52 protein-coding genes (1 of these 52 cut by a window edge) are annotated in these 56,146 nt (G+C 72.1%); 29 read left to right on the top strand and 23 right to left on the bottom strand.

Features of this window, described 5'->3' with window-relative positions; genetic code table 11:
* The 3 genes from fxsBH to fxsT all read left to right on the top strand — a co-directional run.
* A protein-coding gene (gene fxsBH, locus IE134_RS30735; protein WP_189432355.1) for a radical SAM/SPASM protein FxsBH, inactivated beta-hydroxylase extension form crosses the window boundary here: on the top strand, positions 1-197 show its final stretch. The gene continues 2,167 nt to the left of window position 1, outside the view; the window shows 197 of its 2,364 coding nt (coding positions 2,168-2,364); its start codon lies off the left edge, out of view; it ends in the stop codon at positions 195-197.
* A gap of 74 nt (positions 198-271) precedes the next feature.
* Positions 272-1,612, top strand: coding sequence for an FxsC protein (gene fsxC, locus IE134_RS30730; RefSeq protein ID WP_157849984.1), 1,341 nt, complete (start codon positions 272-274; stop codon positions 1,610-1,612).
* The gene (gene fxsT, locus IE134_RS30725; protein WP_030721544.1) at positions 1,609-5,544 is read left to right on the top strand and encodes an FxSxx-COOH system tetratricopeptide repeat protein; all 3,936 of its coding nucleotides are present in this window, start codon (positions 1,609-1,611) and stop codon (positions 5,542-5,544) included. Before fsxC ends, fxsT begins: the two co-directional genes overlap by 4 nt.
* 19 nt (positions 5,545-5,563) lie before the next feature.
* Here the strand turns inward: fxsT and IE134_RS30720 are convergent, their stop codons facing one another.
* A complete protein-coding gene (locus tag IE134_RS30720; protein WP_189432353.1) occupies positions 5,564-6,475 on the bottom strand; it encodes an alpha/beta fold hydrolase in 912 nt (303 codons plus the stop codon).
* A gap of 418 nt (positions 6,476-6,893) precedes the next feature.
* Between IE134_RS30720 and IE134_RS30715 the strand changes: the two genes are divergently transcribed.
* Positions 6,894-7,979 (top strand): S1 family peptidase, encoded by a 1,086-nt coding sequence (locus IE134_RS30715; RefSeq protein ID WP_097882965.1) that lies wholly within the window; start codon positions 6,894-6,896, stop codon positions 7,977-7,979.
* 95 nt (positions 7,980-8,074) lie between these two features.
* Here IE134_RS30715 and IE134_RS30710 read toward each other — a convergent pair whose 3' ends face one another.
* Positions 8,075-8,572 carry a phospholipase gene (locus IE134_RS30710; protein WP_098019894.1) on the bottom strand — a complete coding sequence of 166 codons (498 nt, stop codon included), beginning with the start codon at positions 8,570-8,572 and terminating at the stop codon, positions 8,075-8,077.
* Positions 8,573-8,936: 364 nt separating this feature from the next.
* Between IE134_RS30710 and IE134_RS30705 the strand changes: the two genes are divergently transcribed.
* On the top strand, positions 8,937-9,827 hold the full coding sequence (locus tag IE134_RS30705; RefSeq protein ID WP_097882971.1) for an esterase/lipase family protein: 891 nt from the start codon (positions 8,937-8,939) through the stop codon (positions 9,825-9,827).
* Between the two features lie 129 nt (positions 9,828-9,956).
* Here IE134_RS30705 and IE134_RS30700 read toward each other — a convergent pair whose 3' ends face one another.
* Both IE134_RS30700 and IE134_RS30695 read right to left on the bottom strand, forming a co-directional pair.
* On the bottom strand, positions 9,957-10,988 hold the full coding sequence (locus IE134_RS30700) for a lytic polysaccharide monooxygenase auxiliary activity family 9 protein (RefSeq protein ID WP_189432352.1): 1,032 nt from the start codon (positions 10,986-10,988) through the stop codon (positions 9,957-9,959).
* A gap of 208 nt (positions 10,989-11,196) precedes the next feature.
* Positions 11,197-11,883 (bottom strand): response regulator, encoded by a 687-nt coding sequence (locus tag IE134_RS30695; RefSeq protein ID WP_030721560.1) that lies wholly within the window; start codon positions 11,881-11,883, stop codon positions 11,197-11,199.
* Between the two features lie 115 nt (positions 11,884-11,998).
* On the opposite strand from IE134_RS30695, the gene IE134_RS30690 reads away from it, so the two are divergent.
* The 4 genes from IE134_RS30690 to IE134_RS30675 are packed head-to-tail and all read left to right on the top strand — an operon-like array spanning position 11,999 to position 16,585.
* Positions 11,999-12,982: a Bug family tripartite tricarboxylate transporter substrate binding protein gene (locus tag IE134_RS30690; protein ID WP_030721563.1), complete on the top strand. Its 984-nt coding sequence runs from the start codon at positions 11,999-12,001 to the stop codon at positions 12,980-12,982.
* On the top strand, positions 12,979-13,545 hold the full coding sequence (locus IE134_RS30685; protein WP_030721565.1) for a tripartite tricarboxylate transporter TctB family protein: 567 nt from the start codon (positions 12,979-12,981) through the stop codon (positions 13,543-13,545). The genes IE134_RS30690 and IE134_RS30685 overlap by 4 nt, the downstream gene beginning before the upstream one ends.
* Positions 13,546-13,548: 3 nt before the next feature.
* Positions 13,549-15,078, top strand: coding sequence for a tripartite tricarboxylate transporter permease (locus IE134_RS30680; protein ID WP_030721567.1), 1,530 nt, complete (start codon positions 13,549-13,551; stop codon positions 15,076-15,078).
* A 13-nt stretch (positions 15,079-15,091) separates the two neighbouring features.
* Positions 15,092-16,585: a trifunctional class I SAM-dependent methyltransferase/NUDIX hydrolase/VOC family protein gene (locus IE134_RS30675; RefSeq protein ID WP_078614535.1), complete on the top strand. Its 1,494-nt coding sequence runs from the start codon at positions 15,092-15,094 to the stop codon at positions 16,583-16,585.
* A gap of 80 nt (positions 16,586-16,665) precedes the next feature.
* On the opposite strand, the gene IE134_RS30670 is transcribed toward IE134_RS30675, so the two are convergent.
* Positions 16,666-17,175 (bottom strand): ribonuclease FAU-1 family protein, encoded by a 510-nt coding sequence (locus IE134_RS30670; protein WP_030721573.1) that lies wholly within the window; start codon positions 17,173-17,175, stop codon positions 16,666-16,668.
* Positions 17,159-18,076 carry a GNAT family N-acetyltransferase gene (locus IE134_RS30665; protein WP_030721576.1) on the bottom strand — a complete coding sequence of 306 codons (918 nt, stop codon included), beginning with the start codon at positions 18,074-18,076 and terminating at the stop codon, positions 17,159-17,161. Before IE134_RS30665 ends, IE134_RS30670 begins: the two co-directional genes overlap by 17 nt.
* 70 nt (positions 18,077-18,146) lie before the next feature.
* Here IE134_RS30665 and IE134_RS30660 point away from each other — a divergent pair, with 70 nt between their 5' ends.
* Positions 18,147-18,521, top strand: coding sequence for a GntR family transcriptional regulator (locus tag IE134_RS30660; RefSeq protein WP_030721578.1), 375 nt, complete (start codon positions 18,147-18,149; stop codon positions 18,519-18,521).
* Between the two features lie 27 nt (positions 18,522-18,548).
* On the opposite strand, the gene IE134_RS30655 is transcribed toward IE134_RS30660, so the two are convergent.
* Positions 18,549-19,643, bottom strand: coding sequence for a DUF5925 domain-containing protein (locus tag IE134_RS30655; RefSeq protein ID WP_189432349.1), 1,095 nt, complete (start codon positions 19,641-19,643; stop codon positions 18,549-18,551).
* A 252-nt stretch (positions 19,644-19,895) separates the two neighbouring features.
* Between IE134_RS30655 and IE134_RS30650 the strand changes: the two genes are divergently transcribed.
* Entirely contained in the window at positions 19,896-20,699 is an 804-nt protein-coding gene (locus IE134_RS30650; RefSeq protein ID WP_030721585.1) for an SGNH/GDSL hydrolase family protein, read from the top strand.
* Between the two features lie 278 nt (positions 20,700-20,977).
* Positions 20,978-21,241, top strand: coding sequence for a hypothetical protein (locus tag IE134_RS30645; RefSeq protein ID WP_030721588.1), 264 nt, complete (start codon positions 20,978-20,980; stop codon positions 21,239-21,241).
* A 45-nt stretch (positions 21,242-21,286) separates the two neighbouring features.
* Here IE134_RS30645 and IE134_RS30640 read toward each other — a convergent pair whose 3' ends face one another.
* From IE134_RS30640 to hmgA, 4 genes are all read right to left on the bottom strand, one after another.
* Positions 21,287-22,483, bottom strand: coding sequence for a CaiB/BaiF CoA transferase family protein (locus tag IE134_RS30640; RefSeq protein WP_030721591.1), 1,197 nt, complete (start codon positions 22,481-22,483; stop codon positions 21,287-21,289).
* 160 nt (positions 22,484-22,643) lie between these two features.
* The gene (locus IE134_RS30635; protein WP_189432347.1) at positions 22,644-23,942 is read right to left on the bottom strand and encodes a type ISP restriction/modification enzyme; all 1,299 of its coding nucleotides are present in this window, start codon (positions 23,940-23,942) and stop codon (positions 22,644-22,646) included.
* Between the two features lie 71 nt (positions 23,943-24,013).
* Entirely contained in the window at positions 24,014-24,823 is an 810-nt protein-coding gene (locus tag IE134_RS30630; protein WP_030721597.1) for a GntR family transcriptional regulator, read from the bottom strand.
* Positions 24,824-24,876: 53 nt separating this feature from the next.
* Positions 24,877-26,196: a homogentisate 1,2-dioxygenase gene (gene hmgA, locus IE134_RS30625; RefSeq protein ID WP_030721600.1), complete on the bottom strand. Its 1,320-nt coding sequence runs from the start codon at positions 26,194-26,196 to the stop codon at positions 24,877-24,879.
* A gap of 229 nt (positions 26,197-26,425) precedes the next feature.
* Between hmgA and IE134_RS30620 the strand changes: the two genes are divergently transcribed.
* The 4 genes from IE134_RS30620 (at position 26,426) to IE134_RS30605 (ending at position 32,394) form a co-directional block, all read left to right on the top strand.
* Positions 26,426-27,046: a TetR/AcrR family transcriptional regulator gene (locus IE134_RS30620; protein ID WP_030721603.1), complete on the top strand. Its 621-nt coding sequence runs from the start codon at positions 26,426-26,428 to the stop codon at positions 27,044-27,046.
* A gap of 218 nt (positions 27,047-27,264) precedes the next feature.
* Positions 27,265-29,469, top strand: a complete 2,205-nt coding sequence (locus tag IE134_RS30615; protein ID WP_030721606.1) for a molybdopterin oxidoreductase family protein — start codon at positions 27,265-27,267, stop codon at positions 29,467-29,469.
* Between the two features lie 139 nt (positions 29,470-29,608).
* A complete protein-coding gene (locus tag IE134_RS30610) occupies positions 29,609-31,054 on the top strand; it encodes a CitMHS family transporter (RefSeq protein WP_097882996.1) in 1,446 nt (481 codons plus the stop codon).
* Entirely contained in the window at positions 31,054-32,394 is a 1,341-nt protein-coding gene (locus IE134_RS30605; protein ID WP_098020081.1) for an MFS transporter, read from the top strand. Before IE134_RS30610 ends, IE134_RS30605 begins: the two co-directional genes overlap by 1 nt.
* On the opposite strand, the gene IE134_RS30600 is transcribed toward IE134_RS30605, so the two are convergent.
* A complete protein-coding gene (locus IE134_RS30600) occupies positions 32,309-32,812 on the bottom strand; it encodes a DinB family protein (RefSeq protein WP_030721614.1) in 504 nt (167 codons plus the stop codon). The two genes, IE134_RS30605 and IE134_RS30600, sit on opposite strands and share 86 nt — an antisense overlap.
* Positions 32,813-33,076: 264 nt before the next feature.
* Between IE134_RS30600 and IE134_RS30595 the strand changes: the two genes are divergently transcribed.
* Both IE134_RS30595 and IE134_RS30590 read left to right on the top strand, forming a co-directional pair.
* Complete coding sequence (locus IE134_RS30595) at positions 33,077-34,471, top strand: aldehyde dehydrogenase family protein (protein WP_030721617.1); 1,395 nt, start codon at positions 33,077-33,079, stop codon at positions 34,469-34,471.
* Positions 34,472-34,519: 48 nt separating this feature from the next.
* On the top strand, positions 34,520-35,599 hold the full coding sequence (locus IE134_RS30590; RefSeq protein WP_030721620.1) for a Zn-dependent alcohol dehydrogenase: 1,080 nt from the start codon (positions 34,520-34,522) through the stop codon (positions 35,597-35,599).
* 7 nt (positions 35,600-35,606) lie between these two features.
* Here IE134_RS30590 and ppk2 read toward each other — a convergent pair whose 3' ends face one another.
* The 4 genes from ppk2 to IE134_RS30570 form a co-directional block, all read right to left on the bottom strand.
* Positions 35,607-36,680, bottom strand: a complete 1,074-nt coding sequence (ppk2, locus tag IE134_RS30585) for a polyphosphate kinase 2 (RefSeq protein ID WP_098020083.1) — start codon at positions 36,678-36,680, stop codon at positions 35,607-35,609.
* Positions 36,649-37,629, bottom strand: a complete 981-nt coding sequence (locus IE134_RS30580; RefSeq protein ID WP_030721628.1) for a DMT family transporter — start codon at positions 37,627-37,629, stop codon at positions 36,649-36,651. The genes ppk2 and IE134_RS30580 overlap by 32 nt, the downstream gene beginning before the upstream one ends.
* A 283-nt stretch (positions 37,630-37,912) precedes the next feature.
* Positions 37,913-38,659 carry an ArsR/SmtB family transcription factor gene (locus IE134_RS30575; RefSeq protein WP_189432346.1) on the bottom strand — a complete coding sequence of 249 codons (747 nt, stop codon included), beginning with the start codon at positions 38,657-38,659 and terminating at the stop codon, positions 37,913-37,915.
* A gap of 14 nt (positions 38,660-38,673) precedes the next feature.
* Complete coding sequence (locus IE134_RS30570; RefSeq protein ID WP_030721634.1) at positions 38,674-39,363, bottom strand: TetR/AcrR family transcriptional regulator; 690 nt, start codon at positions 39,361-39,363, stop codon at positions 38,674-38,676.
* Between the two features lie 76 nt (positions 39,364-39,439).
* Between IE134_RS30570 and IE134_RS30565 the strand changes: the two genes are divergently transcribed.
* From IE134_RS30565 to IE134_RS30555, 3 genes are all read left to right on the top strand, one after another.
* Complete coding sequence (locus IE134_RS30565; RefSeq protein ID WP_126932238.1) at positions 39,440-40,591, top strand: acyl-CoA dehydrogenase family protein; 1,152 nt, start codon at positions 39,440-39,442, stop codon at positions 40,589-40,591.
* A gap of 108 nt (positions 40,592-40,699) precedes the next feature.
* Positions 40,700-40,990 (top strand): YiaA/YiaB family inner membrane protein, encoded by a 291-nt coding sequence (locus IE134_RS30560; protein WP_010070249.1) that lies wholly within the window; start codon positions 40,700-40,702, stop codon positions 40,988-40,990.
* 88 nt (positions 40,991-41,078) lie between these two features.
* The gene (locus tag IE134_RS30555; protein ID WP_030721640.1) at positions 41,079-41,717 is read left to right on the top strand and encodes a TetR/AcrR family transcriptional regulator; all 639 of its coding nucleotides are present in this window, start codon (positions 41,079-41,081) and stop codon (positions 41,715-41,717) included.
* Here IE134_RS30555 and IE134_RS30550 read toward each other — a convergent pair.
* Positions 41,708-42,169 carry a MaoC family dehydratase gene (locus tag IE134_RS30550; protein WP_030721645.1) on the bottom strand — a complete coding sequence of 154 codons (462 nt, stop codon included), beginning with the start codon at positions 42,167-42,169 and terminating at the stop codon, positions 41,708-41,710. The two genes, IE134_RS30555 and IE134_RS30550, sit on opposite strands and share 10 nt — an antisense overlap.
* A gap of 113 nt (positions 42,170-42,282) precedes the next feature.
* Between IE134_RS30550 and soxR the strand changes: the two genes are divergently transcribed.
* Positions 42,283-42,762 carry a redox-sensitive transcriptional activator SoxR gene (gene soxR / locus IE134_RS30545; RefSeq protein WP_030721648.1) on the top strand — a complete coding sequence of 160 codons (480 nt, stop codon included), beginning with the start codon at positions 42,283-42,285 and terminating at the stop codon, positions 42,760-42,762.
* Between the two features lie 53 nt (positions 42,763-42,815).
* On the opposite strand, the gene IE134_RS30540 is transcribed toward soxR, so the two are convergent.
* Positions 42,816-43,433 carry a hypothetical protein gene (locus IE134_RS30540; RefSeq protein WP_030721651.1) on the bottom strand — a complete coding sequence of 206 codons (618 nt, stop codon included), beginning with the start codon at positions 43,431-43,433 and terminating at the stop codon, positions 42,816-42,818.
* A gap of 234 nt (positions 43,434-43,667) precedes the next feature.
* On the opposite strand from IE134_RS30540, the gene IE134_RS30535 reads away from it, so the two are divergent.
* Positions 43,668-44,153, top strand: coding sequence for a GNAT family N-acetyltransferase (locus tag IE134_RS30535; protein WP_030721654.1), 486 nt, complete (start codon positions 43,668-43,670; stop codon positions 44,151-44,153).
* Between the two features lie 9 nt (positions 44,154-44,162).
* Here IE134_RS30535 and IE134_RS30530 read toward each other — a convergent pair whose 3' ends face one another.
* On the bottom strand, positions 44,163-45,437 hold the full coding sequence (locus IE134_RS30530; RefSeq protein ID WP_189432344.1) for an exo-beta-N-acetylmuramidase NamZ family protein: 1,275 nt from the start codon (positions 45,435-45,437) through the stop codon (positions 44,163-44,165).
* A gap of 212 nt (positions 45,438-45,649) precedes the next feature.
* Between IE134_RS30530 and IE134_RS30525 the strand changes: the two genes are divergently transcribed.
* The 4 genes from IE134_RS30525 to IE134_RS30510 all read left to right on the top strand — a co-directional run bounded on the left by IE134_RS30525 (position 45,650) and on the right by IE134_RS30510 (position 50,417).
* Complete coding sequence (locus tag IE134_RS30525) at positions 45,650-46,420, top strand: SDR family oxidoreductase (RefSeq protein WP_030721660.1); 771 nt, start codon at positions 45,650-45,652, stop codon at positions 46,418-46,420.
* Positions 46,417-48,132, top strand: a complete 1,716-nt coding sequence (locus IE134_RS30520; RefSeq protein WP_050513833.1) for an AMP-binding protein — start codon at positions 46,417-46,419, stop codon at positions 48,130-48,132. Before IE134_RS30525 ends, IE134_RS30520 begins: the two co-directional genes overlap by 4 nt.
* Before the next feature lie 49 nt (positions 48,133-48,181).
* Positions 48,182-48,775 carry a TetR/AcrR family transcriptional regulator gene (locus IE134_RS30515; RefSeq protein ID WP_010057064.1) on the top strand — a complete coding sequence of 198 codons (594 nt, stop codon included), beginning with the start codon at positions 48,182-48,184 and terminating at the stop codon, positions 48,773-48,775.
* 304 nt (positions 48,776-49,079) lie between these two features.
* On the top strand, positions 49,080-50,417 hold the full coding sequence (locus IE134_RS30510; RefSeq protein WP_097948220.1) for a M28 family metallopeptidase: 1,338 nt from the start codon (positions 49,080-49,082) through the stop codon (positions 50,415-50,417).
* An 82-nt stretch (positions 50,418-50,499) separates the two neighbouring features.
* On the opposite strand, the gene IE134_RS30505 is transcribed toward IE134_RS30510, so the two are convergent.
* The gene (locus IE134_RS30505) at positions 50,500-51,750 is read right to left on the bottom strand and encodes an acyl-CoA dehydrogenase family protein (protein WP_030721669.1); all 1,251 of its coding nucleotides are present in this window, start codon (positions 51,748-51,750) and stop codon (positions 50,500-50,502) included.
* A 6-nt stretch (positions 51,751-51,756) separates the two neighbouring features.
* Positions 51,757-52,779 carry a phosphotransferase family protein gene (locus tag IE134_RS30500; protein WP_030721672.1) on the bottom strand — a complete coding sequence of 341 codons (1,023 nt, stop codon included), beginning with the start codon at positions 52,777-52,779 and terminating at the stop codon, positions 51,757-51,759.
* A 143-nt stretch (positions 52,780-52,922) separates the two neighbouring features.
* On the opposite strand from IE134_RS30500, the gene IE134_RS30495 reads away from it, so the two are divergent.
* Both IE134_RS30495 and IE134_RS30490 read left to right on the top strand, forming a co-directional pair.
* Complete coding sequence (locus IE134_RS30495) at positions 52,923-54,215, top strand: enolase C-terminal domain-like protein (RefSeq protein ID WP_030721675.1); 1,293 nt, start codon at positions 52,923-52,925, stop codon at positions 54,213-54,215.
* 64 nt (positions 54,216-54,279) lie between these two features.
* Complete coding sequence (locus IE134_RS30490) at positions 54,280-55,215, top strand: NADP-dependent oxidoreductase (RefSeq protein ID WP_030721677.1); 936 nt, start codon at positions 54,280-54,282, stop codon at positions 55,213-55,215.
* Positions 55,216-55,282: 67 nt separating this feature from the next.
* Here IE134_RS30490 and IE134_RS30485 read toward each other — a convergent pair whose 3' ends face one another.
* Positions 55,283-55,597, bottom strand: coding sequence for a DUF202 domain-containing protein (locus IE134_RS30485; protein ID WP_030721680.1), 315 nt, complete (start codon positions 55,595-55,597; stop codon positions 55,283-55,285).
* Positions 55,594-55,989 (bottom strand): YidH family protein, encoded by a 396-nt coding sequence (locus tag IE134_RS30480; RefSeq protein ID WP_006123424.1) that lies wholly within the window; start codon positions 55,987-55,989, stop codon positions 55,594-55,596. Before IE134_RS30480 ends, IE134_RS30485 begins: the two co-directional genes overlap by 4 nt.
* Between the last annotated feature and the right edge of the window lie 157 nt (positions 55,990-56,146).

Raw genomic sequence — 56,146 nt, 5'->3', positions numbered from 1 at the left:
CGGGCGTTCCGGAAGCTCTCGACATGATCGAGAACGCGGCGGAGACGACAGTCGACGGAAAACAGCTGATCGCGGCTGTCCGTAAGGAGATCAGCGGAACACGGAGCGCCACCGGGAGGAATCGCGGTAGAACGGTCCCGCCGTCCGGTCACCCATCGAACGTCCTGTCGCCTGACCGGAAAGTGACGTTCGAATGACCGAACGGCAGGGGGGTGGAAAGCGGTCCGCTCCGGAATGATGAGTTCGCTTGCACTCCCTTCCTCCTACCGGGATGCGAGTGCTCATACAGGACGGGGGTCGTGTGCACGCATCGACGCAACAGCGAGCGGTGGGCCATCGGCCGTATTTCTTTCTGAGTTACGCCCACACGCCGGGATACGGCGGCGGCACGGACCCCGATATGTGGGTCGAGCGGCTGTTCCAGGATCTCTGCGGCCATGTGATGGCCATGACCGACTTACCCGCCGGCGCGCCCGCAGGCTTCATGGACCGGGAGATACGCTCCGGCGAGGGCTGGTCGGAACGGCTCGGTGACGTCCTCGCCACCTGCCGGGTCTTCGTGCCGCTGTTCTCGCCGCGCTACTTCGCCAGCGAGATGTGCGGCAAGGAGTGGTACGCCTTCGAACAGCGGGCCATCCACCACCGGGCCCGCTCCAACCAGCCCGCCGAGGCCATCGTCCCCGCGCTCTGGGTGCCCGTGCCCCCAAGCCAACTGCCGGGCTCAGCGGAGCGGTTGCAGTTCAACCACCGCGACTTCGGTGAACGGTACGTCAGCGACGGCCTCTACGGCCTGATCAAGCTCAGACTCTTCGCCGAGGAGTACGAACGGGCCGTCTACGAACTGGCCAAACGCATCGTCAGCGTCGCCGACTCGGTCCGTATCGACACCGGCCGGCCCGTCGACTACCGCCTCGCCCCCAGCGCCTTCGGCTCCCCCAGCAGCGGAGTCGGCGCACCCCGGCCGATGCAGATCACCATCGCCGCGCCCACCCGCCACGATCTGCCCGACGGACGCAACAGCGACCACTACGGCGACCACCCCCAGGACTGGAACCCCTACTACCCGGCCTCGGCCCGGCCCCTGGCCTACGTGGCCGAGGAGCTGGTCCGCTCGCTCAACTACCAGGCGGTCATCACCTCGTTCGACGAGGACCGGCAGGACGGCAAGGCCCCGCCCAGCACCCCCGAGATCCTGCTCGTCGACCGCTGGGCCCTCCGGGACGAGGACCATCGCCGCAGGCTCGCCGCCTTCGACGCGGAGAACCGGCCCTGGGTGACCCTGGTCGTCCCCTGGAGCCGCGACGACCACCAGAGCAGGGCGGCGGAGACCGAGCTCATCGAGAAGCTCGAGGAAACCATGCCGGTCAAGATGGGCCAGGGCCGGGCCCTGTGCCGCGCGGCGGCGAAAGGAGTGCCCTCCATGGAGGCGTTCGGCCAACTGCTGCCTCAGATCGTCGAGGTGGCCGCCCAGCAGTATCTGAAGCACGCCAAGGCCTATCCGCCCGGACCCGGTGGCGGATCCGGCGAGCGCACCCGGCTCACCGGCCCCATGGGCAACACGAGCTTCATACCCGACCCGCACGACCCTGCGACGGAAGCGGAGGACCTATGAGTGCCGGTCGTGACGGGCGCATCGTCACCTTCTACTCGTACAAGGGCGGTACGGGGCGCACCATGGCGCTTGCCAACACCGCCTGGATCCTCGCGGCCAACGGCAAGCGGGTGCTGGCCGTCGACTGGGACCTGGAGGCCCCCGGACTCCACCGGTTCTTCCACCCCTTCCTCGACCCGGCCACCCTCGGCGCCACCACCGGTGTGATCGACCTGATCACCGAGTACGCCTGGGCCGCGACCAGCCCCGCCCAGCGCGCCGAGGACTGGCACCGCGACTACGCCCGTATCCAGCCGCACGCCGTGTCGCTGACCCCGGAGTCGCTCGGCTGGGAGTTCCCGCAGGGCGGCACGCTCGACTTCGTCTCCGCCGGACGGCAGAACCGCGAGTACAGCGCCACCGTCTCCACCTTCGACTGGGACAACTTCTACGACCGGTTCGGCGGCGGCCACTTCTTCGACGCCCTGCGCGACGACATGAAGGCCAACTACGACTACGTCCTCATCGACAGCCGGACCGGCCTCAGCGACATCGCCGACATCTGCACCGTCCACCTCCCGGACGTGCTCGTCGACTGCTTCACCCTCAGCGACCAGTCCATCGACGGAGCGGCCTCCGTCGCCCGCCAGATCGCCGAGCGCAACACCGGCCGCCCGATCGCCCTCTACCCCGTACCGATGCGGATCGACGAGGGCGAGAAGGAGAAGGCGGACGCCGGACGGGCGCTGGCCCGGCTCAAGTTCGACCGGCTGCCGCGCGATCTGTCCGGTGACGAACTCACCGCCTACTGGGGGGCGGTGGAGATCCCGTACCGGCCCTACTACGCCTACGAGGAGACGCTGGCCACCTTCGGCGACGAGGCCGGGCTCACCAACTCGCTGCTCTCCGCCTTCGAACGGCTCACCGCGGTCATCACCGACCGGGAGATCACCTCGATGCCCCCGGTCGGCGAAGAGGTCCGGCTGCGGATCCGCGACGCCTTCACCCGGCGCAGGCCCGCCCTGCCCGCCGATCTCCACCTCAGCTATGTGGCGGAGAACCGGATGTGGGCCGACTGGCTCGAATCGATCCTCACCCGGGCCGGTTTCCGCGTCGTTCCGCGCGACGTCTCCGCCGAACGCCCGCCCGAGGAGCCCGCCGACACCACCGCCGAGAACGCCGCCCGCACCGTGGTCCTGCTCTCCAGCGCCTACCTCAAGTCCCAGCGCGCGGTCGAGCTGTGGGAGCGGACCGCTTCCGAGGCCATCGGCAGCGGCCGCCGCCGGCTGATCCCGCTGCGGGTCGGGGACGTACGCCTGACCACCCCGTACATCGACCGGAACCCGGTCGACCTCTACCGGCTGGACGAGGTGCACGCCACCACCGCCGTGATGCGGGCCCTGGACCGCCCGGTGCAGGTGACCGACGGGGTGTCGCCCGGGCCCCGCTTCCCCGGCACCGTCCCGAGGATCTGGAACGCGCCGCCCCGCAACCCCGGCTTCACCGGCCGCTCGCTCGTCCTGGAGCGGATGCGCGACCAGCTCGGCGGCGGCCTGGCCGTCGTCCTGCCGCAGCCGCAGACCCTGTACGGACTCGGCGGCGTCGGCAAGACCCAGGTGGCCCTGGAGTACGTGCACCGCTTCATGGCCGACTACGACCTGGTGTGGTGGATATCGTCCGAGCAGCCCGACGACGTCGTCGCCTCGCTCGCCGAACTCGCCGGCCGGCTCGGCGCCCAGGGCGGCGACGACATGGCGGCCGCCTCCCAGGAGGCCGTCGACCTGCTGCGGCGCGGCGTGCCCTCCGACCGCTGGCTGCTGATCTTCGACAACGCGGACGACCCGGAGCAACTGCGCCGCTACTTCCCGCAGGGCGGGTCCGGCCACATCCTGGTGACCTCCCGCAATCAGAGCTGGTCCCAGCACGGCGACGCGCTGCCCGTGGACGTCTTCCTCCGCGAGGAGTCCATCGAACACCTCAAGCGCCGGGCCCCGGGACTCAGTGACGAGGACGCCGACCAAGTGGCGACCGCGGTGGGCGACCTGCCGCTGGCCGTGGAGCAGGCGGCCGCGTGGATCGCGGAGACCGCCACCCCCATCGGCACCTATCTCGAACAGCTCGCCCAGCAGGCGCCCCAGGTCCTCGCGCTCAACCAGCCCGTCGGCTACCCGGAACCGGTCGCAGCGACCTGGAACATCTCCATCTCCCGGCTCCAGGAGCGCTCACCCGCCGCCGTGCGGCTGCTCCAGCTCTGCGCCTTCTTCGCACCCGAGCCGATCTCCGCGAACCTCCTCTACAGCAAGGAGATGATCGACGCGCTGAAGCCGTACGACTCCTCGCTCCAGGAGAAGCTCGTGCTCGGCCGGGTCATCCGGGAGATCGGCCGCTTCGCCCTCGCCAAGGTCGACCAGGTCTCCAACTCCATCCAGGTGCACCGTCTCGTCCAGGCCGTGATCAAGGCGCAGCTCACCGAGGAGGAGCAGCGCGAGGCCCGGCACGTGGTCCACCGCATTCTCGCCGGGGCCCGGCCCGACGACGACGAGCCGATAGACAACCCGGCCACCTGGCCCGTCTTCGCCACGATCTGGCCGCACCTCGGCCCCTCCGACGCCCGCAACTGCACGGAGCCGGAGACCCGTAGGCTCCTGATCGACCGGGTCCGCTACCTCTGGAAGCGCGGTGACGTCAGGACCGCTGGTGCGCTGGGCGACGAACTGCGCGACATCTGGCGGGAGAAGCTGGGCACCAGTGATCTGCAGTACCTCTACCTCTGCTTCCACCTCTCCAACATCCTGCGCACCCGCGGTCGTTACGTCGAGGCGAAGGAACTGGACGAGATCACGCTGGAACGCCAGCGGGCGGTGCTGGGTCCCGAGCACCCGCACACGTACATGACCACCAGCAGTCTGGCCATCGACCTCGGGCTGCTGGGGGACTACGCGCGGGCGATCGAGATGGCGACCGAGGCCCACGAGGGGTTCGGGCAGATCTTCCACGACTCCCACCCCCGGACCCTGGCCGCGGCCAACAACCTGGCGCTGAACCTGCGCAGCGTCGGCCAGTACGCCCGCGCCCGGGAGATCGACCAGGACGTCTACGACCTGCGCTCCCAGGTGCTCGGAGCGGAACACCCCTACAGCCTCTCCTCCGCCATGAACCTCGCCCGTGACCTGCGGGAGGTCGGGCGGTACGAGGACTCGGCGGCGCTGCTCAGCACGACGTACAACAGCTTCAAGGAGACGATGGGCCGCAGCTTCCCCGCCACTCTGAGCGCCGCGAAGAGCCTCGCGGTGTCGTTGCGCAGGGCGGGCCGGCTGGAGGACGCGCGCCGTCTCACGGTGGCGACCCGTGCCCGGTACCGGGCGAAGTACACCACCGCCAACCCCGATTCACTGGCCTGCGACCTCAACCTCGCCGCCGACCTGTTCGCAGCCGGCGAGAGTGCCGAGGCGAGGGACACGGCGCAGGAAGTCGTCGACCAGTACATGAAGGTGCCGGGGGAGAAGCACCCGTACACCCTGGCCGCGCAGAACAACCTCGGCGTCTATCTGACCGGGGCCGGTGAGCCGGAAGCGGCGGAGCGGGTGCTGAAGCTGGTCGTCGCGGGCATGCGCGAGGCCTTCGGCCGCGAGCACCCCAGCACCCTGTTCTGTGTGATGAACCTGGCCAGCGCGACGGCGGACCGGGGTGAGCTGGACATCGTGCTGGAGACCGAGCAGCGGCTGTTCGGCCAGTTGCGCGAGGCGCTCGGAGCGCACCATCCGGAGACCCTGGCCATGACCTCGAACATGGCGGTCACGCTCGACGCCATGGGGCGGGAGGACGAGGCGGCGCAGTTGCGGGCGGACGTGGTCCCCGAGCTGTCGCGGCAGCTCGGCGACGACCACCCGCTGGTCCGCGTCGCCCGGACCGATGAGCGGTTCCGGCGGGAACTGGAACCCATGTCCGTGTGACCGGCCGTGCCGGGAGGGTTCATCCTCCCGGCACGGCCGTCGGCAGCGTCCGGCACGGGTGCTCCCGCGCGTCCAGCAGCCAGTCCAGGATGCGGGGGAGCCTGGGGAACGCGTCGAAGTGGGCCGCCGACGGTTCGAGTACGGCGGTGGCCCCCGGGATCTGCCCGGCCAGCCAGCGGGAGTGGCCGACCGGGGCGAAGACGTCCTGCACCCCGTGCCAGAGGAGCACCTCGCCGGTGATCCGGGAGGGATCGAACCCCCAGGGGCTGGAGAACGCGAGGGCGTCATCGATCCAGCCGTACGCCGAGTGGCGCAGCCCCTCGCTGTAGTTGCGCAGCAGCATGGACCGGATGCCCACGTCGTTGACCACCATGCGGTCGGAGTCGGTCAGCTCCCGGCGCAGGTCGTCCAGGAGCCGGACCGGGTTCCGCCGGATCTGGGCCGAGCGGACGATGAAGTCCTCCGCCAGGCTGTCCGGGTCGTGCGCCGCCGTGGAATACGCGAGGACGTTGGACGCGGTCATCCCGTCGTACCAGTCGAGACCGGCCGCGTCCGGGGGCGCGAGACTGACGAGCGCCGCGGTCCGGGTGATGCGTTCCGGCATCAGCGCCGCGCAGGCCAGGGCGTGCGGGGCGCCTCCGGAGCGGCCCACCACGGCGAACTGCTCCAGGCCCAACGAGTCGGCGATGGCCCGGACGTCCTCGACGACGTCCTTGATCCGGCGGCCCTCGTGCCGGTCGCTGTCCCCGTATCCGGGGCGGTCGTAGGCGATCAGCTGGGTATGGCGCTGGTACAGCACCATGCCCCGGGGAGCGGGCCCGAGCCTGCTGCCCGGGGTGCCGTGCAGGAGGAAGACCGGTCTTCCCCTCGGGTCCCCCATCCGCTCCACCATCAGATGCCGGCCGTCCGCCGCGAGCACCCGACTGCGCACCCGTGCCTCCTCCGCTCAGCGATCCGGCGGGCGCCTGCCGCCTTTTCGATGATGACCCATCAGAGGCGTTACGGGGACTGTTCGACGAAAGGAACTGTGAACGTGGGAGCAGGCCCCGGGCGGACGGTGTTCGTCGCCATCCGGACGGGTGGGCACGGCATCCGGACCGGCAGGGGCGAAATTCGGACAGGCCTAGTCCTCACCCAGGGGCGACCGACGGTTGCACCGGGTGTTTGCGAAGGGAACCGACATGGCATGACCGTGGGTAAGTGAACGACCCGAGGGCGAAGCGTCGGTGTCGTGTGCACGTCCGGAAGTCGGCCTTGTGTGCGTTTCCCGGCCTCGGAATAGTGGGCGCCCCATCCTCCGTGTACGGGCACCCCACATGCTCCGTGCACGGCCCCACAGGAGGTCGAAGTTGAAGCATCGACGCATATCCAGGAAGCGCGCGACGCTGGCCGGCTCGGCGGTCGTCGCCCTGGTCGCAGCCGGATTCACGTTCCAGTCTGCGAACGCCAGTGACGATGTGCCGCAGTTCGCGGCCAAGACCCTCAGCGCGGGCGCGGCCGGAAAGCTCGCCGACACCCTGGACCGTGATCTGGGTGCGGACGCGGCCGGCTCGTACTACGACACCACGGCGAAGGCCCTTGTCGTGAACGTCGTCGACGAGGCCGGCGCCGAGCAGGTCCGCCAGGCGGGCGCCAAGGCCAGAATCGTGCAGAACTCCCTCACCGAGCTGAAGTCGGCCCGGCAGACCCTCACCGACAAGGCGACGATCCCGGGCACCTCCTGGGCGGTCGACCCGGTGACCAACAAGGTGAAGGTCACCGCCGACAGCACGGTCGACGGCGCGGCCTGGAAGAAGCTCTCGGCCGTGGTCGAAGGCCTGGGCGGCAAGGCCGAACTCGCGAAGACCAAGGGTGAGTTCAAGCCGCTGATCGCGGGCGGTGACGCGATCTTCGGCTCCGGCTCCCGCTGCTCGCTCGGCTTCAACGTGGTCAAGGACGGCGAACCGTACTTCCTGACCGCCGGCCACTGCACCGAGTCGGTCACCAGCTGGTCCGACTCCCAGGGCGGCGCGGAGATCGGGGCGAACGAGGGCTCCAGCTTCCCGGAGAACGACTACGGCCTGGTCAAGTACACCTCGGACACCGAGCACCCGAGCGAGGTGAACCTCTACGACGGCTCCACCCAGGCGATCACCCAGGCCGGTGACGCGACGGTCGGCCAGGCGGTCACCCGCAGCGGTTCCACCACCCAGGTGCACGACGGCGAGGTCACCGGGCTGGACGCCACGGTCAACTACGGCAACGGCGACATCGTCAACGGCCTCATCGAGACGACGGTCTGCGCCGAGCCCGGCGACAGCGGCGGCGCCCTCTTCGCGGGCGACACCGCGCTCGGTCTGACCTCGGGCGGCAGCGGCGACTGCTCGGCGGGCGGTACGACCTTCTTCCAGCCGGTACCGGAGGCGCTGGCCGCCTACGGCGCCGAGATCGGCTGACACGCACCACCGCTCCACCGTACGACGGCAGCGAGGAAGGGCCCCCGGCTTCGGCCGGGGGCCCTTCCCGCATGTCCTGACTGACGCGGCCGGGCTCAGGCGGCCCGGGGCAGATTGCGGGCGCCCACGTCCGCCGGGGAGACGCCGAAGACCTTCACGGCCTGGTAGTAGGTCCAGGCCGTGCTGTTGCACGAGGTCTTCGTCGCGCCCGAGTAGCCGGCGCACACGCGCTTGAGGTCCTCGTAGAAGGCGGAGTCGATCCGCGCCTTGCTGGCGGAGAACGTGCCCGCGGCCTTGTGGTTCCGGTACCCGAAGTCGTGGCGGGCGCAGGAGTTCTGGAACGGGAAGCCGAAGGGGTTGTCGGGGGAGCTGCTGCAGTAGTCCGTCGACCAGTCGAAGCCGTACGCGGCCCAGGCGCCCTGGTTGTTGCGGGCCGCGTTCCAGGCGTTGTAGCTGGAGGCGCTCGTCTGGGTCCAGGAGCTGAGCACCTGGGGCTTGTCGGCGGGGGCGGCCGATGCGGAGACGGCGGAGCCCAGGGTGAGGGGGAGCGACAGGGCGACGGCGGCGAGCGGAACCGTGAAGCGACGACGCATGAACGACCTCCGTGGGGGTGAAGGGAGTTGCTCCTGAGGTGCTCCTCGCCGGGTGGTGCGAGGGAGCAGGAGCAGCATGCCGTCATGAACGCGTCATGCCTAGATGTCGCACCGAGCGGACATCGGGAATTGTTCGTCCGGCACCGGGAGTTGGGGCGTGCGTCAGTTGAGGCAGCCCTCGGGTCCCTGGCGGCGGCCGACCGCGTTACGTGATCCCGCCCGGGGCCGCACCAGTTTTTACCGACGCGTAACTTCCCTGGCCCGCTTACTCGTGCGTAGCTTGGCATGAGCACATAAAGCTTGTGGTCCGGGCCACAGGGCGCACCGCCATCGCACCTCCCTTGAGCCGCAAGGAGACCCCACGATGCTGCCCTGGTTCCGTGCTGCGCGCGTTCCCCGCGCGCGCAGTCTGCTCGCCGCCCTGCTTCTCGCCCTCACCGTTCTCGTCGCCCCCACGGCGACCGCGAGCGCGGCCCCCGCCGCCGAAGCGGCCACGTCGCGAGGCTGGAACGACTACTCCTGCAAGCCGTCCGCCGCTCATCCCCGCCCGGTCGTCCTGGTCCACGGAACCTTCGGGAACTCGATCGACAACTGGCTGGTCCTTGCCCCCTACTTGGTCAACCGGGGTTACTGCGTCTTCTCCCTCGACTACGGCCAGCTCCCCGGCGTGCCGTTCTTCCACGGCCTCGGGCCCATCGACAAGTCCGCCGAACAACTCGACGTGTTCGTCGACAAGGTGCTCGACGCCACCGGAGCCCCGAAGGCCGACATCGTCGGCCACTCCCAGGGCGGCATGATGCCGAACTACTACCTGAAGTTCCTCGGCGGCGCCGACAAGGTCAACGCCCTCGTCGGCATCGCCCCGGACAACCACGGCACCACGCTGCTCGGCCTCACCAAACTGCTGCCGTACTTCCCCGGCGTGGAGAAGTTCATCAGCGACAAGACCCCCGGACTCGCCGACCAGGTCGCGGGATCGCCCTTCATCACCAAGCTCACGGCGGGCGGCGACACCGTTCCCGGTGTCCGCTACACCGTCATCGCGACCAAGTACGACCAGGTCGTGACCCCGTACCGCACGCAGTACCTGGACGGGCCGAACGTACGCAACGTGCTGCTCCAGGACCTGTGCCCGGTTGACCTCTCCGAGCACGTCGCGATCGGGACCATCGACCGCATCGCCTTCCACGAGGTGGCCAACGCCCTCGACCCGGCCCGCGCCACCCCGACCACCTGCGCCTCGGTCATCGGCTGACCCACCGCACGACAACGGGCCGGGGCCCACCGTCCGACCGTACGGACGGCGGGCCCCGGCCCGTCTCATGTCCTGCCACGCCCGACGTCCCGGAGGGACGCGGCAGGGGTACCGGGAGGGGCGCCGCGGTCAGCGGCTGTGGCGCCCCGACGCGGCGGCGGCCCGCCGGCGCTGCGAGGCGAACAGCACGGCCGCACCGGCGGCGAGCACTCCGGCGCCCCCGATCGCCAGGTAGGTGCTGCTGCTGGAACCACCGGTCTCGGCCAGCACCTCGTCCTTGCTCGCGGTGTTGACCTCGGGGGCGTTGCCCTCGGCCTTGGTCTCCGGGGCGGCGGCGGTGACCTTCGCCCCGGTGCCGGCGTCGTCGTCACCGTGGCCGTTGTGCTCGACGGAGGACTTCTCGGCGCCCTCGGTGATCGCCTCCTCGGACGGCGCGGAGGGAGCCGCCGCCGGAGCCTCGGCACCGGCGTCACCGCCGGACCCCTGCTCACCCTCTTCCTTCTCCACCGCGCCGCCGCCCGCAGAACCGCCGCCGAACGTCACGTCGGAGCAGGCGTAGAACGCCTCGGGGGAGTCGGAGCGCTGCCAGATCGTGTAGACCAGCTGGCGCCCGGAGCGCTCGGGAATCGTCCCGTCGAAGACGTACGAACCGTTCTCCAGCACCGGGTCGGTGACCTCGGCGAAGGGCTTCGCCTCCAGGTCCGACCAGGCCAGCGGCTTCGTGGCGTCATAGCCGGGCTTGGTCATGTACAGCTCGAACGAGCCCTTGTGCGGGGCCGTCGCCCGGAACCGGAAGGTGTGCTTGCCCGCCGACAGAGCGGTGGCCGGCCAGTCGGCGCGCGGAAGGTCGAGGCCCTTGAACTTGTCGTTGGCCGCGCTGCAGAGCTTGCCGTCCGGGATCAGATCACGGTGCTTGCCCGCGGCGTTGGCGATGTTGACCCCGTTCCAGTCGTACAGCGCCTGCGTACCTCCCGCCGCGACCGCCGCCTGGCACGCCGCCGACTTCGGACTCTCCGGGCCCTCCGCGAAGCACGCCGACACCCGGCTCACCGGATCGGTCAGCGAACCGTGCGCGACGGCCGGCGTGGCGGTCAGCCCGGCCAGCGCGAGCGGTGCGAGTCCGAGGGCGAGAACTCCGGCGGCCTTGCGACGAGCGGTCATGGGTGGATCTCCTTCGATACGGCACTGCTGTCGGGGGTGGCGATCAGCAAGCTAGCCGCTCGGAAGGGCGAAAACCCCTGTTCGGAGGGGGTGAGGGAGATCCTTATGGTCCCTTTAAGGAGCGGTTAGGCGTGGGCTCAGGAACCGGGCCGGGCCTCGCCCCGAGACGCCTCGGGCGGGTGCGCCGTCAGCGACGCTCGGTCACCCTTCAGCCCTTCCACCGGTACCGCCGCTCCGGCCGCCCCGTCCCCCCGTAGCGCAGCGTCACCTCCGCGCGGCCCGTTCCGGCGAACCACTCCAGGTAGCGGCGCGCGCTCACCCGGGACAAGGCCCCCGCCTCGGCGCACTCCGATGCCGACAGGCCCCCGGGGTGGTCGCGCAGGGTGCGTTCCACCAGGTCGGCCGTGGGGGCGGCCAGGCCCTTCGGCAGCTCGCGGGAGCCGGGCGGGCGGGTGCCGAAGATCTGGTCCACGTCCTCCTGGCGGGCCTCTCCCAGCTCGTCCAGGCGGGTCCGCAGCGAGGCGACATGGCGCAACTGCTCCTGGAGAGCCGAGCGGTTGAACGGCTTGATCAGGTAGTGGAGGGCGCCCGCCCGCAGCGCCGCCCGGATCACCCCCGCGTCCCGGGCCGCCGTGATGAACAGGGCGTCCGTGCTGGGGCGGGAGGCGTCCCGCTCCTCCGCCGTGCGCAGGGCGCGCAGGACGTCGATCCCGTCCATGTCCGGCAGGTAGATGTCCAGCAGCACCAGATCGGGGTGCAGCCGCTCGGCGGCCCGCAGGGCGTCGGCGCCGTTGTGCGCCACCCCTACCACCGTAAAACCGTCCATCGCGGACACATAGCGGCCGTGCAGCTTCGCGACCATGAAGTCGTCGTCCACCACCAGCACCGTCGTCACGCCGCCACGGTAGGCCGCGACCTCAATGACCACAACGTCCGTTGATACCGGAAGAGAGACAGCTTCTTAACGCGCAGGCAACATGTGGGCCACTTCACAGCGAAAGGCGGAACCTGTGCGACTGCGCACTCTCCTCGCCCTGTTCGGGGCCGCATTGCTCGTGGTGGTGGGGCCACCCCTGCTCTCCACGGGCGACGGCTCCGACACCGGCACTCAGATTCCCGGGCTCCGCTTCATGGTCCCCAACACCCCCGGCGGCGGTTACGACATCACCGCCCGCACCATGGCCAAGAACGCCGAGGACGCCGGACTCACCCACAACATCGAGGTCTTCAACCTGCCGGGCGCCGGCGGAACGGTCGGCCTGACCCGCCTCGTCGGCGAACACGGCAACGGCAAGCTCGCCCTCTCCATGGGCCTCGGCGTCGTCGGCGCCGTCCACACCAACAAGTCCCCGAGCACCCTCGCCGACACCACCCCGATCGCCCGGCTCACCGAGGAGCCCGACATCGTGGTGGTGGCCAAGAACTCGCCCTACCGCACCATCGCCGACCTCCTCGCCGCCTGGAAGAAGGACCCGGCCCGCGTCCCGGTCGGCGGAGGCTCCTCGCCCGGCGGTCCGGACCACCTCGCCCCGATGCTCATGGCACAGGCCGCCGGAATCGCGCCGAAGACGGTCAACTACGTGCCGTTCGACGGCGGCGGCGAACTCCTCGCCTCCATCCTGGGCAACAAGGTCGGCTTCGGGGTCTCCGGCCTCGGCGAGTACCGCGACCAGATCGAGGCGGGCGAGCTGCGGCTGCTCGCCGTGACCGGCCCCAAGCGGGTGCCGGGCCTCGACGCCCCCACCCTGCGCGAAGCCGGACTCGACACCGAGTTCACCAACTGGCGCGGCATCGTCGCACCGCCCGGCCTCTCGGACGCCGAACGCGACAAGCTCACCGGTCTCATCCGCAAGCTCCACGCCTCGAAGGAGTGGAAGGAGTCGATGAAGACGAACGGCTGGGACGACGCCTTCCTCGCCGGTGAACCCTTCGGCGACTTCCTCGACGAGCAGGACCGGCGCGTCGCCACCGTCCTCAAGGAGCTGGGACTGTGACCACCGAATCGACTGAACCCGCCGGGCCCGCCGGACCGGCCGAGCCCACAGCAGCGAGCGGCGGCGGTGCCCGAGCCTGGCTCCGCGAACGCTCCGAACTCGGCGTCTGCCTCCTGCTGTTCGCGCTCGGCGTGCTCGTCCTCACCGACGCCCTCACCATGGACGTCGACATCGCCCAGCGCGGTCCCATCGGCCCCCGCACCGTCCCCTTCGTCGTCGGCGCCGGGCTTCTCCTGGTCGGGGCCCTGCTCGCCGTCGACGTCCTGCGCGGCGGACGCGGTGAGGCCGAAGGAGGCGAGGACGTCGACCTCGACGAACCCGCCGACTGGCGCACCGTCCTGCTGCTCACCGGGGTCTTCCTCGGCGCCGCCGTCCTGATCGGCCCGCTCGGCTTCCCGATCGCCGGTGCGCTCCTCTTCTGGGGGGCCGCCTACGCGCTGGGCAGCCGCCACCACGGCCGGGATCCCCTCATCGCGGCCGGGCTCTCCCTCTTCACCTACTTCGTCTTCGACAACCTGCTCGGTGTCCCCCTTCCCGGCGGCCCGCTGATGGGGGTGCTCTGACCGATGGATTCCCTCAACTCCCTCATCGACGGCTTCGGTACCGCGCTCACTCCGATGAACCTGCTGTGGGCCGCGATAGGCGTCCTGCTCGGCACGGCGATCGGCGTGCTCCCCGGCATCGGCCCGGCGATGGCCGTGGCGCTGCTGCTCCCGGTGACGTACGGACTCGACCCGACCGGCGCGTTCATCATGTTCGCGGGCATCTACTACGGGGCGATGTTCGGCGGCTCCACCACCTCGATCCTCCTCAACACCCCCGGGGAGAGCGCCGCCGTGGTCGCCGCCATCGAGGGCAACCCGATGGCGAAGGCCGGACGGGGCGCCCAGGCGCTCGCCGCCGCCGCGATCGGTCACTTCGCGGGCGGCATGATCGGCACGATCCTGCTGGTCGTCCTCGCCCCGACCGTCGCCTCGCTCGCCATCGGCATCGGCGCACCCGACTACTTCGCCATCATGGTGCTGGCCTTCATCGCCGTCACCTCCGTCCTCGGCGCCTCTCGCATCCGCGGGATCGCCTCCCTCCTCATCGGCCTCACCATCGGCCTGGTCGGCCTCGACCAGATGACCGGCCAGCAGCGCCTGACCTTCGGCTCGCTGCACCTGGCCGACGGCGTCGACGTGGTGATCGTCGCGGTCGGGCTCTTCGCCATCGGCGAGGCCCTGTGGGTCGCCGCCCACCTGCGCCGCTCCACCGGAAAGCCGATCCCCGTCGGCCGGCCCTGGCTCGGCCGGGCCGATCTGAAGCGCACCTGGAAACCCTGGCTGCGCGGCCCGGTCATCGGCTTCCCGTTCGGGGCGATCCCGGCGGGCGGCGCGGAGATCCCCACCTTCCTCAGTTACGTCACCGAGAAGCGGCTCTCCAAGCACCGCGACCAGTTCGGCAAGGGCGCCATCGAAGGCGTCGCCGGACCCGAGGCCGCCGCCTCCGCCTCCGCCGCCGGAACCCTCGTCTCGATGCTCACCCTCGGACTGCCCACCACCGCCGTCGCCGCCGTGATGCTGGCCGCCTTCCAGCAGTACGGGATCCAGCCCGGGCCGCTGCTGTTCGAGCGTGAACCGGAGCTGGTCTGGGGCCTCATCGCCTCGCTGTTCGTCGGCATGGTGCTGCTGCTCGCCCTCAACCTGCCGCTCGCGCCCGTCTGGGCGAAGCTCCTGCGGATCCCGCGCCCCTATCTGTACGCGGGCATCCTCTTCTTCGCCGCCGTCGGCGCGTACGCGGTCGGCGGGGAGTCCCTCGACCTGGTGATCCTCCTGGTCATCGGACTGATCGGGTTCGGGATGCGGCGGTACGGGCTGCCGGTGCTGCCCGCCGTCATCGGGGTGATCCTCGGCCCGGCCGCCGAACAGCAGCTGCGCCGCGCCCTCCAGATCAGCGACGGCAGTGTGACCGGCCTGGTCAACACCCCGTTCTCCGTCACCGTCTACGCGGTCGTGGTGCTGATCGTGGCCTGGCCGCTGATCGGCCGGCTGATCGCACGGCTACGCGGTGGCCGGAAAACGGCAGAGGAGTCCCGCACTGTCAGTGGCGGCTGAGAGCATCGGAGCCATGACCACGATCGACTGGGACGCGGCGGCCGGATCCTTCGACGAGGAGCCCGACCACGGGCTCCTCGACCCCGCGGTGCGCGACGCCTGGGCCGGGCGGCTGGAGAGCTGGCTGCCCGCCACCCGCGGCGACGTGCTGGACCTGGGGTGCGGCACCGGCAGCCTCTCGCTGCTCGCCGCGGGCCAGGGCCACCGCGTCACCGCCGTCGACCGCTCGCCCCGCATGGCCGAGAAGGCCCGGGCCAAGCTCGCCGGGACCGGCGCGGAGGTCCTCGTCGGGGACGCCGCCCGGCCCCCGGTCGGGGAGCGGGCGTTCGACGTGGTCGTGGCCCGGCATGTCGTCTGGCTGCTGCCCGACCCGGCGGCAGCCCTGGAGCACTGGTTCGGCCTGCTGAAGCCGGGCGGGCGGCTCGTCCTGGTCGAAGGCGTGTGGAACGGCACCGGCTTGTCCGCCACCACGCTCACCGCCCTGCTCTCCGCCCACACGGAGCGCATCCACCACGAGGACCTGGCCCCCGACAGCCGGCTCTGGGGCAAGAAGGTCGACGACGAGCGCTATGCGCTCATCGCCCGCGCGATGCCGGCGCACCGGCACACCGAAGTGGTCGACGTCCATCTGATCCTGCGGCGCGGTCCGGACGTCCTGCTGGCCCGCCGCTCCAACACCGGCTACGCGGACGGACTGCTCCACATGCCCTCCGGCCACGCGGAGGACGGCGAGGACGTCCGCGAGGCGATGGTCCGGGAGGCCGCCGAGGAGATCGGCCTCCATCTCGACCCCGACGAGCTGCGGGTGGCCCTCGTGATGCAGCACCGAGGCCCCGGCGGCGGGGCGCGCATGGGCTGGTTCTTCGTCGCGGAGTACGACCCGGAGCGCCCGCCGCGCAACGCGGAGCCGGAGAAGTGCTCGGAGCTGGACTGGTTCCCGCTGGCCGCGCTGCCGGACGACATGGTGGCGTACTGCCGTGCGGGCCTGGACGGCTATCGGGCGGGCGAGCACTTCATGATCCACTGGCATCGGGACGGGGAACCGATCGCGTACGTCCCGGGCGGTGCCGGGCGGGCCGTCCCGCTGCCGGCTGCCGGGGAGACCACCGGCCGGGTGCACCACATCGAGCTGTGGGTGGCGGACCTGGCGGCGGCGGAGCGCAGTTGGGACTGGCTGCTGGGCCGCCTCGGCCATGTCCCGTACCAGCACTGGGCCCATGGCCGCAGCTGGCGGCGCGGCGACGCGTATGTCGTGCTGGAGCAGTCCCCGGACCTGGTCGCGGGCAGCCACGACCGCCGCCGCCCCGGGCTCAACCACCTGGCGTTCCACATCGCCGACCGGGCCGCCCTGGACGCCCTGACGGCCGAGGCCCCGGCGCACGGCTGGCGCCTGCTGTTCCCCGACCGCCATCCGTACGCGGGCGGCGACGGGCACCACGCCGCCTATCTGGAGGACCCGGCGGGATACGAGGTGGAGCTGGTCGCCGCCTCCCGGCCGCGCCCCTGAGCCGGGTGCCGTACGGGGAGCCACCGCGCCGCCCCTGAGCCGGAGAGCCGTACATGGGGCCCGGGGAAGGGCCGGTCGAATCAGGCCAGCAGAGGAGTCAGGCCCTCGGACCTCGCCAGGCGTTCCAGCTCGTCCAACGCCGAGGCCGCGGCACCGGCCGCCGCAGGGTCACGCTCCGCCAGGCCGCTCGCCTCGAATTCGTCCTCGTCCAGCCGAAGTACGCACGAGGCGTCGGCCGAGACCCACAGATCCAGGTCCAGGTCCTCGACCGCCAGCACCCCGTCCGCGAGCACGGCGGGCCGGGTGATGTCGCAGTACCAGCCCTTGAGCCCGCCGTCGCCGGTGCGGACCTCCTTCACCGCGAACCACCGGTCCCGCCAGTAGTGCTCGGTGAACACGTCGCCCGGCTCGAACCGGACGAAGCCGAAGTCCCGTACCCCGGGCGCGGCCCACGGCGCCCGGACGGTGACGCGGACACCGTCGTCCCGGACCAGCTCCGCCGGGTAGCGGATCTTGGTGCGGCCCGCCTTGGTCAGGGTGACGACCAGCTCCTCCGGGCGGTCCGCGCGGAGGTCAGAGGGTGCGGACATGGCGGACCTCCGTCGCGCAGACCTGGTAACCGAACCACTGGTTGACGGCCAGCATCGGGCCGTTGCCGGTGTCGTTGGAGGTGTAGGCGTCCGTGTAGCCGGCCGCCCGCGCCCGGTGCAGCGAGTCGTTCTTCGCCAGCTTCGCCAGGCCCCGCCCCCGGAACTCCCGCAGGGTGCCGGTCATGGCGCTCAGATACGTCCGTTCGCCGTCGGTGGTCGCCGCGCTGAACGCCGCCACCTTCCCGTCCACCAGCGCCACCGACGTGAGCCCCTGGTCGAAGGCCGGGTGCCGCCAGACGTTCGTCAGCCAGTCCTCGTAGTCGTCCAGCTCGGACGTGATGTCGCCCGGTTCGTCCGCCGTCACCTCGGAATCCGCCTCGAACAGCGCCCGGGGATCGTCGGCGAACTCCGCCCCGGTCCGCAGCTCGACCCCCTGCGGGAGTTCCTGACGCGGCGGCAGGGTGCCGCCCGCCAGGTCCAGCCGCTGGAAGTGGGCCGAGCGCTTGGGTTCGTAGCCCCGCTTGCGGGCGAACTCCAGGCTCTCGGGGTTGTCCAGCACCCACGCGTACAGCACCGTGGCCCCGACCCCGGCCAGGTGTTCCTCCGCCGTGCGCAGCAGCAGCGAGCCCGCGCCGCGGTTGGTGCGGCCGGGGAGCGTCTGCGGGGTGAAGTAGCCCTGCCCCGGCTCGGGGCTCTCGTGGGCGATGCCCGCCTGGGCCGTGGCGATGATCTCGCCGTCCTCCTCGGCGACCAGCAGCCGGTAGTGCTTGTCCGGATGGGCGTGCGTCAGGTCGTGGACGATCTGTTCGGGGGTGGCCACCATCCACGGGACCGAGGCCCGGCGGGCCCGGGTCCAGGCCTCCGCGTCGGACGGGCGGAAATCACGCACGATCACAGTCATGCGGTGGACCGTATGCGCAGCCGCGTCCCGAACGCCTCCCCTTTTTCCGCCGGTGGGGGACAATCGGCCCGTGACTGAGAAGATCGTCCTCGACCCGGACTCCGGCATCGCCCCGTACGAGCAACTGCGCACCCAGCTCTCCGAACTGGCCCGTTCCGGCGCGCTGCCCGTCGGCCACCGGCTCCCGACCGTACGCGGCTTCGCCGAGGAGCTGGGCCTCGCCGCCAACACCGTCGCCAAGGCCTACCGGGCCCTGGAGGCGGATGGCGTGATCGAGACCCGGGGGCGCAACGGAACGTTCGTCGCGGCCGCCGGGGGAGCGGCCGAACAGCGGGCCGCGACCGCCGCACAGCAGTACGCCGAGACCGCCGAGCGACTCGGCCTCACCCGGCAGCAGGCGCTGTCGCTGGCCAAGGACGCGGTGCGGGCCGCGTACGGGGACTGACCCCGCAGCCGCGATCGCGTACGGAGATCAGAGGTACAGCCCCGCGTCCGCCCCCGTGTCCTGCTTCGGCACCGACGCGGGGCCGATGCCCCGGCGCAGCGCGTACAGCTCGGCCAGGGAGTTGCCCTCCCGGCCCACCCCCTCGTCCGTGCCCAGCCAGGCCACCGACTCCTGGCGGGTCAGCGGGCCGACCTCGATCCTGGCCAGGCAGCGGCCGGGCCGGACGACGGCCGGGTGCAGCCGCTCCAGGTCCTCGTTGGTGGTGACCCCCACCAGCACGTTGCGGCCCTGGCCCAGCAGACCGTCCGTCAGGTTCAGCAGCCGGGACAGGGCCTGGCCCGCCGTGTGCTTGGCCTCGCCGCGGATCAGCTCGTCGCAGTCCTCCAGGAGCAGCAGCCGCCACCGGCCCTTCGCCGTGCCGTCGTCCTCGCCGATCGCGATGTCCATCAGATAGCCGACGTCGCTGAAGAGGCGCTCGGGGTCCAGCACGCAGTCGACCTGGCACCACTCGCGCCAGGAACGGGCCAGGGTGCGCAGCGCGGACGTCTTGCCGGTGCCGGGCGGGCCGTGCAGCAGAAGCAGCCGGCCCGCGATGTCCTCGGGCGTGACCTTCATCAGCCGGCCCATGGCGTCGGCCACCGGCGCGGTGTAGTTGGGGCGGACCTCGTCCCAGCTCCCGGCGGCGATCCGGCGGGTGGTGCGGTGCGGGCCGCGGGTCGGCGAGACGTACCAGAAGCCCATGGTCACGTTGTCGGGCTGGGGTTCCGGCTCGTCCCGCGCCCCGTCCGTGGCCTGGCCGAGGACTTTCTCCGCCAGCTCCGCGCTGGTCGCGGTCACGGTGACGTCCGCGCCCCGGTTCCACCGGGAGACCAGCAGGGTCCAGCCCTCGCCCTCCGCCAGCGTCGAGCTGCGGTTGTCGTCGCGGGTGGTCCGCAACACCCGGGCGTCCGGCGGCAGCAGCGTCGCCCCGGCCTTGATCCGGTCGAGGGAGGAGTTGTGTGCGTAAGGCTGCTCGCCCGTCGCGAAGCGGCCGAGGAAGAGCGCGTCGACGACATCGGACGGTGAGTCGCTGTCGTCGAGGAAGAGCCGGATCGGCAGAGCGGATGCGGGGGAGTCGGGCATGGCGCTCATGATCCGGCACAGGGGCACCCCGCGCACCCGGTTTCCCGGCGCGTGCCGGGGCGCGCGGGCTGCGGTGACCGGGGAAGCGAGCCCCGGCAGCCGACGGGGCGACAAGGGGCTTTCGGTGAGCGCCCGTTGAACCGCCGGGGGCGGACGGAAGCACTCCCCTCTATTTTTGGCATGGACACTTCCGGTCGGGCGGGGGCGCTGCTACTACGGAGTAGGCAGATACCCCCTGCTCAAGGAGGTTCCATGAAAATGTCCAGACTCGTGGCGTTCTCGTCCTCTCTACTGCTCGGCGCCGCCCTCGCCCTGACCGGTGCGGGGGTCGCGAACGCCGACTCGTCCGCCGCCGCCGTCGACTACGTCGCCCTCGGCGACTCGTACTCCTCCGGTGTCGGAGCCGGCAGCTACGACGGCTCCAGCTGCAAGCGCAGCACCCGCGCCTACCCCGCCCTCTGGGCGGCCGCCAACTCCCCCTCGTCCTTCGACTTCGCCGCCTGCTCCGGCGCCAGGACCAATGACGTGACGGGCGGTCAGCTCGGCAGGCTGAACGCCTCGACCGACCTCGTCTCGATCTCCATCGGCGGCAACGACGCCGGGTTCGCCGACGTCATGACGACCTGTGTCCTCCAGTCCGAGGCCACCTGTCTCAACCGGATCGCGACCGCCCGTGCCTACGTCGACTCCACCCTCCCGGGCCGGCTCGACTCCGTGTACTCGGCCATCCGCTCCAAGGCCCCCTCCGCCCAGGTCGTCGTCCTCGGCTACCCCCGCTTCTACCAGCTCGGCGGCAGCTGCATCGCCGGTCTGAGCGAGAAGGAGCGCTCCGCCATCAACGGGGCGTCCGACCACCTCAACACGGCCACCGCCAAGCGGGCGGCGGACCACGGCTTCACCTTCGGCGACGTCAGGACGACCTTCACCGGGCACGAGATCTGCTCCGGCAACTCCTGGCTGCACAGCGTGAACTGGCTCAACATCGGTGAGTCCTACCACCCGACCGCCGCCGGACAGTCGGGAGGCTATCTCCCGGTCTTCAAGTCCGCTCTCTGACAGGCGCGTTCCCCGGGCGGGCGTGCTCCTGCGTCGGCCGCCTCGTGCGGGAGTCCTCGCCGGCCGAGGCCTCCCGCTTCGGGGCTGAACGACGGGCGACCTAAGGGGCAAACCTTCCGAACTGTCCCAAGTCGCCCTGGAATCGCGCGGATTCGGTAACGGGCCGTCAACCTCCGTATATGTGTGCGCAATCGTGTGGCCGGGATACACGGGTGTCACCGCGGGACGATAGGGTTAACCTGCCCGGACCGGGTGCCCTCGTACGGGTGGGGAGTGACATGGAACAGATAACGGTGCGAAGCAGGGCGCGTGTGCCTGCCATCACATGCGGGAGCGGTGCGACCAGTACGCGCCTCGACCGCCATCTCGCGGTGCTCGGCGGCCCTGTCGTCCCGCAGCGCGAAGCGGCGGAAGCGACGCTGCTCATGCGTGAGCTGACCTCGCGTGATGCCGCGCACACCCGCCGGAGCAGGAGCGCCCGTGTGTCGCTCTTCGCGCCGCTGCGGCGACTGCGGCGCTCGCTCTTCGGCAGCCGCCGCTGACCCACGGCCCGCCCCGGACCGGCCCACCGCTCGGGACGGACCAGGTCAGGCGATCACCCCGTCCCGGCGCAGCACCGATGTCTGCTCGTCCGTCATCCCCAGGGCTCGCAGCAGCGCATCGGTGTGCTCGCCCAGCGCCGGTACGGCACCCATCCGCGGATCCTCGCCGCCCGGCAGCGTGATCGGCGGCAGCAGCGCCCGCAACGGCCCCACCGGTGAACCCACTTCCCGCCACCGGTCCCGGGTCGCGAGCTGCGGATGCGCCGCCACATCGGCCACCGTGTTCAGCCGGGCACAGGCGATACCCGCCGCCTCCAGACCGGCCAGCGCCTCCTCGCCCGTCAGGCCCGCCAGTGCCCGCCCCACCGCATCGTCGGTCCGCTCCCGGTTCGCCGTCCGCGCCGCGTTCGTCGCGAAGTCCGGGTCCTCGGCCAGTTCGGGTCGCCCCAGCACCTGCTCCGCCAGCCGCCGCCACTCCCGGTCGTTCTGCACGGAGAGCAGCACCTGCTCGCCGTCGGCCGTGGCGAAGGCGTCGTACGGGGCGATCACCGAGTGCGCGAGACCGGTACGCGGCGGGGGCGTGGCCCCGTGCATCCCCTGGTGCAGCGGGTGGCCCATCCACTCGGCCAGCGCGTCCAGCATGGAGACCTCCACCGGGCCGCCCCGCCCGGTGGCCGCCCGCCGCAGCAGCGCCGCGAGCACCCCGGAGAACGCGTACATGGCCGCCGCGATGTCCGCCGCCGGAATGCCCGCCTTCACCGGCTGCTCCGCCGTCCCCGTCACCGAGACGAGCCCGGCCTCGCACTGCACGAGCATGTCGTAGGCCCGCTTGTGCGCGTACGGCCCGCCGGCCCCGTACCCGGAGATGTCGACGGCCACGAGCCGCGGGTGCGCGGCGCAGAGCGAGGCGGCGTCGAGGCCGAGCCGGGCCGCCGCCCCCTGCGCCAGATTCTGGACGAACACATCGGCTCCGGCGACGAGTTCACGGACCACCGCGAGGCCGCGCGGGTCCTTCAGATCGACGGCGAGGGACTCCTTGCCGCGGTTGCACCAGACGAAGTGCGAGGCGAGACCGCGCGCCGCCGTGTCGTAGCCGCGAGCGAAGTCACCGCCGTCCGGGCGCTCCACCTTGATGACCCGGGCTCCGAGGTCCGCGAGCTGCCGGGTGGCGAAGGGGGCGGCGACCGCCTGCTCAACGGCCACCACCGTGATGCCGTCGAGGGGGAGGGGCAATGTGTTCATGACCCCGTGCATACCCGCTGACCGGCGCTTTCGCCACCCTCCGCCGCCCGGGCCGCCGCTCATAGCAGTCCGAACCGCCTCTCTCCGGCCGCCGCTCACAGCAACGCGAACCGCTCTCCGGCCGCCGCTCACAGCAACGCGAACCGCTCTCCGGCCGCCGCTACAGCAGCGCGAACTGCCCCTCCGGGCCCTCCTCCTGGTGGCCGAGGACGGATGCCGGTCGCCGTGCCCAGGGCGGGACGGGCAGCACCCCGCCCGCCCGCAGCTCCGCCGGACCGATCAGCGGACCCGCCTCCAGCGCGGCCCGCAACTCCTTCCGGGGTCCCGCCGTGCCGTCCAGCAGAGCCAGTACGGTGATGAGTTCGAGCAGCTCCGAGGTCCACTCCCGGGGCCAGCCGCGCGCCCCGACCGCGTCGAGGCCGTCCGCGGCAGCTCCCTCCGGCCCCCGGCCCGCCGCCGCTGCCGCCCGGCGGCCGAACCAGAGCTCCAGCACCCGCACCCCGCCCACCGTGAACTCCCAGGCCTCCGCTGGCACCGGCGAGATCCGGCCGTCGCCGACGATCAGCGTCTCCTCCCCGGCGTCGTAGGACAGCTCCGTGGGGCGCACGGGGATCGCCGCCCGCACATAGGGCCTGCGCCCGCCCGGCAGCCGGGGCCGCTCCCCGCCCCGGGCCCCGCGCGACTGGAGCCGCAGCAGCTCCCGGCCGAGCGCCCGCCCCTGTGACCACACCGCCCCGTCGGCCGGCAGCGGGACCAGAACACCTGAGGCGGAGGGCCGGGCGGCGGCCAGGATCCAGGCCAGTACTGCTTCCGGGGTGAACGCGTCCGGCTCGGCGCCCCCGCTGCCGCCGAGGTGCCCGCGCAGCAGGTCCAGAAGCCCCGGCGCGAGGTTGGGCTCCGTGCCCCCGGGCCTGCGGTGGAGCGGCCTGATCCGGCCGGGCCGCCCGGCGGGGGAGTGCCCGTCGGGCAGCAGCGCGGTCACGGACAGGGCGGGCCCGGCATCCTCCGGGGCGGAGCTGTGTTCGACCGCGAAGAGCTGCTGCCGGTCGGCGACCCGCCACAGCTCCGGACGGGCCGCGTCGATCAGGCGGTGGTCGGGCAGCAGCCACTGTTCGTCGTAGGGGCCGTGCAGGATCCGTACGGGGTCGGGGCAGGGTCCCGGGTCCCGGGCGAAGCGGGCCGTGCCGGTGGACTGGCCGGGCAGGGAGGCGACCGAGGTGTGCGGCGTACGGGAACGGGTGGGCGCGAACAGCCGCTCCTGCTCGGCGGCGTCGGCACCGGCCAGCCGCTCCCAGCGGGCCCGGAGCGCCACGGGGTCGGGGCCGCTCACCCAGGCACGGCCGGTTCTCAGCGGCCGCACCGACCACGGCATCAGCTCGTCCAGGGGGACGAACGCGTCGAGCGGCGAGGACTCCGTGTCCCCGCCGGATCCGGCCGCCGCCGTCCTGCGCGCTGCCACCGAGTCGTCCCTCCCCTGTCCGCCGTGACCCTTCGCATCGTAACGGCGGGCGGAGTCCGCGTGGGGCGGGGTCAGTGGGCCTCCACCGTCACGGAGAAGGAGAACCGGTCGCCCCGGTAGCGGATCCGGGCCACGTCCACCACACGTCCCTCCTCGTCGTACGTCACGCCCGTGTAGTGCAGGATCGGGCTGAGCAGCGGGACCTGGAGCAGCTCGGCGGTGACGGGGTCGGCGAGCCGGGCCTCCACCGTGTCGGTGATCCGGGAGATCCGCACCCCGACGACATCGCGCAGGACCTTCGTCATCGGCCAGCGTTCGAGGTCGGCCACGTCGATCCGGGCGGCGATGTCCGGGCGCACCGCGTTCTCCGCCCAGTTGGTGGGCTCGTCGCTCTCGCCGTCGCGGCGCAGCCGCCGGTAACAGGTCACCTCGTCGCAGTCCGGGAAGTACTCCGCGAGATCACCGGGGAGCGGGACCGGGCCGTGGCCGAGCACGGTCGTCGCCTCGCCGGACTGCTGGGCCACGATCGCGTCGACCGAACCCAGCAGCCGGACCGGGGAGACCCGCCGGGCGCGCGGCTCGATGAACGTGCCGCGCCGCCGGTGCCGGCTGATCAGCCCCTCCGTCTCCAGCTCCTTGAGCGCCTGGCGCATCGTGAGCACGCTGACCCCGTAGTGCGCGGCGAGCTGTTCCTCGGTGGGCAGCCGGGCGGAGGCGTCCTGCGGGCGGCCCAGTATGGAGGCCCGCAGGGACTGGGAGACCTGGTACCAGAGCGGCAGCTTCCGGTTCAGCACGAGGGAGTCGGGGGCGAAGGCGGGCGGATGGCGCGGCTGTTCCGCCGTACCGCCGTCCGCCCCGGCCCGCTCATGGCTCTCGGTCATGTCGTCCCCGTCCCGTCCCATTTCCGCTCCTGCGGGCCTCCCGCGCCCGTCGGCTACGGACGGAAGTTGCGGCTCAGACCCTGCCACACGTCGTCGTAACCGCGCTGCAGATGACCGGCGGACGCCGCCTGCTCCGTCGCCGTGACCGGCCACCGGGTCTCGAACATGAAGGCCAGACCGTCGTCGATCTTCTGCGGCTTCAGCTCCGCCGCGCTCGCCCGGTCGAAGGTCTCCCGGTCCGGGCCGTGCGCCGACATCATGTTGTGCAGGGAGCCGCCGCCGGGGACGAAGCCGTCGGCCTTCGCGTCGTACGCCCCGTCGATGAGGCCCATGTACTCGCTCATCACATTGCGGTGGAAGTACGGCGGGCGGAAGGTGTCCTCGCCGACCAGCCAGCGCGGGGCGAAGACGACGAAGTCCACCCCGGCCAGCCCCGGGGTGTCGGACGGCGAGGTCAGCACCGTGAAGATCGACGGGTCGGGGTGGTCGTAGCTGATCGTGCCGATCACGTTGAACCGGCGCAGGTCGTAGACGTACGGGGTGTGGTTGCCGTGCCAGGCGACCACGTCGAGCGGCGAGTGGCCGTACGTCGCCGACCAGAGGTTCCCGCAGAACTTGTTGACCACCTCCACCGGGCCCTCGTGGTCCTCGTACGCGGCGACGGGGGCGAGGAAGTCCCGGGCGTTCGCCAGGCCGTTGGCGCCGATCGGGCCGAGGTCGGGCAGCGCGAACGGGCGGCCGTAGTTCTCGCAGACGTACCCGCGCGCGGTCTCCTCCAGCAGCTCCACCCGGAAGCGGACCCCGCGCGGGATCAGCGCGATGTGACCCGGCTCGACGCGCAGCAGGCCCAGTTCGGTGCGCAGCAGCAGCCCGCCGCGCTCCGGGACGATCAGCAGCTCGCCGTCGGAGTCGCTGAACACCCGGTCCGTCATCGAGGAGTTGGCGTGGTAGAGGTGGATCGCCATCCCGGCGCGCTGCGCGGCGTCGCCGTTGCCGCCGAGCGTCCACAGCCCGCTCAGGAAGTCCGTGCCGGGCGCGGGGTCGGGCAGCGGGTTCCAGCGGAGCCGGTTCGGGTCCGGCACGGTCTCGGTGAACGGGGCCGAGCGCAGGGCGCCGTTGTCGACGCGGGTGAACGCCGGGTGGGCGGCCGAGGGGCGGATCCGGTAGAGCCAGGAACGGCGGTTGTCCGCGCGCGGCTCGGTGAACGCGGAGCCGCTCAGCTGCTCCGCGTACAGCCCGAGGGGGGCGCGCTGGGGGGAGTTGCGGCCGTGCGGGAGCGCACCCGGCACCGCCTCCGAGCTGTGCTCGTTGCCGAAGCCGGAGGAATAGGTCAGCCCCTCGGCCGTCTTCCTCGCCTGGTCGATCGCGCTCATCCCGCACTCCTGGTGCCCAAGAAAGCCCTCGGATCCGCCGGACGACGAATCCTATGCGCCACCGTAGGAATAGGAGCGGGGTGCGTCAACGGCATACATCGCGCCATTCGGTGCGTGTGCCGGTGGAGTCGGGCCCTTGCCCGTCTCTGGTACCCGCCCTGTCGCCTCCGGTGTCCGTCCCGCTGCCTCTGGTGTCCGGCCCGTGCGCGGGGCACGGCATCATGGGCCCGTGCCTCCTCAGCCCCATGTCAACCCGAACCTCCGCCGCGCCCCCGTGCAGCAGCGCAGCGCCGACCGGCTGGCCCGGATACTCGACTCCTGCGCCGGGCTCCTCGACGAGACCGGTTACGAGCAGCTCACCACCCGGGCCGTCGCCGAGCGCGCCGAGGTGCCGATCGGCTCCGTCTACCGGTTCTTCTCCAACAAGCGCGCGCTCGTCGACGCCCTCGCGCTGCGCAACCTGGACACCTACGCGGACCGCATCGCCGCCCGGCTCGCGGACCTCCCCGCCACCGACTGGCGCGCGGCCATCGACGCGGTGCTCGACGAGTACCTGGCGATGAAGCGGAGCGTCCCCGGCTTCGCGCTCGTCGACTTCGGGCCGCCGTTCCCCGCCGACGGGGCGGCGGACGACGCCAACCGGCGGCTGGCGGACCGGCTCGCCGTCCTGCTCGCCGGGCACCTCGGCCGGCGGGCCGACGAGGGGCTGTCCCGGGCGATCCTGGTGAGCGTCGAGGCGGCCGACGCGCTGCTGCAACTCGCCTTCCGTATGGACCCCTCGGGAGATGCGGCCATCGTCGCCGAGACCCGGACGCTGGTCAGGTCCTATCTCGCGCAGACGCTGGACTGAGCGACGGCCCCTGGCCCGAGGGGGTGTCTCGGGGGTGTCCTCCGGCGCCGGGTCCGCCCGTCCCCCCTCGCGAGGCCCGTCCGTCGTCTTCTCCGTGCGACACCTCCCCACCGTGCGTACCGGTCGGTATGCTCGCCCGTGCCGGGCTTCCGGGGCTCCCACGTCCCCGCCCGGCCCATGTCCGCGTGCCGTCGCCGCAGCCGCCCCGGGGAGGGCCCATGTCCCACGACTCCCGCACCGCACCGCGTATCTGCCCCCTCTGCGAGGCCACCTGCGGCCTCACCCTCACCATCGAGGGGACGACCGTCACCGGTGCGCGCGGCGACCGCGACGACATCTTCAGCCGGGGCTTCATCTGCCCCAAGGGCGCGTCCTTCGGAGGGCTCGACGCCGACCCCGACCGGCTGCGCGTCCCCCTCGTGCGCGGCGACGACGGGGAGCTGCGCGAGGCGGCCTGGGGCGAGGCGTTCGACCTGATCGCCGCGCGGATGCCGGACCTGGTGAAAGCCCACGGCCCGCAGGCCGTCGGCGTGGTCCTCGGCAACCCCAACGTGCACACGATGGCGGGCTTCCTCTATCCGCCCCTGCTGCTCGGGGCCCTGCGCACCCGCAACGTGTTCACCGCGAGCACGCTGGACCAGATGCCCAAGCACGTCTCCAGCGGCCTGCTCTTCGGTGACGCGCACGCCATCCCCGTACCGGATCTCGACCGCACCGACCATCTCCTCCTGATCGGCGCGAACCCGCTGGAGTCCAACGGCAGCCTCTGCACCGCCCCCGACTTCCCCGGCCGGCTCAAGGCCCTGCGCCGGCGCGGCGGCACCCTCACCGTCATCGACCCGCGCCGCACCCGCACCGCCCGCCTCGCCGACCGGCACGTCGCGATCCGGCCCGGCGCGGACGCCCTGCTGCTGGCCGCCCTCGCGCACACCCTCATCGACGAGCAGCTCGCCGACCCCGGGCCGCTCGCCGAGCACCTGGAAGGCCTCGACGAACTCGCCGCCGCCCTGGCGGACTTCACCCCGGACGCGGTCGCCGCCGCCTGCGACGTGGACGCGGCCACCATCACCGCCATCGCCCGCGAACTCGCCGCCGCCCCCACCGCCGCCGTCTACGGGCGCATCGGCAGCTGCACCGTCGAGCACGGCACCCTGGCCAGCTGGCTGGTGGACGTCCTCAACATCCTCACCGGCAACCTCGACCGGCCCGGCGGCGCGCTCTTCCCGCTCTCCGCCACCGCTCGCGCACCGCGCGCCGCCGAACCCGGGACCCGTAACCCCGCCCCCGGCAAGGGCTTCGCGCTGGGCCGCTGGTCGAGCCGGGTCTCCGGGCACCCCGAGGCCAAGGGTGAACTGCCCATCGCCGCCCTCGCCGAGGAGATCGACACCCCGGGCGAGGACCGCATCCGCGCCCTGGTGGTCATCGCGGCCAACCCCGTACTCTCCGCCCCCGACGGCGACCGGCTCGACGCGGCCCTCGCCGACGGGCTCGACTTCATGGTCAGCGTCGACCCGTACCTCAACGAGACCTCCCGCCGCGCCGACGTCGTCCTGCCCCCGCCGCCACCCTCGCAGAGCGCCCACTTCGACTTCGCGTTCAACAACTTCGCCGTCCACAACCAGGTCCGCTACACCCGCGCCGCCGTCCCCCTGGAGGACGGGCGGATGGACGAGAGCGAGATCCACGCCCGGCTGATCCTCGCGGTGAGCGGCCTGCACGGCGCACCGCCCTCCGCCGTCGACGACCTGGCCGTCGACACCGCCCTCACCCGGGCCGGGGCCCCGAAGGAGCTGGCCGCCGGGCTCACCGGCGAGAGCGGCCCCGAGCGGCGACTGGACCTGCTGCTGCGCCTCGGCCCATACGGGCTGACGCTTCAGCGCCTCCTCGCCCACCCGCACGGCATCGACCTCGGCCCGCTGCAACCCCGCCTCCCGGAGGTCCTGCGCACCCGCTCCGGCCGGATCGAACTGCTCCCGGAGCCGATCGCCGCCGATCTGCCGCGCCTGCGCCGGGCGCTGGGCGACCGGCCGGCCCCGCTCGTCCTCGTCGGCCGCCGCCATCTGCGCTCCAACAACAGCTGGATGCACAACGTCGGCTCGCTCACCGGCGGGTCCAACGTCTGCACCCTCCAGATCCACCCCGACGACGCGGCCCGCCTCGGTCTTGCCGACGGGGACACCGCCCGCATCGAGTCGTCGGGCGGCGGCATCGAGGCGCCCGCCGAGATCACCGACACCGTGCGCAGCGGGGTGGTGAGCCTCCCGCACGGCTGGGGCCACAGCCGCCCCGGCACCCGGATGTCGGTCGCCGCAGCCCACCCCGGAGCGAACGTCAACCAGCTCCTCGACGGCACGCTCCTGGACCCGCTGTCCGGCACGGCGGTCCTGAACGCCATCCCGGTGTCCGTCACCCCAGCTCACTAGCACCACGGCGTTGACCTGGGGTTTTGCTCGTATTGCTCACGCGTCAACGTCTTGTTAACTCTTCGAGGAGGCCCCTAACGTCATCCGGACCGACCGCCGAGACCGGTGGGAGTTCAAGGATGAACGTTAGGTATCCCCCATGCTGACAATCCTCGGCTTCGCCATGATCGCGACCTTCCTGGTCCTGATCATGACGAAGAAGATGTCGCCGATCGCGGCGCTGGTACTGATCCCCGCACTGTTCTGTGTCGCCGTCGGGCAGGGCGCCCAACTCGGCGACTACGTGATCGAAGGCGTCGGCAACCTCGCCCCCACCGCCGCCATGCTGATGTTCGCCATCGTCTACTTCGGCGTGATGATCGACGTCGGCCTGTTCGACCCGATCGTCCGGGGCATCCTGAAGTTCTGCCAGGCCGACCCGATGCGCATCGTGGTCGGTACGGCGGTGCTCGCCGCGATCGTCTCGCTGGACGGCGACGGGTCCACCACCTTCATGATCACCGTCTCGGCGATGTATCCCCTCTACAAACGCCTGAAAATGAGCCTGGTCGTGATGACCGGCGTCGCGGCCACCGCCAACGGCGTCATGAACACCCTGCCCTGGGGCGGCCCCACCGCCCGCGCCGCCACCGCCCTCAAACTGGACGCCTCCGAGATCTTCGTCCCCATGATCCCGGCGCTCGCCATGGGCCTGCTCGCCGTGTTCGTGCTGGCGTACGTGCTCGGCATCCGGGAGCGCAAGCGCCTGGGCATGCTCACCCTCGACGAGGCGCTCGCCCGGGAGCCCCGGCCGGAGGCCGAGACCGTGTCGGCCGGCACCGGCGGCAAGGACCGCCTCCGCAAGGGCGCCGCAGCCTCCGTCTCCGCGAGCGGTACGGGAACCGGGTCCGGGACCTCGGCCGCCGCCGGTGGTACGGAGAACGCGGACGAGGACGACGACGCGTTCCAGGGCCTCGACCCGAACCGGCCCACGCTCCGCCCCAAGCTCTACTGGTTCAACGCCGGACTCACCGCCGCCCTGCTGACGGCGATGATCATGGAGCTGCTCCCCATCCCGGTGCTCTTCCTCCTCGGCGCGGCCCTCGCGCTCACCGTCAACTTCCCCCACATGCCCGACCAGCGGGCCCGGATCGCCGCGCACGCCGACAACGTGCTCAACGTCTCCGGCATGGTCTTCGCCGCCGCCGTCTTCACCGGGGTCCTCACCGGGACCGGCATGGTCGAGCACATGGCCGACTGGGTCGTCGGCACGGTCCCCGACGCGATGGGCCCGCACATGGCCATCGTCACCGGCCTGCTCAGCCTGCCACTCACCTACTTCATGTCCAACGACGGCTTCTACTTCGGTGTCCTGCCCGTCCTCGCCGAGGCGGGCGCGGCCCACGGGGTCTCGCCGGTGGAGATCGCCCGCGCCTCCCTGGCCGGTCAGGCCCTGCACATGTCCTCGCCGCTGGTGCCCGCCGTGTACGTCCTCGTCGGCATGGCGAAGGTCGAGTTCGGCGACCACACCCGCTTCACCGTCAAGTGGGCCGTGCTCACCTCGCTGGTGGTGCTCGCGGCGGGCATCCTCTTCGGCATCATGTGATGACCGGACGACCGCGATCCGGGCCCGGCAGGGGCTGGCTGCTGCGCCTCGTCATCGCCTTCGCCTTCGCGCAGGGGGCGGTGTCGATGGCGCGGCCCGCCGTCTCCTACCGGGCCCTCGCGCTGGGCGCGGACGAGACGGCCGTCGGTGTCATCGCCGGGGTGTACGCCCTGCTCCCGCTGTTCGTCGCCGTGCCGCTCGGCCGCCGCACCGACCACGGCCGCTGCGCGCCCCTGCTGCCGCTCGGCGTCCTCCTGATCTCCGGCGGCTGCGCGCTCAGCGGCCTCGTCTCCTCGCTGCCCGCGATGGCCGCCTGGAGCGGGGTGATGGGCCTCGGCCATCTGTGCTTCGTCATCGGCGCGCAGTCGATCGTGGCCCGGCAGTCGGCACCCCACGAACAGGACCGCAACTTCGGGCACTTCACCATCGGGGCCTCGCTCGGCCAGCTCATCGGCCCGATCGCGGCGGGCGCGCTCATCTCCGGACAGGGCGGAGCCCTCGGCCGTACGAGCGCGCTCGCGCTCCTCGTCTCGGCCGGGGTCTGCGCGGTCGCCCTCACCTCGCTCTGGCGGATCGAGCACCGCCGGACGGCCGACGCCCGGCCGCGGACCGACGGCAAGGTCCCCGTCCGGACGATCCTCGGCACGCGCGGCGTCCCCGCGGGCATCCTCATCAGCATGGCGGTGCTGTCCGCCACCGACATCCTCACCGCCTACCTGCCGGTCGTCGGCGAGCACCGCTCCATCGCCCCGGCCACCGTCGGCCTGCTGCTGAGCCTGCGGGCCGCGGCCACGATCGCCTGCCGGCTGGTGATGACGCCGCTGCTGCGGCTGCTGGGCCGCCGGGCCCTGCTGACCACCAGCTGCCTGCTCGCCGGACTCCTCTGCGCGGGCGTCGCGCTGCCGGTCTCCGTCCCCGTCCTCGCCGTGATGCTGGCCGTGCTCGGCTTCTGCCTCGGCGTCGGCCAGCCGCTGTCCATGACCACGGTCGTCCGCGCCGCCCCCGACGGGGCCCGCTCGACCGCACTCGCCCTCCGCCTCACCGGCAACCGGCTCGGCCAGGCCGCCGCCCCCGCCGCGGCGGGTCTGATCGCGGGCGCGGTGGGGGTGGCGGCCCCGTTCGTGCTGCTCGGCGTGGGGCTGGTGGGCGCTGCGGGCCTCGGCCTGCGCGGCGAGGGCCGTACGGGGTCGGCGCCTACAGGGTCGGAACCCGCCGACGAGGGCCGTACGGAACAGGCGCCCGTCGGCGAGGCGGTCAGCGACCGGTCGAGCCGTCGATCAGCTCCCGGAGGATGTCCGCGTGACCGGCATGCCGACCGGTCTCCTCGATCAGGTGGGTGAGGGCCCACCGCACACTGGGGGAGGGCTTGCCCGGCTGCGCTCGGGGCAGCGGTGCGCCGAGGTCGGCGCACCCGTCGAGGACGGCGTTCGCCTCCGCGACCGCCTCCCGGTAGCGGGCCACGACATCCGCCACCCCGTCCTCGGGGGCGGCGTGGAACGTCGACGGCCAGTCGGTGACGCGGTCCCCGAGGAAGGTGGCCCGCTCGACGAAGGTCAGATGGTGGAGCAGCCCCAGCAGGTTCGTGCCCGAAGGCACCCCGGCGGCCCGGGCCGCCGGACCGGGTGCGCCCTCGACCTTCGCCGCGATCGACGCGCGCAGGTAGTCGAGGAAGCCGCGCAGCACCTCCGCCTCGCTGTCGCCGGTCCGGGGCGGCGGGGTGTCCCGGCGCCGGGTGCGGGAGCGGGGGGTGGGGGTCATGGTGCCTCCTCGGTCGGGGCGGCGCGGGTGCGGGCTCGCCGGTCTCGTCCCAGTCTTGTCCGGTCGGCCGCCGCCGGGGCAAGGGATCATGCCGTTCCGGCAAGTCGCCCCCGGTGGCGATTCGGTGCGACGGCGTGACCGGTGTCTCGGAAGGCTCTCTGGCGTCGGAAAACTAACGGCGCTAGTTTGGGCGGGTGCGACGGGTGCCCCGCGTCCGCCGCACGGCTTCGGCGCTCCGCACAGCCCGTCCGGGAGGAAACAGCCATGCAGGCCCATGACCAGATGTACATCGACGGCGCGTGGCGGCCCGCCGTCGGCAGGGACACGATCGCGGTCGTGAACCCGGCGGACGAGCAGGTCATCGCGCACGTACCGGCGGGAACGGCGGAGGACGTCGACGCGGCGGTGCGGGCCGCGCGCGCCGCCTTCCCCGCCTGGGCCGCGACGCCGCCCGCCGAGCGCGCCGCCCGGCTCACCGCGCTGGCCGACGCGCTGGCCGCCCGCAAGGACGTGCTGGCGGAGACGATCACGGCGGAGCTGGGCTCCCCGCTGCCGCTGTCGCAGATGGTCCACGCGGGCGTGCCCGTGCTGGTGGCCGCCTCGTACGCCGAACTGGCCGCCCGCCACGCCTTCGAGGAGCGGATCGGCAACTCCACCGTGCTGCTGGAGCCGGTCGGCGTGGTCGGTGCGATCACGCCCTGGAACTACCCGCTCCACCAGATCGTCGCCAAGGTCGCCCCCGCCCTCGCCGCGGGCTGCACCGTCGTCCTCAAGCCCGCCGAGGACACCCCGCTCACCGCCCAGCTCTTCGCCGAGGCCACGGAGGCCGCCGGTCTGCCGCCGGGCGTCTTCAACCTCGTCACCGGCCTCGGACCGGTCGCGGGCCAGGCACTCGCCGCCCACGAGGACGTCGACCTGGTCTCGTTCACCGGCTCCACCGCCGTCGGCAAGCAGATCGGCGCGACCGCCGGGGCCGCGGTCAAGCGCGTCGCCCTGGAGCTGGGCGGCAAGTCCGCCAATGTGATCCTCCCCGGCGCGGACCTCGCCAAGGCGGTCAACGTCGGCATCGCCAACGTGATGACCAACTCCGGCCAGACGTGCAGCGCCTGGACCCGGATTCTCGTCGACGCCGACCGGTACGACGAGGCCGTCGAGCTGGCGGCGAACGCCGTCACCAAGTACGTGCCCGGGGAGCGGGTCGGCCCGCTCGTCAACGCCAAGCAGCAGGCCCGGGTACGCGGTTACATCACCAAGGGCGTCGAGGAAGGCGCCCGGCTGATCGCGGGCGGCCCGGACGCACCCCTGGACACCGGCTTCTACGTCAGCCCGACCGTCTTCGCCGACGTCACCCCGGACATGACGATCGCCCAGGAGGAGATCTTCGGCCCGGTGGTCTCGATCCTGCGGTACGAGGACGTGGACGACGCGCTCCGGATCGCCAACGACACCGTGTACGGGCTCGCCGGGGCGGTATGGGCCGCCGACGACGAGGAGGCGGTGGCCTTCGCCCGCCGGATGGACACCGGGCAGGTCGACATCAACGGCGGACGGTTCAACCCGCTGGCCCCGTTCGGCGGTTACAAGCAGTCGGGGGTCGGCCGCGAGCTGGGCCCGCACGGTCTGGCGGAGTACCTCCAGACGAAGTCGCTCCAGTTCTGACCCCCGTAACCCTTTCCTCGTAACTCATCACCCGTAAGGAGCCTGTTCGTGGTCCGCGCCGCCGTACTGCCCGCCGTCGGAGCTCCGCTGGAGATCGCCGACATCGTCCTGCCGGAGCCCGGCCCCGGCCAGGTGCGTATCGCGCTCGCCGCCGCCGGGGTCTGCCACTCCGACCTGTCGCTGTCCAACGGCACCATGCGCGTCCCCGTGCCGGCCGTCCTCGGCCACGAGGGAGCGGGCACGGTCCTGGCCGTCGGCGAGGGCGTCACGCACGTCGCGCCCGGTGACGGCGTCGTCCTCAACTGGGCCCCCTCCTGCGGGGTCTGCTTCCACTGCGGGATCGGCGAGGTGTGGCTCTGCGCCGACGCCCTCAAGGGAGTCTCCCGTCTCCACGCCCGTACGGCGGACGGCACCGACCTCCACCCCGGCCTCAACGTCGCGGCCTTCGCCCAGGAGACCGTCGTCGCCGCCAACTGCGTCCTCCCCGCCCCCGACGGCATCCCGCTCACCGACGCCGCCCTCCTCGGCTGCGCGGTCCTGACCGGCTACGGGGCGGTCCACCACAGCGCCCGGGTCCGCGAGGGCGAGAGCGTCGTCGTCTTCGGGATCGGCGGCGTCGGCCTCGCCGTGCTCCAGGCCGCCCGGATCGCGGGCGCCTCCAGGATCATCGCGGTCGACGTCTCCCCGGCCAAGGAGGAACTGGCCCGGCAGGCGGGCGCCACCGACTACGTCATCGCCTCCGACACCACCCCGCGCGAGATCCGCAAGCTGACCGGCGGCCAGGGCGCGGACGCCGCGGTGGAGTGCGTCGGCCGGCCCGCCACCATCCGGGCCGCCTGGGAGTCCACCCGGCGCGGCGGCCGCACCACGGTCGTCGGGATCGGCGGCAAGGACCAGGAAGTCACCTTCAACGCCCTGGAGATCTTCCACTGGGGCCGGTCCCTGACGGGCTGCGTCTACGGCAACAGCGACCCGGCCCGCGATCTGCCCGTCCTCGCCGACCACATCCGCGCGGGCCGCTTCGACCTGTCGATGATGGTCACCGAGCACATCGGCCTGGACGGCATCCCCGCCGCCTTCGACAACATGATCGCGGGCAAGGGCGGCCGGGCGCTGGTGGTGTTCTAGAACGCCGCTAGTAGTCCGTGGTCCGGGACGTCGAGGCGACCGGCCCCAGCAGCCGGGCGTCCATCTCGCCCTCCTCGAACAGCCGGGAGGCCGGGCCCACGATCAGCGGGTCCGGCTTCCCCACCACCTCCGGGTCCTTGCCCGGGTAGTCGAAGCGGTCCAGCACATGCCGCATCGCCTCCAGCCGGGCCCGCTTCTTGTCGTTGCTCTTCACCACCGTCCAGGGCGCGTCGGCCGTGTCGGTGTGGAAGAGCATCAGCTCCTTCGCCTCCGTGTACTCGTCCCACTTGTCGAGCGAGGCCAGGTCGACGGGGCTCAGCTTCCACCGCCGTACGGGGTCGATCTGCCGGATCATGAACCGGTTGCGCTGCTCGTTGCGGGAGACGGAGAACCAGAACTTCACCAGGTGGATGCCGTCCCGGGCGAGCATCCGCTCGAACCCCGGCGCCTGGTGCATGAACTCCAGGTACTCGCGGGTCGTGCAGAACCCCATCACCCGTTCCACGCCCGCCCGGTTGTACCAGGAGCGGTCGAACAGGACGATCTCCCCGGCGCTCGGCAGGTGCGCCGCGTACCGCTGGAAGTACCACTGCGTGCGCTCGCGCTCGGTCGGCTTCTCCAGCGCCACCACCCGCGCGCCACGCGGGTTGAGGTGCTCGGTGAACCGCTTGATCGTGCCGCCCTTGCCCGCCGCGTCCCGGCCCTCGAAGAGGATCACCAGCCGCTCGTCGCGCTCCTTCACCCAGTGCTGGAGCTTGAGCAGCTCGATCTGGAGGTCTCGCTTGGCCTTGTCGTAGTCGCGGCGGCGCAGCTTGCGGTCGTACGGGTAGTCCTCGCGCCAGGCGTCCCGGGCGTGGCCCTCCGGCGTCACGAGGACCGGATCGTCGTCCCCGCTGTCGACCACTCCGAACCCGTCCAGATACGCCCCACCGTGCCGCGCCGCCCGCGCGCTCGCCCCCTGGCCCCCGGGGCTGTCGGGCACGCCGGCCCCGGGGGTGCCACGTTCCTCGGGGGCGGGCTTGTCCCGGCCCGCCCTGGCCTTCGCCCCGTTACGTCCGTTCCGCTTGGCGCTCCTCGTCATGACGGGATCCCTCCACCGGCCGGGCCGGATTTCCGCGTGTGGGCCCAGTCTGCTGACGGCTCCGGGAGACCGCCACCCCGGCCAGGCACAGCACCCCGCCGACGATGCCGAGCGGGGTCGGCACCTCGTCCAGGAGCACCCACGCCATCCCCACGACCAGCGCCGGGACCGCGTACGTGGTCGCGCCCATCTTCCCCGCGGTGGTCCGGGCCAGCGCGTAGCCCCAGGTGGTGAAGGCCAGCGCGGTCGGGAAGACGCCCAGGTAGACCATGTTCAGGGTGGCGGACAGCGGGGCGTCGGCGGCCTCGGAGACCAGCACCCCGGTGAACGGCAGGCAGGCGACGGCCCCGATCAGGCAGCCGAAGGTGTTGATCTGGAGCGAGGAACCGTGCGCGAGGGCCGGCTTCTGGCTCACCACGCCCGCCGCGTACGCCACGGCGGCCAGCAGGCACAGGGCCACGCCCAGTACGGAGGAGCCGCCGTGCCCGGACATCGCGAGCCCCACCACGACCGCGCCCGCGAACGAGACGCCCATCCCCAGCAGCAGCCGGCGCGGCAGCCCCTCGCCGAGCATGCGGGCGCCGAGCAGGGCGATCAGGATGGGCCCGATGTTCACGAGCATCGCGGCCGTTCCGGCGTCGACCTCCTGCTCGCCCCAGTTCAGGGCGACCATGTACAGCCCGAACCACAGCACTCCCGAGGTGATGATCCCGGGCCAGGCGCCGCGCCTCGGGAGCCCCTCCCGGCGGACGATCAGGATCGCCCCGAGCACGAGGGTGCCCGCCAGCAGCCGGCCCAGGGCGAGTGCGCCGGGGGAGTAGGCCTCGCCCGCACTGCGGATGGAGACGAAGGCGGAGGCCCACAGCACGACGGTGGTGCCGGCGGCGGCGGGGGCCCGCCAGCGGTGGGCGGGTGGGGAGACGGGGAGGGGGGACGGGGTCGTCGTCATGGCCACGACCGTAAAGCCGAAACGCTTCGCTCCCCACCGAATTGTCATTCCCCGTCAATCGACGCCCTGGCGAGCCCGTCGGGGCGTCTGAGGACGGCGCCCACATCCAGCCCGTCCGGCGTTTGAGGACGGAACCGGCGCTCGGGGCGGGCGACCCCTTGACTTCCCGGACACGGAGGAGTCGCCCCGTACCACCGCCACGGTTCCGTCCTCAAACGCCGGACGGGCTGTAGGGCGCTGGCCCGTCCTCAATCGCCGGACGGGCTGGAAAGGCAGGCGGGCGTCAGGCGGCCGGGCCGTCGGCGGTGAGGGACGCGGGGTCGACGCCCAGCGTCTCCGACAGCGCCACCACCCCCGCCGAAGTCACCCGCACCGCCCGCCCCGACCCCACCCGCTCGCACCACCCCACCCCCAGTACATGCGCGCACAGCGCCGCCCCCGCCGCCCCCGCCAGATGCGGACGCCGCTCCGTCCAGTCCAGGCAGCCCCGCACCAGGGGGCGCCGCCCCGACCGGTCCAGGGGGATGCCGAGCGCCCCGAACCACTCCAGGCCCGCCTCGGTCAGCGCGAACCCGGTGTCCTGCCGCAGCAGCCCCCGTACCGTCATCGCCTCGGTGATCCGGATGCCGAGCCGCCCGGCGAGATGGTCGTAACAGGTACGCCCCCGCGCCAGCGCACTGCCCACGCTCGCCGCCCGCAGGGACCGCGGCGGCTCCGGCTCGCCGGACATCGTGCGGGAGGCCAGCTCCTCCACCAGGTGCGCCGCCCGCTCGCCGGCCAGCCGGACATAGCGGTGACGGCCCTGCCGTTCCTCGGCGAGCAGCCCGCCCGCGACCAGCCGCCCCAGGTGCTCGCTGGCGGTGGACGGGGCGACACCGGCGTACCGGGCCAGCTCACCGGCGGTCCAGGCCCGCCCGTCCAGCAGCGCCAGGCAGAAGGACGCGCGGGTCTCGTCCGCGAGGAGGGCGGCCAGCGCGGCGAGGCGTCCGGCGGTGGAGTCGTGCGGCCGTGGCCGGGGGGAACGGTCCATACGTCCAGCGTGCGTCACGGACGGTTCGGCACCGGCCGAACCGTCACCGCGTCGTCGCCCACCGCCCGCGCGTACTGCTCGTACTGGAGCGCCAGCCCGTCGAGCAGCGCCCGCAGCCCCGTCTCGAAGGCCCCTTCGTCGACCTGACGGCGGTGGTCGGCGAGCAGGTGGGCCTGGCCGAGGTGCGGATAGTCGGCCGGGTCGTAGGCGGTCTCGTCGTCGACGAAGCCCCCGGCGAAGGAGCCCAGCGCCGAGCCGGTGATGAAGTACCGCATCAGCGCCCCGATCCGGGTCGCCTGCGCGGGCGGCCACCCCGCCCCCACCATCGCCCCGAACACCGCGTCGGCCACCCGCAGCCCCGCCGGGCGGCGGCCGGGGCCCCGGGCGAGGACCGGGACGATGTGCGGGTGCGCGGCGAGCGCGGCCCGGTAGGACAGCGCCCAGTCGTGCAGGGCCTCACGCCAGTCGCGCCGGTCCGACTCCTCGAACATCGACAGGTCGACCTGTGCGGAGACCGCGTCGGCGACGGCGTCGAGGATCTCCTCCTTGTTGCGGAAGTGGTTGTAGAGCGAGGGCCCGCTCACCCCGAGCACGGCCGCCAGTCGACGGGTGGAGACGGCGTCGAGCCCCTCGGCGTCCACGAGAGCGCTCGCCGCCCCGACGATGCGGTCTCTGCTGAGGAGGGGCTTGCGCGGTCGGGCCATGCGGCTCATAGTAGGCCCTGCGAACCAGAAACTAGCAGTGCTAATTAAGCGATCGTCGGAAGCGGGGTGGCGCACGATGGACCTGGCGCTCAGCGTGGAGCAGGAAGCCGTCCGGAAACTGGCCGAGGACTTCGTCGCCCGCGAGGTCACCCCGCATGTCGTCGCCTGGGACCGGGCCGAGAATGTCGACAGGTCGATCGTCAAGAAGCTCGGCGGTCTCGGCTTCCTCGGGCTGACCGTCCCCGAGGAGTACGGCGGCTCCGGCGGCGACCACCTGTCCTACTGTCTGGTCACCGAGGAGCTGGGGCGCGGCGACTCCTCGGTGCGCGGCATCGTCTCCGTATCGCTCGGCCTCGTCGCCAAGACGATCGCGTCCTGGGGGAGCGAGGAGCAGAAACGGCAGTGGCTGCCCCTGCTCACCTCCGGCGAGGCGATCGGCTGCTTCGGCCTCACCGAGCCCGGCACCGGCTCGGACGCCGGGAACCTTGCCACCAGGGCCGTCCGCGACGGCGGTGGCTACGTGATCAGCGGCACCAAGACGTTCATCACCAACGGCACCTGGGCCGACGTCGTCCTGCTCTTCGCACGGACGAACGACAGTCCCGGCCACCGCGGCGTCTCCGCCTTCCTCGTCCCCGCCGACACCCCCGGCCTCTCCCGCCGCACCATCCACGGCAAGCTGGGCCTGCGCGGCCAGGCCACCGCCGAACTGGTCCTGGAGGACGTCCGGATACCGGCGTCCTGCCTCCTCGGCCCCGAGGGCAAGGGCTTCTCCATCGCCATGTCCGCCCTCGCCAAGGGGCGCATGTCGGTCGCGGCGGGCTGTGTCGGCATCGCCCAGGCCGCCCTGGACGCGGCCGTGCGCTACGCCGGTGAGCGCGAGCAGTTCGGCAAGGTCATCGCCCGCCACCAGCTCGTCCAGGAGCTGCTGAGCGACATCGCCGTGGACGTGGACGCCGCCCGGCTGCTGACCTGGCGGGTCGCCGACCTGATCGACCGGGGCCAGGATTTCGCCACCGCCGCCTCGAAGGCCAAGCTGTACGCCTCCGAGGCCGCCGTCCGCTGCGCCAACAACGCCCTCCAGGTCTTCGGCGGCTACGGCTACATCGACGAGTACCCGGTCGGCAAGCTGTTGCGGGACGCCCGGGTGATGACGCTCTACGAAGGCACCAGCCAGATCCAGAAGCTGATCATCGGCCGGGCGCTCACCGGCGTCTCCGCCTTCTGACCGGTGTCCGTGCCTCCTGGCCGGCGCCCGGGCTCGTACGGGTGTCTGAGTACCGGCCTGAGTACGGGCACGGATGTGGCGTGCGCCACGTCGGCGGATGCTGGGCTCATGAGTGACACGACATCGGTCAAGCAGCAGAGCACCGCAGCCTTCTACGTCCAGGCCGTGGCCTCCTTCATGGTGGCCATCGGCGCGGTCGCCTTCGGTATCTTCTTCCTCGACGCCGACGCCTGGGTGCGCGGATTCCTCGCCATCGGCGTGCTCTACCTGGTCACGTCCTGCTTCACGCTCGCCAAGGTGATCAGGGACCGCCAGGAGGCCGGGCAGATCCACAGCCGGGTCGACCAGGCCCGGCTGGAGAAGATCCTCGCCGAGCACGACCCGTTCCAGAAGCTCTGACCCCGTACCGCAGGCCGGACCACCCCTAAGCGCTTGCTCAGGTTCGGGGTATGGTGTTCGTCCTGTTGACGGAGAGGGGCCCTGGGCGATGAGTGCGGCGGAGGAGACGACCGGCGAGGACACGCCGTGGGGCGAGGTCACTCCCGAGGCGGCCAGGCGGCTCCTCGTCGCCGCCGTGGACGCCTTCGCCGAGCGCGGGTACCACGCGACCACCACCCGTGACATCGCCGGCCGGGCCGGCATGAGCCCGGCCGCGCTCTACATCCACTTCAAGACCAAGGAAGAGCTGCTCCACCGGATCAGCAAGATCGGTCACGAGCGGGCGCTGTACGTGCTCGACACCGAGGCGGACCGGGACGGCACGGCCGCCGAACGGCTCGCCGGAGCCGTCCGCTCCTTCGTCCGCTGGCACGCGGAGCGCCACACCACCGCCCGGGTCGTGCAGTACGAGCTCGACGCGCTGGGCGAGGAGCACCGCACCGAGATCGTCGCGCTGCGGCGCAGGAGCGACGCGGTGGTGCGCCGGATCATCGGCGAAGGGGTGCGCGACGGCGAGTTCGACGTCCCCGACGTCCCCGGCACCACGCTCGCGGTGCTCTCCCTCTGCATCGACGTGGCCCGCTGGTTCAACGCCCAGGGCAGCCGTACGCCCGACGAGGTCGGCGAGTTGTACGCCGACCTCGTCCTGCGGATGGTCGGGGCCCGTACGCCTTCGGGTCAGAAGTAGTAGCGGGACACCGACTCCGCGACACAGGCCGGCTTCTCGCTGTCCTCGCGCTCGACGGTGACGACCGCCGTGACCTGCACGCCGCCGCCCACCTCCGTGACCTCCCGGAGCACCGCCGTGGCCCGCAGCCGCGAGCCGACGGGGACGGTCGAGGGGAAACGGACCTTGTTGGTCCCGTAGTTGATGCCCATCTTCATGCCCTCGACCCGCATCACCTGCGGTACCAGCGCGGGCAGCAGCGAGAGCGTCAGATAGCCGTGCGCGATGGTCGTGCCGAACGGCCCGTCCTTCGCCCGCTCCGGGTCCACGTGGATCCACTGGTGGTCGCCGGTCGCCTCGGCGAACCGGTCGATCCTCTGCTGCTCGATCTCCAGCCAGTCGCTGTGTCCCAGCTGCTCGCCCACACCGTCCCGCAGCTCCTGCGCGGACGTGAAGATCCTCGGCTCTGCCATGTTCCCGGTCCCTGCCTTCCGGCTCGACGCACCATCCGGCGCGATGTCTAAGCGCTTGCTCAGCATCGTTGGGCGGCCCGTTCCTGTCAACGACATGGCAGTAGGTTTGAGGGGTGCCCCAGATCCCACAGACACTCCACGAACTCTCGGTCGGCCAGCTCTCGGCGCGCAGCGGCGCCGCCGTCTCGGCCCTGCACTTCTACGAGTCCAAGGGCCTGATCACCAGCAGCCGCACCAGCGGCAACCAGCGCCGGTACTCCCGTGACGCACTGCGCCGGGTCGCGTTCGTCCGGGCGGCCCAGCGCGTCGGCATTCCGCTGGCCACGATCCGGGACGCGCTCGCCGAACTGCCCGAGGAGCGCACGCCGAACCGCGAGGACTGGGCCCGTCTCTCCGAGGCATGGCGCAAGGAACTGGACGAGCGCATCACGCAGTTGCACCGGTTGCGCGACCATCTGACCGACTGCATCGGCTGCGGCTGTCTGTCGCTGGAGACCTGCGTCCTCTCCAACCCCGACGACATCAACGGCGAGAAGATCACCGGTTCCCGTCTGATGCCCGAACGCAAGCAGCCGACCGAAGACCGTCCTTAGCACCGAAGTACCGAAGTACCGAAGTACCGAACGTCGTTCTTGGTTACGTCACCTCACGCGGCCGCCGCCGCGGCCGGCCTCCGGTGCCGTGGCAGCCGGGCCCTGGCCAGTGTGCGGTCGGTCAGGGCGGGCTGCGGCACCGCGATCCCGCAGCCCGTGCACACCGGGCCCGCCCACGGCTCCTCGCCCCGCTCCTGCCGCCACTCGATGCCGGTGCCCGCACAGACCGGACAGGCCGAGCCGGGACCGGAGCCGAGAGCCGCGATCAGTCGGCGCAGGACCTCTGCGAGCGGCTCCGTGGGATGGACGCCCGGGTCGGTGCAGCGAGCCACCCCGTGACCGCCCCAGGTGCGCCGGTGCCAGTCGTCGAACGCGCCGGGCCGCCGCAGCCCCGCGTGCTTCTCGCGCCGCCGCCGCTCCGCGAACCCCGCTTCGTACGCGAGCCAGACCGCCCGCGCCTCCTCCAGTTCGTCCAGCGCGCGCAGCAGGCGCACCGGATCGGGCTCCCGGTCCTCGGGGTCGAGCCCGTGCCGGGCGCACAGATGGTCCCAGGTCGCCCGGTGCCCGTACGGGGCGAACCTCTCCAAACACTTCCGCAGCGAATACCGCCGCAGGGCCAGATCACCCCGCGGATCTCGGACCTGTCTCGCAAGACTCCGGAAACCGGCCATGACACCGCCACCTCCGTTGCTCGTCCTTGGACGTCATGGAATGGACGTACGCCTGCCCGTTTCGGCTCCATCGAAAGATGAAATCCGTCCATTGGCCGAGAATCCCCATGTGGGGTGGGGTGCCATGGGCGGAAGCGGAGCGGCGCTCGGGCGGGTGGTGCGCGGGCGTGCGCTCCTTGCGCGAGTGGCGAAATCCCCTGGCGCCGGCACGGGCCCGTGAGGTTGGGTTCGCCCATGACAACAGCTCGACCGCGCCTGGAAATGATCACCGCCGACAATGTGCTCGACGCCTGTCGGCTGGAAGTCGCACCCGAGCAGCGCAGGTTCGTCTCCCCGGTCGCGCAGTCCCTGGCCGAGGCCTATGTGCATCCGGACCTCGCCTGGCCCCGGCTGATCTGCGACGGTGAGCGCGCCGTCGGCTTCGTCATGGCGTACTTCGACCTGGCGTTCGACTTCGACGCCGGGGTGCCGGACGCCCCGAAGCGCTCCGGGCTCTGGCGACTCGCCGTCGCCGCGGGGGAGCAGGGCCGGGGCTACGGGCGGTTCGCCGTCGGGGCGGTGAACGAGGAGATCCGCCGGCGCGGCGGGACGGTCTCGACCGTGACCTGGAAACCCGGCGAGGGCGGGCCCGAGGAGTTCTACCTCCGGCTCGGCTACCGCAAGCGGGGCCTCACGGACGACGGCGAGTACCTCGGCGACATGGATCTCACGGCAGCCTGAGCCGAGAGGCTAGCCCTCGTACCTCAGATACCTCCGCCGCTTCGCCCGGAACGCCGACAGGTCCCGCTGCCACGCCCGTACCACCGCGTCCGTGTCGGCGCCCGCGTCGATCATCGTGCGGACCCGGGTGTTCCCGGTGAGCTTGTCGATCCAGTTGTCCGGCCGCCAGGCGAAGCCGCTCCACGTCCGCTTCGCGGTGACCAGCAGGGCGATCCCGGTGCGGACCGGGTCGAAGACCTCCCGGTCGAGGACGTGGAGCTGGACCCCGCCCACCGTCTTGCCCTGGAACTTGGAGAACGTCGGCGCGAAGTACGCCTCCCTGAAGGCGACCCCCGGCAGGTCCAGCGCGTTCGCCGCGGCCGCCCAGCGGTGGTCGATGCCCTCCGCGCCGAGGAGTTCGAAGGGGCGCGTGGTGCCCCGGCCCTCGGAGAGGTTCGTCCCCTCGAAGAGGCAGGTCCCGGAGTAGACCAGGGCCGTCTCGGGCGTCGGCATGTTCGGGCTCGGCGGCACCCACGGCAGCCCGGTGTCGTCGAAGAAGTCCGAGCGCCGCCACCCCGACATCGTCACCACCTCAAGCTGTACCGGTTTCTCGTGCAGGAACTCCGTGTTGAAGAACAGCGCCAGCTCCGCCACCGTCATCCCGTGCGCCTGGGCGATCTCCCGGCGGCCGACGAACGTGGCGAACGCCGGGTCCAGCACCGGGCCCAGCGCCGCCCGCCCGGTCACCGGGTTCGGCCGGTCCAGCACGACGAGCCGCTTGCCCGCGAGCGCAGCCGCCTCCATGCAGTCGTACAGCGTCCAGATGTACGTGTAGAAGCGCGCACCCGCGTCCTGGATGTCGAAGACGACGGTGTCCACGCCCGACGCGGTGAAGATGTCCGCGAGGTCCTGCCCGCTCTTGAGGTACGTGTCGTAGACCGGCAGCCCGGTCGCCGGGTCGTCGTACCGGCCCTCGGAGCCGCCCGCCTGCGCGGTGCCCCGGAACCCGTGCTCGGGGCCGAACACGGAGGTCAGGTTCACCCGCTCGTCCGGGTGCATCACATCGACGATGTGCCGGACGTCGGCGGTGATGCCGGTCGGGTTGGTGACGACCCCCACCTTCTGGCCCCGCAGCAGCCGGTAGCCGTCGGCCGCCAGCCGGTCGAAGCCGGTACGCACCCCGCCGCGCCCGTGCCTCGGGCCGCGTCCGGGGGCGGCGGAGGCACCACCGGTGCCGGCCGCCGTCGCCGCGAGCGCTCCCATCGCGCCTCCCGCGGCCAGCACACCACGTCGGGACAGGCTCATTCCGCTACCTCCATGATCGCGCCGACTGTCATGGCCACGCACGCTAGCGCGGGCCGGGGCCGCGCGGAACGACCTGGGCCGCGCCGATTCCCCGAGCCGCCCCCCGTACTCCGCCCCGGTCCTTCCGCGGCTCTTCCCCGGCCGCTCCCGCCCCTTTCCCGATCACATACCGACCGGTTAGTCTGCCGGTGCAGCCGGATCGGAGAGGCGGGATGACGATGGGTACGGTGCAGGGCGCCGGCGTGGTGGTCACAGGGGCCGGAGGCGGCATCGGAGCCGCTCTGGCCCGCAGGTTCGCCGCCGGAGGGGCGCGGGTCGTCGTCAACGACCTCGACCTCGCGCGGATCGAACCGCTCGCGAAGGAGATCGGCGGCATCGCCGTCGCCGGGGACGCCTCGGGGATCGTGGACGCGGCCCGGGAGGCGCTGGACGGCACGGTCGACGTCTACTGCGCCAACGCCGGTCTGGCCTCGCCCGGTGACGCGTTCGCCGACGAGGACGTCTGGGCCGCCGCCTGGGACGTCAACGTGATGGCCCACGTCCGCGCGGCCAAGGCCCTCCTGCCGGACTGGCTGGAGCGCGGCAGCGGGCGGTTCGTCACCACCGCGTCCGCCGCCGGGCTGCTGACGATGATCGGCGCCGCCCCGTACAGCGTCACCAAGCACGGGGCGGTGGCCTTCGCCGAGTGGCTCTCGCTCACCTACCGCCACCGCGGGATCAAGGTCCACGCGATCTGTCCCCAGGGCGTGCGCACCGACATGCTCACCGCCGCAGGTTCGGCCGGCGAGCTGGTCCTCGCCCCCGGCGCCATCGAGCCGGACGCCGTCGCCGACGCCCTGTTCGAGGCGATGGACGCCGACCGCTTCCTGGTCCTGCCGCACCCCGAGGTGGCCGGGTACTACCAGGCCCGCGCCGCCGATCCCGACCGGTGGATGGGCAACATGAACAAGCTCCAGCAGAAGTGGGAGGCGAGCGAGGCATGAGCGACGTTCCCTCCGCCGGACCCGGCACGCGGCCCCCCGGCACACCCGCCACCTCGATCTACGCCGCCCAGCCCTGGCTCGCCCTGCTCAGCGAGGCCCAGCGCGCCCCCGTCACCCCGCCCCCGACCGTGCTCCACGCCTGGCGGGCGGCCGTGGACCGGGCCCCGGACCACCCGGCCCTGGCCTACTTCGACGGCCGGCTCAGTTACCGCGAGACCGACGAGCTGTCCGACTCGGTGGCCGGCCACCTCGCCGCCCGGGGGCTGCAGCGCGGCGACCGGGTCGCGATCATGCTCCAGAACAGCCCGCACTTCGTCCTCGCGCTGCTCGGCGCGTGGAAGGCGGGGGCCACCGTCGTACCGCTCAACCCGATGTACAAGGCGGGCGAGGTCGGCCATGTCCTCGCCGATGCCGGGGTCACCGCGCTGATCTGCTCGGACCGGGCGTGGGAGACGTATCTCCGGGACACCGCTGCGGCCGCCCCGGACCTCCGTATCGCGCTGACCGCCTGCGAGCTGGACCTCCAGAGCGTGAACGACCCGCGTGTCCTCGGCTTCGAGCGGCTCCCTGCCCCCGGCCCCGACGACCTCGCGGACGATCTGCTGACCGCCGCCCGCGCCGGGAACCCGGCCCCGGCCGACCGCGGTCTCACCGCCGAGGACGTGGCGCTGATCAGCTACACCTCCGGCACCAGCGGCACCCCCAAGGGCGCGATGAACGCCCACGGCAACATCATGGTCAACGCCGAACGCCAGCGCACCGGCCATCCGATCGCCGAGGGCTCCGCCTACTTCGCACTCGCCCCGCTCTTCCACATCACCGGCATGGTCTGCGAGCTCTCCGCCTGCATCGCCAACGCGGGCACCCTCGTCCTTGCCTACCGCTTCGAGGCGGGCGTCGTCCTGGAGGCCTTCGCCGCCCACCGCCCCGCCTACACCGTCGGGCCCTCCACCGCCTTCATGGCGCTGGCCGCGCACCCGGACGTCACCCCGGACCACTTCGCCTCGTTCCGGGTGATCTCCTCCGGCGGTGCGCCCCTGCCGCCCGCGCTCGTGGAGAAGTTCCGCGCGGGCTTCGGCCCGTACATCCGCAACGGCTACGGGCTCACCGAGTGCACCGCCCCCTGCGCCTCGGTCCCGCCCGAGCGGGAGGCACCCGTCGACCCGGTCTCCGGCACGCTCTCCGTCGGCGTCCCCGGGCCCGACACCGTCGTCCGGATCCTCGACGAGGAGGGGCGGGAGGTGCCCTTCGGGGAGCAGGGTGAGATCGCGGTGCGCGGCCCCCAGGTCGTCTCCGGCTACTGGAACCTCCCCGAGGCCACCGCCGCCGCCTTCCCGGACGGCGAGCTGCGCACCGGTGACATCGGGTTCATGGACGCGGCGGGCTGGCTCTATGTCGTGGACCGCAAGAAGGACATGATCAACGCCTCCGGGTTCAAGGTGTGGCCGCGCGAGGTGGAGGATGTCCTCTACACCCACCCGGCGGTGCGGGAGGCGGCCGTGGTCGGCGTGCCCGATGCCTACCGCGGGGAGACGGTCCGGGCGTACGTGAGTCTGCGCCCGGGGGCCTCGGTGGAACCCGGCGAGCTGGGCGCGTACTGCAAGGAACGGCTCGCCGCGTACAAGTATCCGCGCGAGGTGGAGATCCTGACCGAGCTGCCGAAGACGGCGAGTGGGAAGATCCTCAGGCGGGAACTGCGTTCCCCCCGTTAGAACAGCGTCCGGACAGCACACGCACAGTACGAAAGGAAGGTGGCGGCTCATGGCCAAGGCGACGGACCAGAACGGCACTCCCGTCCCCCAGAGGCTGCTGGCCGCCGCCACCCGGCTCTTCGCCGAGCGCGGGTACGACCGCACCTCGGTCCAGGAGATCGTCGAGGCGGCGGGCGTCACCAAGGGGGCGCTCTACCACTACTTCGGCTCCAAGGAGGACCTGCTCCAGGAGGTGTACGCCCGGGTGCTGCGGCTCCAGCAGGAGCGCCTGGACGCCTTCGCGGACGCCGAGGCCCCCGTCGAGCAGCGGCTGCGCGACGCGGCGGCCGACGTGGTGGTCACGACCATCGACAACCTGGACGACGCCGCGATCTTCTTCCGCTCCATGCACCACCTGAGCCCCGAGAAGAACAAGCAGGTACGTGTCGAGCGCCGCCGCTACCACGAGCGGTTCCGGGCCCTGATCGAGGAGGGGCAGAACAGCGGCGTGTTCTCCTCCGCCACCCCCGCCGACCTCGTCGTCGACTACCACTTCGGTTCGGTCCACCACCTCTCCACCTGGTACCGCCCGGACGGCCCGCTCAGCCGCCAGGAGGTCGCCGACCACCTCGCGGACCTGCTGCTGCGGGCCCTGCGCCCGTAGGGGCTCCCGTCCCGGGGTGATCCAGTGGCCCGCCCGGCCGGGCGGGGCGAATCTGGATGTATGAGGTATGTCCGGCCTCCTGTGGAGGCGCCAGCGTTCACGGGCCGAGGTCCGTTCGTTAATAGAACGGACCTGTCCGGTTTCCGCTCTTGACGGAGCACTGTCATTTCCTTGAGCATCGGTCACGCATTGCGCACCCCTGGGCCGCTTGTCCAGCCCACGCTCCAGGACCCGGCCGGATCACCGCGCGGCCGGGGACCCCCCGCACGTTCCGTCAGTCCCCAACGGAATCCGGAGCCCGTGAATGAGACCGAACCGTTCCACCCTGCGCAGATCCCCGGCGGCCGTGGCCGCCATCACCCTCGCGGCCCTTCTCGCGACCGCCGCGCCCGGCGCGCAGGCCGCCGGAGCGCCGACGCCGGAGGCAGCCGCCGCGGCCGCCCCCGACATCCCCGTGGCCAACGTCAAGGCCCACCTCTCGCAGTTCTCGACGATCGCCGCGAACAACGGCGGCAACCGCGCCCACGGCCGCCCCGGCTACAAGGCGTCCGTCGACTATGTGAAGGCCAAGCTGGACGCGGCCGGATACACCACCACGCTCCAGCAGTTCACCTCCAACGGCGCCACCGGCTACAACCTGATAGCCGACTGGCCCGGCGGCGACCCGAACAAGGTCCTGATGGCCGGGGCCCACCTCGACTCGGTCTCCTCCGGCGCCGGCATCAACGACAACGGCTCCGGCTCGGCCGCCGTGCTGGAGACCGCGCTCGCCGTCTCCCGCGCCGGGTACCAGCCCGACAAGCATCTGCGGTTCGCCTGGTGGGGCGCGGAGGAGCTGGGCCTGATCGGCTCGAAGTACTACGTCAACAACCTGCCGTCCGCCGAGCGTTCCAAGCTCTCCGGCTACCTCAACTTCGACATGATCGGCTCGCCCAACGCCGGCTACTTCGTCTACGACGACGACCCGGTCATCGAGAAGACCTTCAAGGACTACTTCGCGGGCCTGAACGTCCCCACCGAGATCGAGACCGAGGGCGACGGCCGCTCCGACCACGCCCCGTTCAAGAACGTCGGCGTCCCCGTCGGCGGCCTCTTCACCGGCGCGGGCTACACCAAGTCCGCGGCCCAGGCGCAGAAGTGGGGCGGTACGGCGGGCCAGGCCTTCGACCGCTGCTACCACTCGTCGTGCGACAACCTGAGCAACATCAACGACACGGCCCTGGACCGCAACAGCGACGCCGCCGCCCACGCGATCTGGACCCTGTCCTCCGGCACCGGCGAACCGCCCACGGGCGAAGGCGTGTTCAGCAACACCACCGACGTCGCCATCCCGGACGCCGGAGCGGCGGTCACCTCGTCGGTCGCGGTCACCGGGCGAACGGGCAACGCCCCGGCCGCACTTCAGGTCGGCGTCGACATCAAGCACACCTACCGCGGCGACCTCGTGGTGGACCTGCTCGCCCCGGACGGCAGCGCGTACCGGCTGAAGAACTCCAGCAGCGGCGACTCGGCCGACAACGTCATCACGACGTACACGGTCAACGCCTCCAGCGAGGTGGCCAACGGCTCCTGGAAGCTGCGCGTCCAGGACGTCGCCCGCCAGGACACCGGCTACATCGACAGCTGGAAGCTCACCTTCTGAGCCCTGTCGTACGAGCACGTGTACGTGTACGGCTGCGGCCCCCTCCCGAAGAGCACCTCGGGAGGGGGCCGCACCGCGTCCGTCACACGTACCGCTTGATCTCCCGCCGGGCCAGCGACCGCTGGTGCACCTCGTCCGGCCCGTCCGCCAGCCGCAGCGTCCGAGCCGAGGCCCACAGCTCCGCCAGCGGGAAGTCCTGGCTCACCCCGCCCGCGCCGTACAGCTGCACCGCGGAGTCCAGGATGTCCACCACCGCGCGCGGGGTGGCGATCTTGATGGCCTGGATCTCGGTGTGCGCGCCCTTGTTGCCCACGGTGTCCATCAGCCAGGCCGTCTTCAGCACCAGCAGCCGCAGCTGCTCCACCGTGACCCGGGCGTCCGCGATCCAGTTCTGCACGACACCCTGCGCGGCCAGCGGCTTGCCGAACGCCGTACGCGCCACCGCCCGCCGGCACATCAGCTCGATGGCCCGCTCCGCCATCCCGATCAGCCGCATGCAGTGGTGGATCCGGCCCGGACCCAGCCGCGCCTGGGCGATGGCGAAGCCGCCGCCCTCCTCGCCGATCAGGTTCGACGCGGGCACCCGTACGTCGTGGAAGACCACCTCGGCGTGGCCGCCGTGCGAGTGGTCCTCGTACCCGTACACCTGCATCGCGCGCCGCACCTCGACGCCCGGGGTGTCGCGGGGGACCAGGATCATCGACTGCTGGCGGCGGATGTCCTCGCCGTCCGGGTCGGTCTTGCCCATCACGATGAAGACCGCGCAGTCCGGGTTCATCGCCCCGGAGATGTACCACTTCCGCCCGTTGATGACGTAGTCTCCCCCACTCTCGGCTCCGCTCGAGCGGGAGGTGCCCCCTCCGTCCCGCGCGATCCGCGTCTCGATGTTCGTCGCGTCCGACGACGCCACGTCCGGCTCCGTCATCGCGAACGCCGAGCGGATCTCCCCGGCGAGCAGCGGCTCCAGCCACTGCTTCTTCTGCGCCTCGGTGGCGAACTGGAACAGCACCTCCATGTTCCCGGTGTCCGGGGCGGCGCAGTTCGTCGCGGTCGGCGCGAGGTGCGGGGAGCGTCCGGTGATCTCCGCGAGCGGGGCGTACTGGAGGTTCGTCAGCCCGGCCCCGTACTCCGCGTCGGGCAGGAAGAGGTTCCACAGCCCCTGCCGCCTGGCCTCGGCCTTCAGCTCGCCGACGACCGCCGGGGTGTCCCACGGCGAGGCGAGCCGCGCCCGCTGCTCCTCGGCGACCTGCTCGGCCGGATACACATGCTCGTCCATGAACGCGAGCAGGCGGGAACGCAGCTCCTCGGTACGGGCGTCGAATGCGAAGTCCATGGGGGTTCAGCCTTCCTGGAGGGTGGTGAGGCCGTGCGCGATGAAGACGGGGACCAGCTCGCCGATCCGGTCGAAGCCCGCGCCGACGGTCTGGCCGAGCGTGTAGCGGTAGTGGATGCCCTCCAGGATCACGGCGAGCTTGAACCAGGCGAACGCGGTGTACCAGGAGATGGCGGAGGTGTCCCGGCCCGAGCGGGCCGCGTAGCGCTCGATCAGCTCGGCGGGGGCGGGGTGTCCGGCGGCCCCGCTGGTGGTGGAGACGGGCGACTTCGGCAGACCGAGGTCGGAGCTGTACATCACGAGCAGCCCGAGGTCGGTCAGCGGGTCGCCGAGGGTGGACATCTCCCAGTCGAGGACGGCCTTGATCCGGTCGTCGGAGCCGATCAGGACGTTGTCCAGGCGATAGTCGCCGTGGACGACCGTGGGCGCGGGGGAGGAGGGCAGCGCACGGCCGAGCGCGGCGTGCAGCTCGTCGATGCCCGCCAGGTCACGGTTGCGGGAGGCGTCCAACTGCTTGCCCCAGCGCCGCAACTGCCGGTCCAGGAAGCCCTCGGGCCGCCCGAAGTCCCCGAGCCCGACGGCCTCCGGGTCCACGGCGTGCAGATCGACCAGGGTGTCGACGAGCCCGAGGACCGCCGCCCGGGTGCGCTCGGGGCCCAGCGGGGCGAGCTGCTCGGCGGTGCGGTACGGGGTGCCCTCGACGTACTCCATCACGTAGAACGGCGCGCCGATCACCGAGTCGTCCTCGCAGAGCAGCAGCGGCTCCGGAACGGGGACGGCGGTCGGGTGCAGACCGCTGATCACGCGGTGCTCGCGCGCCATGTCGTGCGCGGTGGCCAGCACATGGCCGAGCGGCGGTCTGCGCACCACCCACTGTCCGGTCCCGTCGCCGACGACGTACGTCAGGTTCGAGCGGCCGCCCTCGATGAGCCGCGCTTCGAGGGGTCCGCTCACCAGCCCCGGTCGCTCGCGGTCGAGATGGCCGCGCAGCAGCTCCGGGTCGAGACCTGGTGGGGGGACTGGGCTCATGGTGCGTACCTCCGGGCGACTGCGGACGGGTCGGGACCATGATGCCGACCAGTCGGTATGTCGTCCAGTGCCCTTCGGGATCTGCCGCCCCGGAAGTCGTCCGGGCCCTGGTGGTGAAACGCATCTCTGAATACAGTTCACGTATGAATACAGCTCTGGTGATCGAAGACGTCCGGCTCACCCCGATCCTCGTGTCCGATCCACCCCTGCTGAACACGCAGGGCGTCCACCAGCCGTACACCCCGCGCCTGATCGTGGAGGTCGTCACTCGGGGCGGAACCACCGGCGTGGGGGAGACGTACGGCGACGGCGCCTACCTGGAGCCCGCGCGTTCCCTCGCCGAGGCGCTCCCGGGCCGGGCGGTCACCGATCTGAACGGGCTGTTCTCCCTGGCCGACGAGGTGTGCGACGGATCGCACGCCGCCGCCGACGACCGGGTGGACGCCGGAGGGCTGCGCGGGGTCAGGAACGCCGAAAAGATCCGGCTCTCGGTCGTCTCCGCCTTCGAGGTCGCCTGCCTGGACGCCCTCGGCAAGGCGCAGGGCCTGCCGGTGCACGCGCTGCTGGGCGGCAAGGTCCGCGACAGCGTCGAGTACAGCGCGTACCTCTTCTACCGCTGGGCCGCCCACCCGGTCTCCGGTGAGCGGGACGACTGGGGCGCGGCGCTCGACCCGGCCGGCGTGGTCGCCCAGGCCCGGCGCTTCGCCGGCACCTACGGCTTCGGCTCCTTCAAACTCAAGGGCGGCGTCTTCGAGCCCGACCGGGAGATCGCCGCGATCCGCGCCCTGGCCGAGGCGTTCCCCGGCCGCCCGCTGCGCCTGGACCCGAACGGCGCCTGGTCCGTCCCCACCTCGCTGTACGTCGCCGAGCAGCTGAAGGACGTCCTCGAATACCTGGAGGACCCCACCAGCGGCACGGACGGCATGGCCGCCGTCGCCGCCGCCACCGACGTCCCGCTCGCCACCAACATGTGCGTCACCACCCTGGCCGAGGTCCCCGAGGCGTTCGCCCGCGACGCCGTCCGGATCGTCCTGAGCGACCACCACTACTGGGGCGGACTGCACCGCACCCGGGAACTGGCGGGCATCTGCCGCACGTTCGGCGTCGGACTCTCCATGCACTCCAACACGCACCTCGGCATCAGCCTCGCCGCGATGACCCACGTCGCGGCCACCGTGCCGGACCTCGCATACGCCTGCGACAGCCACTACCCCTGGCAGACCGAGGACGTCATCACCGAGCGCCACACCTTCACCGGCGGCCGGCTCACGGTCTCCGACGCCCCCGGACTCGGCGTCGAACCGGACCGCGACCGCCTCGCCGCCCTGCACCGGCGCTGGCTGGAGGACGACGGCACCCACCGCGAGCGCGACGACGCGGCGGCGATGCGCGTCGCCGACCCGGACTGGACGACGCCGGCGGTCCCGCGCTGGTGAGGGCGGGGCCCACGGCCGTACCGCCTGAGTTGCGGCGACCCTGACCTGCGCGGAAGGTCGAGGGATGAAGGCGATCAGCTACAGCGCGTACGGCTCCGCCGACGTCATGGAGTACGGCGAGCGGCCCGACCCCAAGGTCGGCCCCGACAGCGTCCTGGTGAAGGTGCGGGCCGCCGCAGTGAATCCGGTCGACTGGAAGGCCCGCGAGGGCTACCTCCAAGGCGCCCTCGACGCCGTGTTCCCGGTGATCCCCGGCTGGGACGTCTCCGGGGTCGTCGTGCAACCGGGCGTCGCCGTCGACGAGTTCGCCGTGGGCGACGAGGTCATCGGCTACGTACGCGAGGACTTCCTCTCGCGCGGTACGTTCGCCGAGTACGTCGCCGCCCCCGTACGCACCCTCGCCCGCAAGCCCCTCAGCCTGAGCTTCGAGGAGTCGGCGGGCCTGCCGCTGGCCGGGCTGACCGCGTACCAGGTACTGCACCGCACCCTGAAGATCCGCGAGGGCGACACCGTCCTGGTCCACGCGGCGGCCGGGGGCGTCGGATCGCTCGCCGTCCAGATCGCCCGGCACACCGGCTGCCGGGTCGTCGGCACCGCGAGCCCCCGCAACCACGAGCACCTGCGGAGCCTGGGCGCGGAGCCCGTGGAGTACGGCGAGGGCCTCGTCGAACGGCTGCGGGACCTGGTCCCCGAGGGCTTCGACGCCTCCTTCGACACGGTGGGCGGCGACGCCCTGAGAGCCTCCGCCGAAACCCTCGCCCCGGGCGGCCGGCTCGCCTCCATCGCGGACGACGAGGTCTTCTCCTACGGCGGCCGCTACGCCTTCGTGCGCCCCGACGCGGCGGACCTGGCCCAGGTCGCGGAGCTGGCCGAGCGGGGCATCGTCACCGTCCACGTGGACCGGGTGTTCCCGCTGGAGGAGGCCGCCGAGGCGTACCGGCTGAACCAGGAGGGGCGGACGCGCGGCAAGATCGTGGTCACGGTGGACTGGGAAGCGTAGGCGCTGTCGGGCCGGTCAGACCTGCATCGCCGCCGCAGCCCGGCCGTCAGGCGTCGGGCGCCCGGCCTCAGAACAGCATCGCCGCCGCGAACACCGCCAGCGCCACCGTGCACAGCGCCGCCGTCAGCGCCCCGCGCGGTGCGAACTGCTCGGGCCGCGCCACCCCCAGCACACTCACCCGGCGGTGAGCGACCAGCAGGAACCCCAGCCAGGCCAGCGCGCTCAGCGCCACCGCGACCAGCGCCGCCGGGTTCGCCCCGCTGTGCAGCGCCTGCCGCCCCGCGAGGAGCGCGACGACCGTGGCGGTCAGCGTCGTACGCCGCCAGGCCAGCCGCGTCCGCTCCGGCTGCAGCCCCGGATCCCGGTCCGCCGCCGCCGTCACACGCCCTCCCAGCCGAAGAGGACCACCACCACCATCGCCACGGCGACGACGGCGACCACCAGACTCAGCAGGGTCGGGAACCGGGACACCGGCAGGTCCTCGCCCCGCCGCATCGCCCGCTCGCACCGCACCCAGTGGTTGACCGCCCGCAGCGCGCAGAGCACCCCGGCGGCCAGCAGCCCGAGCGCGAGCCCGGCCCGGACGCCCCACACCAGCTCCGGCAGGAACTGATCGACGGCGAAACCCCCGCCGATCAGGGCCAGAGCCGTCCGGATCCAGGCGAGGAACGTCCGCTCGTTGGCCAGCGAGAACCGGTAGTCGGGGGTGTCCCCCTCCTCCCGGATCCGCTGCGGCGCGAACCACAGCCGTACACTCTGCGCGATCTTGTTCACACGGGAAACCCTAGTGGGATGCGCGGGGCCCGCCGAATGGCTGTCCGGCGGGCCCCGCGCGCTCACTGCTTTCCGTCTGTTGCTTGCTATCGCACGCTGGTGAAGTCTTTCCAGCCGGTGCCGATCTTGGTGCCGCTCCCGATGCCGCCGGTGCCGT

Source organism: Streptomyces rubiginosohelvolus (assembly GCF_014649875.1).
Lineage (GTDB): Bacteria > Actinomycetota > Actinomycetes > Streptomycetales > Streptomycetaceae > Streptomyces > Streptomyces rubiginosohelvolus.
The sequence above is the reverse complement of the archived record's forward strand: the minus strand, read 5'-3'. Positions and strand labels throughout refer to the sequence as shown.

Coding starts and splice junctions, on each gene's coding strand:
- IE134_RS30700 (WP_189432352.1), bottom strand. CDS start 10,988: ATGACCGCTCGTCGCAAGGCCGCCGGAGTTCTCGCCCTCGGACTCGCA.
- IE134_RS30520 (WP_050513833.1), top strand. CDS start 46,417: ATGAGCGACGTTCCCTCCGCCGGACCCGGCACGCGGCCCCCCGGCACA.
- IE134_RS30630 (WP_030721597.1), bottom strand. CDS start 24,823: ATGACCGAGAGCCATGAGCGGGCCGGGGCGGACGGCGGTACGGCGGAA.
- IE134_RS30655 (WP_189432349.1), bottom strand. CDS start 19,643: ATGCCCGACTCCCCCGCATCCGCTCTGCCGATCCGGCTCTTCCTCGAC.
- IE134_RS30605 (WP_098020081.1), top strand. CDS start 31,054: ATGACCGGACGACCGCGATCCGGGCCCGGCAGGGGCTGGCTGCTGCGC.
- IE134_RS30710 (WP_098019894.1), bottom strand. CDS start 8,572: ATGCGTCGTCGCTTCACGGTTCCGCTCGCCGCCGTCGCCCTGTCGCTC.
- IE134_RS30670 (WP_030721573.1), bottom strand. CDS start 17,175: ATGTCCGCACCCTCTGACCTCCGCGCGGACCGCCCGGAGGAGCTGGTC.
- IE134_RS30555 (WP_030721640.1), top strand. CDS start 41,079: ATGAGTGCGGCGGAGGAGACGACCGGCGAGGACACGCCGTGGGGCGAG.
- IE134_RS30525 (WP_030721660.1), top strand. CDS start 45,650: ATGACGATGGGTACGGTGCAGGGCGCCGGCGTGGTGGTCACAGGGGCC.
- IE134_RS30595 (WP_030721617.1), top strand. CDS start 33,077: ATGCAGGCCCATGACCAGATGTACATCGACGGCGCGTGGCGGCCCGCC.
- IE134_RS30540 (WP_030721651.1), bottom strand. CDS start 43,433: ATGGCCGGTTTCCGGAGTCTTGCGAGACAGGTCCGAGATCCGCGGGGT.
- IE134_RS30515 (WP_010057064.1), top strand. CDS start 48,182: ATGGCCAAGGCGACGGACCAGAACGGCACTCCCGTCCCCCAGAGGCTG.
- IE134_RS30665 (WP_030721576.1), bottom strand. CDS start 18,076: ATGACTGTGATCGTGCGTGATTTCCGCCCGTCCGACGCGGAGGCCTGG.
- IE134_RS30600 (WP_030721614.1), bottom strand. CDS start 32,812: ATGACCCCCACCCCCCGCTCCCGCACCCGGCGCCGGGACACCCCGCCG.
- IE134_RS30535 (WP_030721654.1), top strand. CDS start 43,668: ATGACAACAGCTCGACCGCGCCTGGAAATGATCACCGCCGACAATGTG.
- IE134_RS30705 (WP_097882971.1), top strand. CDS start 8,937: ATGCTGCCCTGGTTCCGTGCTGCGCGCGTTCCCCGCGCGCGCAGTCTG.
- IE134_RS30675 (WP_078614535.1), top strand. CDS start 15,092: ATGACCACGATCGACTGGGACGCGGCGGCCGGATCCTTCGACGAGGAG.
- fsxC (WP_157849984.1), top strand. CDS start 272: ATGCGAGTGCTCATACAGGACGGGGGTCGTGTGCACGCATCGACGCAA.
- IE134_RS30495 (WP_030721675.1), top strand. CDS start 52,923: ATGAATACAGCTCTGGTGATCGAAGACGTCCGGCTCACCCCGATCCTC.
- hmgA (WP_030721600.1), bottom strand. CDS start 26,196: ATGAGCGCGATCGACCAGGCGAGGAAGACGGCCGAGGGGCTGACCTAT.
- IE134_RS30500 (WP_030721672.1), bottom strand. CDS start 52,779: ATGAGCCCAGTCCCCCCACCAGGTCTCGACCCGGAGCTGCTGCGCGGC.
- IE134_RS30550 (WP_030721645.1), bottom strand. CDS start 42,169: ATGGCAGAGCCGAGGATCTTCACGTCCGCGCAGGAGCTGCGGGACGGT.
- IE134_RS30580 (WP_030721628.1), bottom strand. CDS start 37,629: ATGACGACGACCCCGTCCCCCCTCCCCGTCTCCCCACCCGCCCACCGC.
- IE134_RS30680 (WP_030721567.1), top strand. CDS start 13,549: ATGGATTCCCTCAACTCCCTCATCGACGGCTTCGGTACCGCGCTCACT.
- IE134_RS30615 (WP_030721606.1), top strand. CDS start 27,265: ATGTCCCACGACTCCCGCACCGCACCGCGTATCTGCCCCCTCTGCGAG.
- ppk2 (WP_098020083.1), bottom strand. CDS start 36,680: ATGACGAGGAGCGCCAAGCGGAACGGACGTAACGGGGCGAAGGCCAGG.
- IE134_RS30505 (WP_030721669.1), bottom strand. CDS start 51,750: ATGGACTTCGCATTCGACGCCCGTACCGAGGAGCTGCGTTCCCGCCTG.
- IE134_RS30575 (WP_189432346.1), bottom strand. CDS start 38,659: ATGGACCGTTCCCCCCGGCCACGGCCGCACGACTCCACCGCCGGACGC.
- IE134_RS30645 (WP_030721588.1), top strand. CDS start 20,978: ATGGAACAGATAACGGTGCGAAGCAGGGCGCGTGTGCCTGCCATCACA.
- IE134_RS30640 (WP_030721591.1), bottom strand. CDS start 22,483: ATGAACACATTGCCCCTCCCCCTCGACGGCATCACGGTGGTGGCCGTT.
- IE134_RS30570 (WP_030721634.1), bottom strand. CDS start 39,363: ATGGCCCGACCGCGCAAGCCCCTCCTCAGCAGAGACCGCATCGTCGGG.
- IE134_RS30650 (WP_030721585.1), top strand. CDS start 19,896: ATGAAAATGTCCAGACTCGTGGCGTTCTCGTCCTCTCTACTGCTCGGC.
- IE134_RS30530 (WP_189432344.1), bottom strand. CDS start 45,437: ATGAGCCTGTCCCGACGTGGTGTGCTGGCCGCGGGAGGCGCGATGGGA.
- fxsT (WP_030721544.1), top strand. CDS start 1,609: ATGAGTGCCGGTCGTGACGGGCGCATCGTCACCTTCTACTCGTACAAG.
- IE134_RS30510 (WP_097948220.1), top strand. CDS start 49,080: ATGAGACCGAACCGTTCCACCCTGCGCAGATCCCCGGCGGCCGTGGCC.
- IE134_RS30490 (WP_030721677.1), top strand. CDS start 54,280: ATGAAGGCGATCAGCTACAGCGCGTACGGCTCCGCCGACGTCATGGAG.
- IE134_RS30560 (WP_010070249.1), top strand. CDS start 40,700: ATGAGTGACACGACATCGGTCAAGCAGCAGAGCACCGCAGCCTTCTAC.
- IE134_RS30610 (WP_097882996.1), top strand. CDS start 29,609: ATGCTGACAATCCTCGGCTTCGCCATGATCGCGACCTTCCTGGTCCTG.
- IE134_RS30565 (WP_126932238.1), top strand. CDS start 39,440: ATGGACCTGGCGCTCAGCGTGGAGCAGGAAGCCGTCCGGAAACTGGCC.